This window comes from Ruegeria sp. BC1, assembly GCF_056539305.1.
Genome location: NZ_JBQFUT010000012.1, coordinates 57,672 through 105,165, shown reverse-complemented (window position 1 = coordinate 105,165; position 47,494 = coordinate 57,672). Strand labels below are relative to the sequence as shown.

Below are 47,494 nucleotides of genomic sequence, written 5' to 3'. Positions count from 1 at the left end.
CGAAGGTGGTTGGTGACATGGCCCTGATGATGGTCAGTCAGGGCCTGACACGCGATGACGTGGAAAGCCCGGATACGGACGTGGCCTTCCCCGACTCGGTGATCGACATGATGCGCGGCAATCTGGGCCAGCCTCCGGGCGGGTTCCCGGATGCGATCATCGGCAAGGCGCTGAAAGGCGAGATCCCCAACACCGACCGCCCTGGCAAAGATGTACCGCCGGTCGATCTGGAGGCCACCCGCGCCGAGCTGTCCAATCAGCTTGAGGGGATGGAGGTCGATGACGAGGATCTGAACGGATACCTGATGTATCCCAAGGTGTTCCTGGATTACATGGGCCGCCACCGGGTCTACGGTCCGGTTCGTACCCTGCCCACGCGCACCTTCTTCTATGGCATGGAGCCGGGTGAAGAGATCACGGCTGAAATCGATCCGGGCAAGACGCTGGAAATCCGCTGTCAGGCCATCGGTGACACCGACGAAAAGGGCGAGGTCAAAGTGTTCTTTGAACTCAACGGCCAGCCCCGCGTGATCCGGGTGCCGAACCGTCTGGTGACATCCACGACACAGGCCCGGCCCAAGGCCGAGGCTGGCAACCCCAACCATGTCGGCGCGCCGATGCCGGGTGTTGTGGCCACCGTCGCTGTCACCGCCGGTCAGGAGGTCAAGGAAGGCGACATGCTGCTGACCATCGAAGCCATGAAGATGGAAACCGGCATCCACGCCGAGCGTGACGCGACGGTCAAAGCCGTTCATGTGCAGCCCGGCGGCCAGATTGACGCTAAGGACCTGCTGGTCGAACTGGAATAAATTCGCGAGTAAAAACTCGAATCTTTACTCCCCAACTCGCGCAGCAGTATTGCTGCGCCATTTTTTTTTAATCTTGCCAGAGCGCAATTTGCTAGTTCTGCCGTCCATCTAAGGGATGTGTCGCAAGCTTTCGGAGCGGCCGGGGTCGGATATGTACTGGACACACTTATCCCGCGATCTCGGCGAATAGCCGAAAACCAGATGCATTTGTGCTGGGGAATTGCCGCTTGCGGATCATGTTGGCGACCTCCATGCCGTCCAGAGTGGCCGAGGCGGATCTGAACGATTTGAACCCGCACATGTGCCGGACGCGACGCTTTATGAACCGATGGTCCTGCTCAATAATGTTATTCAAATACTTGGACCTGACTGTCTGGATCTTGGCTGGGCAGCCAAACCGATTGAGGATTTTGTTTACTTCTCGAATGCCCGCTGCGTTGGCCCCACTTTGTCAATGACGATCTTGTTTGGAATTCCATTGGAAGACAGTGCTTTGGCGAAGAACCTGGATGCTGCTGGTCGGTTCCTCTGCTCAGACAGCATGAAATCAAGAGTGTTCCCAACTTTGTCGACAGCCCGATAGAGGTACATCTACTTGCCGCGCACACGAACATATGTCTCGTCCATGCGCCAGGAGCTCAGCGTTGGGCGTTTCTTCGATTGTGCTCGCGCTGCGATCATCGGTGAGTATTTCACAACCCACCTGTTGAGAGTGGCGTGGTCCACATCCACGCCGCGTTCGGCCATGATCTCTTCCAAGTCACGATAGGAAACTGTTTACCGCAGGTAAAAGCATACAGCGTACAAAACCGCATCCTTGGGGAAATGGCCGCCTTTCAATGACATCATGTTGAAACCTGTTCGAAAACTATTCGATGGGAACAAACGTCAGATCACGCATGTTCGTCAATTGGGCTTCATAGTTTGCGACACATCCCTCGCCCGCAGTGACGCGGTGATCGGGCCGACAATCTCAACGATCTACTGTTTTGGTGGTCAGCGGTTTTCCCTTTTTGGAACCATTGCCCAATTCAGCACAGTCACGGACGTCACGCTAGACGACATGAAGATTGAGCTGTTTTTTCCGGCCGACGACCAAAATGCCAAATTTCCGCGTGACCTTGCCCAGGTGGCTACCAATTAGATGATGGTTTGATCAGAGCACCACCACGTTCCGGTTAAACCCGCTTAATCCTGCCCTTCGCAGCGTTCGGCAAACAGCACCGCAAAAGTGATCTGGACGCCGAAGAGTTATTCCCCTAGAACTCTATCTGTTAACTTGTCCCTAAAAGGACCAATTTCATGGTGTTCCCGTCGCAGGGCTGAGCAGCCCCTCTTCATTCCGAGCATAAGGCTCGTTACCGCGACTTTTTCGCCGGACATTGTCCGGCAGGTGCCCCATGACAGACCAAATCCTGATTTCGCAGGCGCCCACCCGCGCCGAATTCACGCCGTTAATCCGGCTTGCCGTACCGCTAATGGTCGGGCTTGCCGCCGCACTTTTGATCGGTGTCGTAGATACGGCCATGATTTCTCCGCTTGGAACGGTCCCGCTGGCGGCGGCTGGTGTGACCACAGCCGTTCTGATCATCCTTATCTCTGCTCTTTGGGGTGTAGTCACCGCAATTTCCGTACAGATCAGCCAAGCCGAGGGCGCAAGCGATGCCGCGCGAGTTGCGCTGGCTTTACGCGGCGGGCTGTTGCTGTGCTTTCTGGGCGGCGGCGGCGCGGCATTGGGGATGATGGCGATCTATCCGTTGCTGGTGCCTTTGGGGCAACCGAAGGAGGTTCTGGCGATCCTGCTGCCGTACTGGATGTCGATGGCGATCTGGATCCTGCCTTTCACTCTGTTCTTTGGTCTGAAGGCTCTGTTCGACGCCGTTGGACGGCCCTGGACGGCCGTGGCGCTGTCTTATCTGGGCGTCCTGTTCAACGTACCCGCAAACTATGCCTTTATTCACATTCTTGATCTTGGAATTCTGGGCGCTGGTCTGGCCAGTATACTCTCGCAATGTACGTCGCTGGTTGCCGGGATCTATGTATTGATACGCGCACCGGGGCTGGCCGCCTTTCGCCAGCGGGTGACTGTTGCATGGACGGATGTCTGGTCACAGGCCAAAGACGCCCTGCCGCTCTGTCTTGGATATGCGGGTGAGGGCGGAGCCTACGCCGTGGTGGGCCTGATGATGGGCTGGTTGGGGGCCGAGGCGCTGGCCGCCCATCAAATCGTCAACGCGCTTGCGGGGCTGGCCTATATGATCCCGCTTGGCATGGCGGGTGCCGCCTCGATCCGTGTGGGTCTTGCAGTCGGTGCAGGTAGTCAGGAAAGGCTAAGACCAATCCTAAAGGCATCCTTTGTGATGGTCACGCTCTGGCAGGTGATTGCCGCAATCGTCTTCATTACTGCTGGCCGTATGCTGGCGGAAACCATGTCGGATGACCAGGCCGTTATTGACCTCGCCGTCACGTTGTTTTTCATCGTGGCATTGCTGCAGATTGCCGATGGCGTTCAAGGCACTGCGCTGGGTGCGCTAAGGGGAATGTCGGACATGAACCTGCCGACGATAATTACCCTGACGGCCTATTGGCCACTTGCTTTGCCGGCCAGTTACGCGCTGGGGTTCCTCTTCGATCTCGGAGCAGTCGGCGTCTGGATCGGCTATACACTGGGTCTGCTGGCAGCGGCGACCGCCCTGCCCCTGCGGTTCTTGGCGCTAACTCGAGCTTGAGTTTGGGGTAGATCGATTGGAGAAACCTAATCGCGAGCGACTTCGCAGTGGAGTGATATGACTTACCAGATCATAGGGCTGCGACATCTTGGGCCTTAGTCGTGAAAGGAGAGATCGGGTTCGAAGCCCACCATTGCGTCCATTGCTGCCGTTGGACCCTGGTCACCGTCGCTGCGGTGCGGTTCAGCGTCGCGTGTTCCAGTTCAACGCTACTTTCCGCCATAAATTCCTCCAGATCCCAATACGATAAGCCGTATCGAGGTAGAAGAAAACAGCGTGCAAGATCACGTCTTTCGGAAAGTGTGCACTCTTGAATGAGATGGTTGCAGTCTGCTCCTGGCTTATCTGAGCACGCGCTACCAAAACGACTCTCAGCCTGACAGGAGGAACAAAGTCTGCGACAGAACCGGAAATACTCGCTGCATTGGCGAGGAATTCAAGATTCTACCGACTCCTCGGAAAGCTGTGGTCGGCTAGAAAGCAGAATCACAAGTAAGATGGAACAGTTCAATGCAACATTGACCGGCGCGCCCGCAAGAATTGATCCCATGCTGTCGGTGCAAAACCATATCCAAGCGGCTGTCTTCGCGACCTTTTCAGCCACGGTGGGTGATATGGGTGCAACGTAAGTTCCAAGCGCCCATTGCATTTGTCACTGTGCCCTTAATTTCTGGACGCAGATGCATCTTGGTGCATTTACCCAGGTTTTGTGCCCTTAATTCTCGGATATCCACAGGCCACCAACCAGGGACCTCACATACATTCGGTGAAGGACCGAAGGGTCCCTGTACCGGATCACGTCTGCCTAACACACGACTTATCCCCAGAATGCACGGTCTTGGAATTTAAGGCACAGTCCGGCAATTAAGGACACAGTCCAGAAATTAAAGGCACAAATTGGAACTGATTTTACTCAATTTTTTGAAGCAAGCGTCCAGAAATTAAGGGCACCGTGACACACGATCAAACCGCCGCTCTGTTTCGCCCCAAACGTCACCGCCTTTCAGCCCATTCCTTTCGCCATGCCCGCGCCGCTGCTTTCGAAATTTGGACCGAATATGGACGCGAGCTCAACGCTTGAAATCAACGTACAGTTCCTGTCTCGCGGGCCGTCGAAAATAACCTGACAAAGCCGCTCTACAATAGGCAGATGGCTCTGTTGCAACAGAACCCACCTCGCCTTCTTGAATTCTGTTACAGAGCATGACCTACGCCTGTATTACGCTCATTATAAGGACTTTTTGATCGTTACATCCAAGGTATCTTCAAAATACTATTACACCCGATAAGTATCCCTTATCATGTTATTTGAAATCTGACCCAAATTGACGCAGAATGTGCCCCATGAAGCCGCCAGCCCCATATCTCCCCGCCGCCGCTCCTGCCCTCTCGGACACGGATCAGGAGGCGCTAACTGATCTTTATGTGCGCGGCACACCGGAAAACACGTTGCGGGCCTATGAGCGGGATCTGCTTTATGTCACCGCTTGGAAGTCCGCGCGGTTCGCAGCGACGCTGGACTGGCCGGAATCAGAGGCCACCGCCCTCGCCTTCATTCTCGATCACGCCCGCGATCTAAATGACGCACCAGAAACGGACGTGGCGCGCGAAACCGCAGAAGCGCTGATTGCTCAGGGGCTGCGCAAGTCCCTCGCCTGCCCTGCCCCTTCGACGCTGGACCGGCGCATCGCCTCCTGGCTTGCCTTCCATCGAATGAAGAACCTGACCAGCCCTTTCGGTGCGCCGCAGGTGAAGCAGGCCCGTGCCAAGGCGCGCCGGGCTGCCGCCCGGCCCCCTGCCCCGAAATCGCAACATCCGATCACCCGCGATATTCTCGAGCAGTTGCTGGCCACCTGTCGGGGGTCCCGGCGGGATTGCCGTGATCGCGCCATCCTGATGCTGGGTTGGGCCTCAGGCGGACGGCGCCGGTCCGAGATCACCGGGTTGATGTTTGAAGACGTCTCGCTGAAGGAGTTCGACGAGAAAAGCCTGGTTTGGATTTCATTGCTTGAGACCAAGACGACAACAAAAGGTGATACGCCGCGGCTGGTGCTGAAGGGCCGCGCAGCCCAGGCGCTGGTCCATTGGATTGAGGTTGGACAGATTAAAAATGGGCCACTGTTCAGACCAATCTCAAAAGCGGATCGTGTGCTGAAACGTCGGCTTTCGCCGGACGCTATCTATCAGATCGTCAAACATCGCCTCCAGTTGGCAGGGTTGCCGGAGGACTTCGCCTCGCCGCACGGTTTGCGTTCTGGGTTCCTAACCCAAGCCGCACTGGATGGCACCCCGATCCAAGCTGCCATGCGCCTCTCGCTGCACCGCTCCATGGCCCAGGCGCAGAAATATTATGACGACGTCGATATCGCGGAAAACCCGGCAACGGACTTGTTGGGGTGAACTGGCGCTAAACGAAGAAGGCGGTAACCCATGGGTTACCGCCTTTGAAATCAAGAAATCTGAGCATGGGTAACCCGCGGGTTACTACTCGTTCAAAACAGCTTCGAAAGCTTCAACCGCTCTCTGGAGCTTCGACCGGTCAATCGAACTAAAGTCCTGACCAGACAATATCCTGCACTCTCCTTTTCGCGCAGTGACTTTTGAGCCTCCCACGTGGAACTCATACTTCACGCTCTCGGCTTTCTCACGTCGCTTGCCACTACCCGGTTCAGCATCAGTATCTGCCAAGAAGGCATCCAGCGCCTCATTTTGCTCACCGGCTGTGGATGCGCGCACCAACACATCTCTTAACCCAGCAGCTGAACCCGATGACGCTCGAAGTTTACGCGCAACCTCAACGCCAAGGTTTCTGGAGACACTCTTTGGAAACAGCAACGCACCCTCAAGTTCATTGAGCAGATAAACAAAGCTGCGAATGTAAGAGCGTTTCATCTTGTGCAAAGATGAGTACAGCCTTCCGACCAAAGCTTCTGCATCCCCTGCCCCCAACTCAGAATCTTTGGCAGCAAGAATTGCGACTTGCGCCATCTCAGCGAAAGTCAGGTCCTCCCGAACAACGTTCTCCTCAACCATGTCAATGTAGAGGTCGATGCGATCGCTCTGGGATTCGGCAACTCGCGCTGTAACACTGGCAAACCGTTCATCACCGGTCTCTTCATAAAGCTGCTTAAGAGCAGTTACTCGTCTCCAACCTTTTTTGAGCTGGAAGCGACCATCTGAATCTTTGTAAAGTTCTATGGGCTCCTTCTGGCCACGTTCCTGAATTGAAGCCTTGAGTTCATCCATCTCATCGGAACTTGCGACGGCCGAGAGATCCAAGCGATCTCTTGGCAGATCTGTCGTATGGATTTCATTGATGCCTACCGCAACCAAGACTCGCCCTTCGTCACGAGCTCTACGATACTCCTTGGCATCGGAGGCATTTTGCCGTCGCTGTTCGACACGGTTCTCAGTGCTTTCATTTAAGCTGTTTGCTGTCTCGCGAACCGCAGCCCCCATCGGACCCACTTCGCGGCGGCGTGTTTTCTTGAGGTCATCTTCATCAATCGGAGTGAAGCCAAACTTATTACCGCTCATTCTACCCGCTCCTCAACTTTAGTACGTGCCTCCCAGGCCCGTAGGACAACATCCTTAAATTCGCTGTATGCACTATCAAAGGACTGACGCGCCCGTTTCCATGTGTCTCGAGTCATCTGTCTGTAGTCTTGCTCGTAAACAGACATCTGGAATCTGCCTGACTGCTCGACGGCACGCGTCATTTCGATAGGATTTTGACAGACGTCGGCTCCGAAGACATTTTTAAAAGCGTCCATCATCGCGACATGCAAAGAGTTGCTAGCCTCGAAGCGAGTCATGAGAACGCGTATATCATCGAACCGTTTAGGAAGAGTAATACCGGCATCCTTTGCAATACGTTCGAACCCGCTGGTTATGTCTTCCAAGGCATCGCCAAGCTGACCAAGATAACTCGTTGTACTGTCATACTCCCAATAGCCAGGACCAGACGGAATATAGAGAATGTCAGCAGCAAAGGCCGCATTCAAAGACTGGTATCCAATTGCCGGCGGGCAATCGAAAACAATCAAATCATATTGGTCGTCAGGCAACTCATCGAGATATCTTGCTACGCATCCAAAAAAACTCCACGCCTTGTGAATGGACCTGTACTGAGCGGACGCAAATTCAACGAAGGCCGCGTTCGCACAGCTCGGGATGATGTCGATCGTCGACCATGAAGTTCTTTGAATGAAGTCTTGTACACGTTGCGCGCCAATCGACTGAACATCTTCAGGCAATTCGTCGGCAGTAGGGTAGGGGCAATCTGCGGGATCATCATATTCGTCCGCGATCCGGTTCGCCTCACGGCAGAGATCGCGGCACATAATGCCCCAGACAGTATTCCACTCTCTAACTTCAGCCAGACCCATTGAATGCGTAAGTGTCGCCTGGGGGTCGAAATCCACCACCAGAACACGGTAACCATCAAGCGCGGCCGCATTCGCCAAGTGCTGGGCAACGACAGTTTTGCCGACACCACCCTTAAAGTTCGAAACCGCTACCCTCATAGCCCGGCCTGCCGGCCTTTGAGGCAGAAGGCTTTTACCTCTAAATCTCAGGCGCCGTCTCAACTCATTTATCTCAGCCAGAGAAAACCATCTTTGCCGCCCATCATCTTCAGTCGCCCCTTGCGGAAGAGACGGGTCTTCTGCCAACTTCTTTCTCAAGGTGTCCGCCGGGACATCAAACATGAACTGGCTAATTTCCCAGATCGAGAATGGTCGAAGCACTTTCTCGTCAGCGGGCGAGAAAGTAGCGCGGCGGACGGCAGCCTGTTGAGCCAGGCTTCGTTCGTTCATAGCTTGAAGGTCGGTGTGGTCACGCATGGTGCTGCTCTTGTTATATCACGAATACCTTTTAATAACGCGATTTTCGAAAACTGCAAAACGTAAAGAATGGAATTTCCGCTTTTTCGCCTCCGACTCTGTAAAAACGGGAGGTATTTCGAAAGCGAAGCTATGTTTTGGTGACAGGCAGCGATCAATTACCAGATATATGGTGACACTCGACCCCCAATAGGGTGACAGTAGAGTGTCACCCATATCCTATTAACCAAATTTTCTTTTGATTTTGAAGAAAGAGGCGGCCATCCTGTTTTTCAAAGCCCGTTGACAAACTACGGGATTTCATCACACTGAACCCAATTGATGGAATCGGTCAGCGAAACCGATCCGCTCGAGGCACAGTGGCAGTATCAAAATGGAAATAAAACGATTTACAGGATATCAGGCCGGTTCTCAGAAGTACGATCTTTTGACTGCAATCTCTGTTGCAGGATTGAATGGCACACCCGGCTTTCAATGTTCGATGATGCGGCTCATTGCGTTGATAACGGCCCGATACAACTGGCGCACTGATGAGCTGACGGTCGGGCAAAAAGAAATGGCCCGCCTCTGGTCCGTGGACGAACGAACCGTCAAGCGAGAGATTAAGCGATTGACGGATTCTAATATTCTTCTCCAGCTTAGGCCTGGGGTTAGAGGCCGCGTTGCAGCGTATCGACTCAACTACGCAGAAATTTATCGCCTGAGCGAACCGGTTTGGCAGAATATTGGTTCTGATTTTGTATCGCGCATGGAGACACAAAGCCCAAAATCAACCGAAAAGGTTGTTCATGTTCAGTTTGGCCAAGAAAGACCAGCAGCTGTTGAACATAAAGGACAAGACCTTCAGGACCCGTGGGGCAGGGCGCTTCGGCGCCTATCAGAATCTGAAGCATTATTGTTTGAAAGCTGGTATCGCGAACTCAAATTTGTTGAAACGCAAGATCAAACGATCACCTTGCGCGCACCCAGCAAGTTCATCGCGCAATATATTCAGTCTCACCATTTGAAACCTTTGCTTGGAGCGATCCAGCTCGAGTTTGGGCGAATTCATAAAGTGTGTCTGCTCGGCTAACAATCCAGTTTTGAAGCTCGCGCGCTGTGCCTTGAGACCACCAAAGTTGCTGATTTCAACCGTTGAGTTCGGCCTCGAACACCCCAATGGTTTTCAGGATGTCATCGAACAAGGGGGTATCCCCGATGATCATTTCTTGCATCCCCACATAGTCCCGGCGCAGCGCTGCTTTCAGCTCAGGGTTTGGTAGCAATCTTAGAGATCCAGGCCTGGCATTCTCGTAGTTAGCCCAAGCTGCTTTGAAGAAGACGGACTTATGGTGTGCAACCTGATCCAGCAAGTCGATCTGTTCGATAGCGCGAGAACGGGACTCGTGCGTGATCAACTGAGCCATGTCGTAATAGTGGCGCGACATACGGTCAGCCAGAGGTTTGGTGATGTCTTGATGATAGAGCATATGCAGGATCGTGGCTTTTTCCCAGAATGTGCGTTCAACACCCAAGACCTTCACATCAACGTCGCCCGCCCCCAACAGGTCTGGAAAGGCCTGATGCACATAAGGCGATATCCTGCGGGACTCGGCTGGTAGGTGAACCCCACGGGCGCCAAATTCGAACCGTACCACCGGTTGGATGTAGCCGCTGGCCGCACTGGTCTCCGATGGATAGGCGAAAAGCAAAGTTTGGGCATCATTTGGATCGACTGACAGGGAAAAATGCTGATCCAGCGCGGCGCCAAACTTGACCTCGGTTTCTTTCAACAGCGGACCTGAGACTACCCTAGTGGCCGTATCCTGAAGTTCCTGCAGCAGTTGCTTTTGTTTTTTGCCGGAAAGGGCAGGGTGCTCGGGGTCACGTTCGCCCTCAAACCCGAGCTGCGCCCGGTCGAGAGACAGATCCACGTCTTCTGAGAACCGATGGATGATGTCATAGGCCTTGGATAGCGATGTCCCGCCCTTGAAGATCATGTGAGCGCCAAAAGAGGGCAGGGCGAATAGATTTTTCAGTGACCAACAGACCCAGAAATCCTTCTCGACGATTGCTTTGGACAAACCAAGCTGTGCGGCCGATTCCTGAAAAGCCTCCTCACGGTTCTTTGGAGTATCGTTGGCAAACTGGTCCACGATCAGTTCCGCGCCACGATTTGCTGCACCACCGGGTGCATCCAGGCCGGTACATATCTACTTTGTTTTGCGAGCAAGGCGCGGTCCTTAATATCCAGATTGCGGGCCAACGTGTCGACAACACGGCTATCCACCCGGTTTTTGCCAACATAGCGTAACGCCTGAAATACGGCGCCGGTTTTCTGGCCTGCACCAACTAGCGTTTTGGATGATGCATTTCGAAACTGGATGACTTGTCGACCAATTGTCTTGGTGCGGGTCGGGCCGTCGGTCATATAAGTCGGCTTGGACGGCACTTGGGTCGACAGCCCCAACTGGTTGGCTGCCATGGCAGGGGAGGGCTGTAGAACCTGGTTGTCTTTGCGTGCGATCGCTTTGGCTATGTCATCGGCTGACGGAGACAACAGCCCTAATCGGGCGCTCTTTCTCGGATAGTCATAAAGCCCACGCGTTAACCGTCGGATCATCCCTTGATCCGCCAAACGCGACAATGCCTGATCCACGCTTGCGCGGGAGCCAATATCCAGAAAGTCGGTTGGCGCAAAGATTGCGCCCCGGCCTTTTCCGATGATGCGTTGTCTAATCGATAAGGTGATCATAGCTTGCTCCTTGTCAGAAAATATAGTACTTTTTTCTGACATTCAAGTTAGGGGAATATCCGGGTGTTTTTGAAAGTACGGGCGGAAAGCAGACCTTCGCTACTCTCGCGAAATAGCCATTCGCATTCTTGGTTAGCGGCCATTCGACAGCGGTTGCATGAATTGGCGTATAGGTCCGCTGGAGCGCGCCAACAGAGGAAACACCAGACGTTGTCGGCCTGGCTACCTAATCAGGATGTTTGATTGCCGATTTCGCGGCTTTGCAACCCGCTTCGCGATTACGGCACAACTCTGTCGCGGCCTATCCAAGAGATTTCAACGATTTCGATAAGTGGGCGGCAACCTATTATGGTTTGTTAAATATGTAAAATCCTTTTGGACGCCGTGTTCTCAGCGGGGTTGTGAATATATATGCTGTCTAAATATACAAATTCTCCCCTTACTTTGCAGCGTTATGTTAGCGTTATCGCTTTGGGATTGACGCTTGTTATCACCGGTTAGCCGGCACCCAGCACAATTTACGAAGCATTTCGCGTTGCCGACCCAATTGCCCGGCAGCCAAGGAACATACACTGGAGGAAATATGTCCCTGTTGCAGACCATTACCCGTAGAGCCGCCTTGCTTTCTGTCGCCGCTGTCGCACTAACTGCCGGGACAGCGTATGCAGGCGATGTCAAAATTGGCTTTCTGCTGAAAACCATGCAGGAAGAGCGCTACAAGCGTGACCGCGCCGCGTTTACTGCGAAAGCCGAGGAACTGGGCGCCGAAGTCATCTTTGATTCAGCGAACAACGACGAGCTGACCCAGCTGGCGAAATTTGAAAATATGCTCGCCAAGGGTGCGAACGTCATCGTTTTGCAGCCTGTGAACACCGGTACCGCCGGTAGCATGGTCAGCATGGCAAACAGCGAAGGTGTGCGCGTTGTCGGGTATGACTCGATGCTCGTGGACGGGCCGCTGGATGCGATGGTGATGCAAGACAGCTGGGCTGTGGGCCGCCTGCAAGGCGAAGCCATGGTCGAATGGCTGCAGGAGAAGAACGGAGAGGTTTCCGGCAAGATCGCCCTGATTCAAGGTCAACCCGGCGACTCCAACGCGATTGCCATGAGCAGCGGTGTGTTGGAGATTGTCGAAGCAAACCCGGGGTTGGAACTGGTAACAAATCAGGCGCATGAAGGTTGGTCATCTGAGAAGGCCATGGCGACTGCGGAAAACACGCTGACCTCTAACAGCAACAGCATCGACGCGTTTATCGCCAACAACAGCGGCATGGCCCGTGGTGTTATCGCGGCATTGGAAGCACAGGGGCTGGCGTCAGCAGACAAAGTGTTTGTAGCCGGATCTGATGCCGACCTGGCCAATATCCAATATGTTGCGCAAGGCAAGCAAGCCGTTGAAATCTGGAAGCAGATTGATCCGTTGGCAGAAACTGCGGCAGAAGTGGCGGTTGCTTTGGCTGCCGATCCCAACACCGCGCCCGCAGATCTGGTCAAAGTGGACAAGGTTATCAACAACGGTTTCGCCGATGTGCCAACAATCGTGACCCCGATCACGCTTGTGACGCAGGACAACATTGATGACACGATCATCGCTGGCGGCTTCTACTCCAAGGAAGAAGTCTACGGGAACTGATCCTCGGGACCTATTCCTGAAGGAGGGCGTTTCGCCATTTGGCTCCCTATGCGTGTACTCCCCGCGCGCGGCTTCATGGTGCCCTCCTTCCTTAAACTCCTTGCGGCAGGACCGTCGGTCATGGTGGGGAGTGTCCGAAACACTTTTCTGAATGTGATGGGAAAAAGCATGTCTGAAGTCGTCCTGAAAATGCAGGGTATCATCAAGGATTTTCCCGGTGTCCGCGCCCTGAACAATGTCAATTTCGAAGCCCGCTCGGGCGAGCTTCTGGCGCTGATGGGAGAAAACGGAGCGGGCAAATCCACGTTGATGAAAGTGCTCAGTGGAGTTTGGCCCTATCCGACCTACGAAGGCGATATCTATTTGCGCGGCGAAAAGGTCCGATTCGCGAATACAAAAGAGGCCGAGGCAGCAGGCATCGGTATCATCTACCAGGAACTCAACCTGATCCCCGGTTTGTCTGTCGCCGAAAACATCTTTCTGGATCGCCAGTTCACCGATGCCAAGGGCAGGATCAACTGGAACCAGACCTTTGCCGAAACCCAGAAGCTGCTGACCGAACTGGGCATCAATGACATTCGCCCGACCGATCTGGTGCAGAACATCACTGTGGGCAAACAACAGATGGTTGAGATTGCCAAAGCTTTGTCGCTCAAGGCAGAGATACTGGTGTTAGACGAACCGACATCGGCGCTGACGGATAAAGAGGTCAAGGATCTCTTCCGTATCATCCGCAAGCTGAAAGCCGACGGCGTCTGTATGTGCTACATTTCGCACAAAATGGAAGAGATTGAGCAGATCGCCGACCGGATTGCGGTTCTGCGCGATGGCCAGACCATCGGTGACGTCACGCCTATCGCGGATATCACGCTTGATCAGATCATCGCCCGAATGGTCGGACGCGACATCAAAGATATGTTCCCCAAGGTCGATTTCACACCGGGTGAGGTGACTTTGGAGGTCAACGATCTGTCCGTCACAAACCCCGACCTGCCTGGCAGCTATCTGGTCAAGAACGCCAGCTTCGTTGCCCGCAAAGGCGAGATATTGGGCATCTCCGGGCTAATGGGCGCTGGCCGGACCGAACTGGTTGGCGGTGTATTCGGTGCTTATCCGGACCAGACCACCGGTGAAGTGAAGCTGAACGGGCAAAAGCTGGACATCAAATCGCCGAAGGACGCCATTGATGCCGGCATCGCGCTGCTGACCGAAGATCGTAAGGCTTTGGGGCTGTTTTTGGACAAATCCATTTCCTTCAACACGACGATTTCCTCGCTTGAGACGATCAGTTCAAAGGTTCTGGGCATTATCAACACCCAGCAGGAGCGCAAAATCGTTAAGGAATATGTCGACCAGTTGGGCGTTAAAACACCGTCGATTGACACCGTTATCGGTACACTCAGCGGCGGCAATCAGCAGAAGGTCATTCTGGGTAAGTGGCTGAATTCACGCCCGGATGTGTTCATTCTGGATGAACCCACACGTGGGATCGATATCGGTGCCAAGGTCGAGATTTACAAGCTGCTGAACGAACTGGTCCTACAAGGTGTCACCGTCATCATGATTTCTTCGGAACTGCCTGAGGTCTTGGGCATGTGTGACCGGATTCTGGTGATGTGCGAAGGCGAGATCGTGTCAAACTTTGAACGGGACGATGCGAAGAAAGAAGCAATCATGGCGTATGCCACCGGCAGCGCATAAGGGAGGAAGCAAATGAGTGCTGACAGCAACGTTGCAGGTGTTGGCGTCAATGGCGCCAAGGAAAACCACCTGATAAACTTTATAAAGGACAACGCGACGCTAATTGCGTTGATCGTGCTTGTCGTCGGGCTCAGCTTTGCCGACGACGCGTTTTTCACCGCAAGGAACCTTAGCAACCTATCCCGTCAGGTTACCATCATCGGGATCATTGCCGTAGGCATGACCATGGTCATTCTGATTGCGGGTATTGACCTATCCGTTGGCTCTGTCGTCGGGTTATCAGCGGTCGTCTGTACGCTCATGATGCAATGGGGCGTGCCGACCATATTGGCGGTACCTGCAACCCTTTTGATCGTGGGTGTTGGAATAGGTCTGTGGAACGGGTTCTGGATAGCCAAGTTCAACATACCCCCATTCATCATAACCCTTGGAATGCTGACTATCGCACGCGGTTTGGCACTGACCCTGACCAATGGCAGTTCTGTACCGGTAACGAGTAATGTGTTTCCATTGATTGGTGGTGCTTATATCCCGCCGATGATGTCCAGTATCGTGCTGATCGTGTGTGCTGCGCTTGCTGTTTATTCGATCTTCCGAGATGTTCAGCAAAGCAAGGCGCATGGCGTCGAAGTGAATATGCAGGAGCTGCTGGTCAATGGGGCGGTGATGATTGGTGGTTTTGCTTTGGCCTTCCACGTGTTCACCAGCTACAAAGGGATCCCCGTTCCTGTTGCGATCTTTGCAGTCATTGCATTTGCCGGGATCTATACGCTGAACAGCACCCGTTTTGGTCGCCGCCTCTATGCGCTTGGCGGAAACGAAGATGCGGCTCGCCTGTCCGGCATCAACGTCGTCCGCACCAAGATGATTGTCTATACGGTCATTTCGGTTCTATCGGCGCTGGCTGGTATCATCCTGGCCTCGCGTCTGAACGGTGCCTCACCCAACCTTGGAACCATGTTTGAGCTTGATGCGATTGCAGCGGTTGTTATCGGCGGTACCAGTCTGGCGGGTGGTTCTGGCAAGGTGAGTGGAACCATCATCGGTGCCCTGCTGATCGGGGTCCTGAACAACGGCATGAGCCTGCTTGGTGTGGTCACGTTCTATCAGTTGATCATCAAGGGCCTGATCATCATCCTCGCCGTCTGGTTCGATGTGATGCAGAAGAAATAATGTTGCTGGCCTGCCCCCGGTCACACGCACCGGGGGCAAAGCCAAAATCCCCGAAAACTTGAATGACAGTTGGGAGGTAAGCGATGGTCCAGTCCATTTTAGCAACCTTACGCACAAACGGCCTCAGAGCTTTGGGTTTGGCCGGCCTTCTATCCGCATCGCTGCCAATGATCGCGGCAGCGCAGGACAACGCTACAATCGGGTTCCTGCTCAAGACCATGCAGGAAGCCAGATACCAGACTGACAAATCCCTATTCATTGCACGCGCGGAATCCCAAGGCGCAGATGTGATCTTTGATAGCAGCGGCAATGATCCATTGCGTCAGTTGCAGCAGGTTGAGGAAATGCTGGAATCGGGGGTGGACGTTCTGGTCCTGCAACCCGTCAACACCGCAACCGCTGGTGCCCTTGTTGATTTGGCCCACGATCAAGGCGTCAAAGTGGTCGGGTACGACTCGATGCTGCAGGACGGGCCGCTTGACGTCATGGTCATGCAAGACAGTTGGGCTGTCGGGCAGCTTCAGGCCGAAGCCATGGTGGACTGGCTGAACGACACCCGCGGTGAGGTCAAAGGCCGGGTCGCCCTGATCCGCGGTCAGCCTGGTGATGCCAATGCCGAAGCGCTCAGCAGCGGTGTGCTGAAAGTGATTGCCGATCATCCTGGGCTCGAGCTTGTTGCGGATCGCAGCCATGTAGACTGGTCTCCCGATATGGCCAGAGACACTGCCGAGAACCTACTGGTCGAATATGACAACGACATCGATGCGTTCATCGCCAACAACAGCGGGCTTGCCTTTGGGGTTCTGGCAGCCTTGTCGGATGAGGATCTGGCATCGGCTGATCAGGTCTTTGTTGCCGGGTCAGATGCTGATCTGAAGAATGTCCAAATGGTCGCCAATGACATACAGGCGCTGGAAATCTGGAAGCAAATCAAGCCCCTGGCTTATGAGGCGGCGGATATTGCCGTGAAAATAGCGCAGTCTCCGGATGCCGAAATCAGCGAATTGATCGGTGAGCATACGCTGATCGACAATGGTTTCGCGGAAATCCCGACGGTTATCACCCCTGTTTTCGCAGTGTCAAAAGATACGATCGACAGCACGGTGATCGACGGTGGGTTCTATACCAGCGAACAGATCTATCAGAACTGAAGCTGCTATAATCACGCATACGCCCGTCGGCAAAACAGCAAATAAAAGCAAGGGACCGAAATGTCTGACAAGATCAACGTCGCAGTCCTTGGCCCGATCCCAAGGGACAATATCACCAGCTATCAGGGTGAAAAATTCAAGAAATTCGGCTGCGCGGTCTATACAGCGGTCTGTATGTCCTCGCTGGCCGGTCCGGGTTCGCGGATCAACGTCGTCAGCCATGTGCGCAGGTCGGACGTCGACAATGTTCGCAACTTGCTGTCTGAGTTTCCGTATCTGGATGTCAGCCATGTTACAGGCGACGCCGATCAGGGTGCCGTGATCGATCTGGTCTACGTCGATCAGAACCATCGCAACGAAAAGCAAACGGGTTTCATGAACCCGATCCTGCCCGACGACATCGAAGACCTGATGGATTGCGAGGCCTTCGTTTTCGTTCCGATCACGGATTTCGAGGTTCCGCTGGAGACAATCCGATACATCAAAGCCAACAGCGATGGTCTGGTTGTGTTTGACGCGCATGGTCCCACAAGTGGGTGTTCAGCACATGGCGAACGGTATCATAAGTTCTGGATCGACCGGGATCGCTGGCTTCCGCATATCGATCTTCTGAAGATGAATTTGGAAGAGGCTCAATGCAGTTGGTTCAAAGGGGAATACGGCTCCGACGAGTTGCAGGACATCAGCGAGCTCACGATGGACCAGTTGCCCAAGTTCGCGCAACACTGCCTCGATCTGGGCGTCAAAGCGCTCTACGTCACGTTGGATCAGCATGGATGCGCCGTCTACCACAAGGACGAGGCCGGCCGGATGCGTGAACATCTGGTCAAGCGGGTGCTTGTCGAGGATGTGGTCGACACCACGGGCTGCGGTGACAGCTTTGCTGGTGGCTTGGCTTTTGGCTACCTCAAGACTGGTGATTTCGTCAAAGCCTGCCAGTTCGGAAACTGTGCAGGAGCGCAGCGCTGCTCGAGCAGCGAGCTGGATGTCTACGGATCACTGGAAGAAACCGAACGTCAGATTGCTGAAACCTACGGCGACTGAATTATCCGAATTATCACCCGAATGGAGCCCTGACATGCAGACAATGCTGAGCAGTAGCGACTGGCTGATCGAAGAAACTCAATTTAATCTGGATGAAGCGAACTTCAAGGAGACCATTTTTACGGTCGGCAACGGCTATCAGGGCACACGTGGGTCGCTGGAAGAGGGCCACAAAGGAGAGCTGTCTGGCACCTATCTGGCCGGTGTTTACGATCACCATGACTCGACGGTGATCGATCAGGTCAATGTGCCTACCTGGCTGCCGCTTCGGGTCCGTGTCGAAGGTGAAATTCTGGATGTCCAAACGTGTAAAGTGGTCGAGCACAAGCGCGTGTTGGATCTGCAGACCGGATTTCTCCACCGAGATACGGTGTTTGAAGATAGCAAAGGCCGTCGCACTCGCATCACCAGCATCCGCTTTGCCAGTTTTTCCGATCAGCATATTTGCGGCATTCGCCTAACCGTCACACCAGAAAACCATTCGTCCGAAATCACTGTCGAAAGCGCCCTGGATGCCCAACGGTACAATCTGGACCGCCTGCCAGCTTATCAGGGAAATCCCGTCTTCCACCCCGAAGTCAAATGGGAGAAGTGGGCCAAAAGCCGGCACATGAAGGTCACTCAGTCACATGCAAGCAGCGATGCGTCCTATATCGAAGCTCTGACACTGGACACTGGCATTTCGATTGGCATGGCGTCTGCCTTGGATTGTCCTGCCTTCAGCGAGTTCAAAGTCGCAAACCGTGGATATGAGCAGGTTTCACAAATCGTTTCTGTCGAGACGCTCAACGGGCAAAGTCTGACTTTCGAAAAGCTGGTGTCGATTTATACATCGCGAGATCTGAACGGCGCGGAATTGGCGGCCAAGTGCGAAGCCTCCCTTGAGACCGCGCATGCCAAGGGGTTTTCCGCCTGTCTGAGCGAAAGCGCCGCAGCCTGGCGCGAAAAATGGGACGCCTGTGATTGTGTGGTGACGGGTGATCTAGAAGCAACGCGCGCAATGCGTTTCAACATCTATCATCTGCTGATTGCCGCAAACGAAAACGACCCGCGCGCGAACATCGGCGCCAAGTCCATGTCAGGCGAGGGGTATAAAGGGCACGTTTTCTGGGATACCGAGATCTTCCTGCTGCCATTCTACATCTTCACGCAGCCGGAGACGGCCAAAGCCCTTCTGAAATACCGCTACAACACGTTGAACGGCGCACTTGAGAACGCCCGAATGAATGGGCTTAAGGGCGCACAGTACGCGTGGGAATCTGCTGATACCGGAGTGGAGACAACGCCAAAATGGACAGCGGACGGTGCGAACCGGATCTGGACTGGGGAAGAGGAGATTCACGTCACTGCTTGCGTGGCATATGGCATCCTCAGTTATGTTGCGGCGACCGGGGATCGCGACTTCCTTCGAGATTTCGGGGCTGAGGTTTTGTATCAGACCTGCCGGTTTTGGATCAGTCGGCTGGAATGGAATGAAGCCAGGGATCGATATGAGCTGACCAGCGTAATCGGACCGGACGAGTTTCACGAACATGTCGACAACAACACATTCACCAATCGGATGGCGAAATGGCACCTTGAACAATCGGCTCGCGTTTTCGCAGAATTCAGCAAAACCACTTCAGCAGTTCATGACGAATTGCTGATACGGTTGGATTTAACCCGAAAAGAAGTGGATCAGTGGCTGGAAACAGCGGAAAAAATCTATGTTCCATTTGATCCCTCCCGCAATCTGATCGAACAGTTTGAAGGGTATTTCCAGCTTCAGGATATTCCCATCACAGAGTGGGACAAAAACCGAATGCCGGTCTACCCCGAAGGGCATAATCACTTCTCACTGAATGGTTCAATGCTGCTCAAGCAACCGGATGTGATCATGTTGAACTACCTCTTGCCCGACGAGTTTTCAGATGAAGTCAAAGCGGCGAACTACGCGTTTTATGAGAAACGTACGATGCACAAATCATCGCTCAGCCCCGCCATTCATTCGATCATGGGGATTGAAGTCGGCGACATTTCCTCGGCCCATCACTATTTCGAACGTTCCGCCTTTGTTGATCTGGTCAACAATCAGGGTAACACGCAGGACGGGATGCATATCGCATCGGCCGGTGGCACCTGGCAGTCGCTTGTGTGCGGGTTTGGCGGCTTCCGGGTCAAGCATGGTAAGATGACCTTCAAACCCTGGCTGCCCGAGGCATGGTCCACCATCCGATTCAATCTGAAGTGGCAGGGGAATGACGTCGTGGTCGCGATTTCCCACGACGAGTGTCGGTTTGAACTCATCGCTCCGTCCGGCACGAAAGAAAATATCGAGGTAATGGGCCATCCTGTTACTTTGACTGCAGGAGAGGAAGTGGTCTTCGCGCCGCAGCCAGCGTGACGATCAGGGCAATTCTCGCAGGTAAGGGGCAAGATTTGCCGAGGTCATGTAGTCAGTCTGCAAGAGCCTCGGCAACGCGCGTGTGCAGTTGTTCCGCCGCCGCGTGATCGATGAGCAATTCGTTAACAAGCCCTCGGGAGATCAGTTCGAATACCGTATCACCTCGTTCCTTCTGAATCGCGACGACCACAACCCCACTTTGGTTGGGATCGTCAAATGCCCGATCTGCGATGGCCTTGACATGCTCTGTTTTGATCCCGGTCCACAGCCCGTTCAGTTCGTCAATCAGGTCCATCTTGGCCTGTGAAATTTCGGTTCTCGGGATCAAAATACCGCCGAGGTCCCCGACAACCAGTTGCCGGAGGTCATCAGCCCTTAACCCGCCTGCCTGAACCAGCTCTTCAAAACTGCCCAGAACTGGAGTGCTTGAAGACCCAACGCTGGAAATCAGCATATCCATTTTGCCAATCAATGCGTCTGGACCCGAAAACACGCGGTGAAATCCTGGAGTGTCAGAGATGTACTGCCAAATGGAACGGCGCATGGTTTCATCATAGTGACGGGGTATGTATGCCGGGAAACCAGTGAGCTGAGGGCTATCCTCCGGCTGATCGTTAAATAGCTCATCAAAAGTTCCGGCAAGCCGGCTGGCCGAGTATCCATGCTGAGCCAGTGACATCAATTCTGCGCAAACCGCTGCAAACTCTGTCTTTTGCGACTTATCAATGGGCTGCCTTGAGGCTGCAATCCCTTCTGCCAGGGACTTGATTGTTCGACCCCACGCAACGCCGATGACGTTCGATTTCTCAATCAGTTCTATCAATCGCCCGGATGCGGTTCGTCCAAATCTGGTACGGCGCTGTGACAGCGCAGCCTCGGTGTTCCCCGGGCCGCTTTCAAACACCCCAAGCCGAGGCGGTCTGAGGTTGTTCCTGTTGCAATATCGTTTCAGATCAGAATTAAGCCCTGAAGGTGCCAGCAATTCGTCCATCTGGGCAATCCACTCGTCTGAGAATTGTTCTTTGACGAAGCGTTGTTCGATGACCAAGTAGTTTTGGCGTTCAGCGTGTTTCAGTAACCGCGATACATGCGGTTGAGACAGGCCACCAAGAATTGCCCCTATCTCTACCTGTGACATGTTGTGAGTTGCGCGCATATAGGCAGCGCACTGGGCGCGTTCTTCAAATGGAAGTTTTTTAACGTCAATCATTTGTTTCAACATTGTCCGGTAACGTAAGCTTGGCAGCGTGAATAATTATGCCAGATAAACATTCACATGCCAGCCGATTGAAGAAAATTCCTTACATGCTACGTGTTTCTTGCACAGGCTCGAACCAGGAGATTCAGCATGCCGATCAAAGGACTGATCTTTGACCTCGATGGTGTTTTGGTCGACACCGTACCGGCGCATTTTGCTGCTTGGAAACGCATGTTCGAAGAATACGGGTATGAGTTTGGAAGGGCGGAATACCGGCGGCTTGTCGATGGGCGCCCTCGTTATGACGGGGCGCGAGCGGTCATGACCCGGCATTCGGAAAATGAAGTCAGAACCGCCGCAGACAAAAAGAATGACTATTATGTTGAAATGATCGAGCGAGGCGAATTTCGTGTCTTCGATGCTGCTGTGCACCTCGTAAGACAATGCCAGTCGGAGGGTTACGGTCTGGCGGCCGCTTCCAGCAGCGCCAATGTCCGAGCCGTTCTTGAAAAAGCTGGTTTGTTGGATGCCTTTCCGGTTGTTATCGGAGGCGACGATGTCGAAAAAGGGAAACCCAACCCTGATATATTCCTCACCGCCGCCAGCGGGCTGGGGCTTAATGTGGATGAATGTATCGTGATCGAGGATTCCTCTTCCGGTGTCGAAGCGGCAAAGAATGGTGGTTTCTATTGCGTAGGTCTTCTTCATGAAGATCACGAGAGTGAACTAACGGCTGCGGATTGCGTTATTTCTTCGCTGGCCGAGGTTGACATTGAGCAGATAGACGAATCCAAGTCGGAATTGCCTGTCTAAATACTTTTTTGCGACACAGAACTGGATTTTTTAGGGACAGATAACAGACTTCACCTAAAATTCAGTATCGTGTGCTCAACCTCTCACAACTCCGTGTGCCCGAGTTTGACTATTGGCCGCTTCGGTCAAGCTCCGATGCGGCGCTTGACTCTGCTGGGAAGGCACGGTTGGGACCGTTTGCGCACGTGTGAGGCGTTGGGCTGAAGGACCAGAAAATCCGCGAACTGTTCGCTCGACTGATACCCTATATTGTACTGGTAGCGAACGGCAGGTTTGACGGGCCGCACCGCAGCATCGAAGGTGTCCGCTGGACGGCAGCACTGGGCCGCCAACGAAAGCGGCCCGTAGTATTCAGATTTCAATGGCCTCTGCTATGGCAAGTGCATCCTCAAGCTCAACACCGAGATACCGAACGGTACTGTCCATCTTTGTATGCCCAAGTAAGAGTTGCACCGCGCGCAGATTGCCCGTCTTTTTGTAAATTTGGGTGACCTTGGTCCGACGCATTGAATGTGTGCCATAAGCGCTTGCTTCCAAACCTATAGACGTTACCCAATCACGTACAATCCGCGCATACTGGCGTGTTGAAATGTGCAAACGCTCATGGAAACGCCCTGGCCAAAGGTATTCGGACCCAACCATGTGCTCGTCTTCCATCCACTTCTCGACAGAGGCCCGAGTTCCTTCAGAAATTTCGAAGCGGACCGGTTTCTGAGTTTTACTTTGCAGGACGGAAGCCCGCTCCTTGATCTGACCAGAGGCCATAATGTCAACGACTTTCATCTTAACCAAATCGCAGCCGCGCAACTTACTGTCGATGGCCATATTGAAGAGAGCGAGGTCGCGATGGTTCTCTGCGAGTTCTAACCTTACTCGAATTGCCCAGACGTGTTTGGGTTTCAACGGCCGTTTCTGACCGACGATGCGTCCCTTGTTCCAAGCTGGGCGAAGTGCGCGAATGGCAGGTAAATTTGGTGTTTCCATAACTGATCCTCCGATCCGCCATGCCCGCCCACAACGACAACCCGACGTTGACGAAAGAGGATATCACAGGATGCCGCGTTGCCGCCGAGGTCGGCTGTGGGCCCTAACTCTCAAATGCCGCAAAGTGAAATTCTTGCAGGTACGCCAAATGCAGACCTTGGTCGCTGTGAGACCTGCTTATCACCGCTGATTTCACAGGGCAAAGTTACTGACATGTTGCAGGCGCCAGCGTCACAGTCGGAGTACATGCACCGAACACTGAGCGTGGCGAACGACAAGAGCGGCGGTCGATCCCAGAAAGAACTCCTTCATCCCAGGTTTATGCGAAGCGAGGACGATACAGTCGATGCCATGTTTGTTTGCGTATTCGGTGATTGCGCGACCTGCGGATTGGCTCTCGAGCAGGATAGACGATACCTCGGTCTCACTTTTTAGGCGCTCGGCCAAGCGCGCCTTTGCTTTTTGGAGAGATTTTTCTGCGATCCCTTCATCCATATAGTACATTATCTGTCTGTTTGGGGGTTCATGGATATGCGCGGCAGTGATTTTTCCACCTTCGGACACAAGAGCATGTGACGCCGCAAGTGCGTGTTCACTGATGCCGTGTTCTAGAGACAGCGCGACTAGGATATTTTTATACACTTCAATCCTCCGTATCTGGGTTTTCAGTTATCTTCTACTAACTGGCCTCTCCCACTTCATCTTCGGGAGGGCGCTCAGGCACCCCAACCGTAAGATTGGGGTGTGTGCTGTTTCGTCCTGGGCTTTTGTGCTTTCCCGTCGCTACCTGCTGAGCAGGAGGTCCGGCAGGAAGAGGGCCAACTCTGGTACGAAAGTTGTCAGCATCAGCGTGGGAAGCCAGGCAAAGACAATGAAGATCAAAGTCGGCCAAAGCATACGAGACACCGGCTCGTCACAGACCTGGGCACCAAGATAGAGCAGTGGTGCAGTTGGTGGCGTGATGTTTGCCATGCCCAGGTTCACGCCAATCACAGCCGCAAAGTGGATAGGATCCATGCCAGTGCTCTGAGCAATGGGCAGCAAGATCGGTGTCGCCAAAAGCAGACCCGAGATGTCATCCATCAGCATCCCGATCAGGATCAACACGATGTTGATCATCAACAGAACCACAATCGGATTTTCAGATACTGAATAGACCATTTGTTTTGCCAGCTGTGGCGCACCTTGCGCAATCAGGTTATCGGATACGATCAGAACCATGAAGATCATGACCATGACTACGCCAATCGTAACGCCCGAGTTTTGGATAGTTTGAGCCAGCGTTTTCCACGTCAGACCACGGTAGAAGTAGATCGCGATCGGGATCGAGTAGACCACGGCGATACCGGCGGCCTCGGTTGGTGTCATGATGCCGCCATAGATTCCACCCAAAATGATAAGAGGCATCATCAGTGCTGGCCCAGCTAGGCGCGCCTGTACACCAAATGTTGGCAGAAACGGCTTGGGACGCTCCGTCAGGTTAATGTCGTCGTATTTCCGCAGCATGAACTGGTTGACCACAATCAGAAGCGTGATCAGGATGAACGCTGGCAGAACCGTAGAAAGAAAGCACTTCAGGACGTGTTGCTGTGCGACCCAGCCATACAGGATCATCGTAGAGCTTGGCGGGATTAAAAGGCCCAGCGGACTTGCAGCCACGATCAGTGCCGCTGATTGCCCGCCTGGATAGTTGGCCTTTTTCAGGTGGGGCATCATGATGCCGCCAATACAGGTCAGCGTGGCATTGGCGCTACCAGAGATGGAGCCAAATACACCGCAGGCCAATACTCCAGCGGCGCTGAGCCCACCTTTGATATGGCCAATGAACATTTCAGCCAACGAGACAAGAGGGGCTGCGATCTTACCCTTTTCCATGATGCCACCAGCGATCATGAAGAGCGGGATCGCCAGAAGCACCAGGGAACGGATGCCCGTAGAGCCGGTCGGCAGATAGCCCGTGATGCCTTGGTCCCCAACAAGGGCGATGAAGATCAGGACCGCTCCGAATGCCACATATACGCTTACACCCAACAGCAGCATAAGGCAGACGATTAGGAGACTTCCTCCGATAATCATTGGGCTTCTCCTTTTTGCATTTCTGATCTCAGGGGCAGACCCAGCCCCTTACGGATATGCACGTACAGATAAGCAGCCGTGAACGTTGCCATGAAGCCAAAGGCTATCATGATAAAAATCCGCCAAGTGACAAACGGAATTCGCAGCACCGGGGTTGCCCGCAACCGTGGGAAAGAGAAGTCATCGAGCAGCGAGACATAACACGCGTACATGAGGAACAGGATCACCAGAACCTCAATCGTCAGGACGACAAAGCCGCGCCACCAGATCAGTCTGGGGTTCTGTATCACGATGCCAAGAATATCTGCGTTGATATGCAGGTTGCGTGCAGAGGCCAAAACAGCGCCTGCAAAAAAGCCGATGATGCTGATGCCCAGAAGCCATTCTTCATAGGCGAAAAGATCGCCCCCAAACCCATACCGGATGACAACAACAGCTCCAAACGTGAATGCCATCAGGAAACCGGAAAACATGACGATCTGTCTCATGACAAACGCGACTGCTTTCAATGGGTACCCGATAACAACTGGCAGCTCGTCGGTGATTTTTTGCGAAGTCTTGTTCTCTGCGCTTTCGACGACCAGTGGACGGTCAGCTTCTGAGCTAGACATCTTTCTCCCTCCCTTTGTTGAGCCAAAGACAAAGAAGGGCCAACTGATGTGCTGGCCCTTCTTTTAGTGTTTATTGTTGTTCTTTGGCTGCCAGCAGCCGGTCGATGATGTCCTGACCGACGTTTTGAGCCATCGAAGGCCAGACCTTCTCCTGGACATGTGCAGCCATTGCAGCCTGCTCTTCGTCGTTCAGGCGCAGGATGGTGTAACCTTTGTCCAGCAGTTTCTGACCGAACACTTCGTCATTCTCGCGGTTGTAAGCAAAGAAGTCTTCTGAGGCTTTGGTCATCGCCGCCTGCAGCACCGCGCGCTGCTCGTCATTCAGCTTGTCGAGCGTCCGTTGCGAGGCGTAAAATGTTGTGAGTTCCGAAATCGAGTTATACTCGACAAAGTGGGTCCCAACATCCGATTTGGCGAAGATGGAATAGGTTGCTGTCTTTGTGCAGCAGATTGCGCCATCGACGATACCGGCCTGAAGTGCCGGGAAGATGTCGCCCCAAGCCATAGTTGTCGCCTGGTAGCCCAGCTCTTCGACCATCGATTTTACAACGCTGGACGACCAAACACGAATGTTCATGCCCTTGTCGTCAAAGTTGCTCCAGTTCTCCGGCTCTTGCGAAGCGACGATACCGATGAACCCTTCAGGGTTCTGCGCCATCACAGTCACACCATATTCGTCGGTGATCTCCTGCAGGATGGTGTTGAACTCGGAATCCATGTTGAGCAGGGTGCTCTGCATGTCATCCCAACCGCCCAACAGGAACGGCATGGACAAAAACTCAAGGCGCGGGTCGGTATCGGCATAGATAAACGCCGAGGCCAGATCGATATTGCCGCGTGCGACATCTTCGAACAGCGCTTCACCAGAACCCAGCTGGTTCGCAGGGAAGACTTCAACCGTAAGGCCAACATCTGCAGCGGCAACATCTGCTGCGACCTGCTCCATCATCTTTGTGCCCTGGTGGTCGATCGGGAACACGCCGGCAAAACGCAGCGTCATGTCTTCCGCAATTGCGACAGTTGACATCAGGGCGCTCAGTGCGCCAGCTGCCATACCTGTGGTAAACTTATTAAAACTCATCGAGTATCTCCTCCTAGTTGACGAGTAACGCCCGCCCGGCAGCATGCCGAAGCGGGCGATAAATTTGCTGGTGTCAGCAAAGTTCCGGGGCGACGAACTTGTATCCGAGATCATCAGCCACAGCCTTGTATGTCACCTTGCCGTGGGCCACGTTCAGGCCGTTCATCAGGTGACGATTATCCGCAAGCGCCTGCTTCCAGCCATTGTTGGCGATCGCCAGAGCGTGCGGCAGCGTGACGTTATTGAGCGCGTAGGTCGAAGTTCGGGCGACTGCGCCCGGCATGTTGGCGACGCAATAATGTACAACATCGTCGACAACATACGTGGGCTCTGCGTGAGTGGTAGCTTTGGACGTTTCAAAGCAGCCGCCCTGATCAATCGCCACGTCCACGACGACCGCACCGGGCTTCATTTTCGAAATCAGGTCGCGCGTGACCAGCTTGGGCGCAGCAGCACCCGGGATCAGAACCGCGCCCACAACCAGATCGGCGTTGGTGACTTCTTCTTCAAGCGCGACCTTGGTCGAATAGACAACCTTGGCCGAAGCTTCGAAATGGTTCTCCAACTTTTCCAGGACCGCCGGATTGCGGTCCAGAATGGTAACATCCGCGTGCAGGCCAACCGCCATTTGAGCTGCGTTGAACCCAACAACACCGCCACCGATTACGACGACCTTGCCGGGCTTCACGCCGGGCACCCCGCCCAGCAACACACCCAGACCGCCCTTGGCCTTCTCCAATGCGCTGGCACCGGCCTGGATCGACATGCGACCGGCAACCTGGCTCATCGGTTTCAGCAAAGGCAGGCCACCATTTTCGTCGGTTACTGTCTCATAGGCGATGCAAACCGCACCCGAGTTCACCAGATCTTTGGTTTGCTCCGGATCGGGTGCCAGATGCAGATAGGTATAGAGGATCTGGCCTTCGCGCAGCATGGCGCGCTCGACAGCCTGCGGTTCCTTCACCTTCACGATCATTTCCGTGTTGGCAAAGATATCGGCCGCGGCTTCGGCAATTTCCGCACCAGCGGCACGATAGGCATCGTCGTCCGCGCCAATGCCAACACCAGCATTGGTCTCCACGATGACGTTGTGACTCTGCGAGACCAGTTCCGCGACGCTTTCCGGGGTCAGACCCACACGGTATTCGTGGTTCTTGATTTCCTTGGGAACACCAATGAACATGTTCTTCACTCCTTGGATCGAATGATCATTTTGCCGTTGGCATGACGAACTCAGCACCTTCCGAGATGCTTTCGGGCCAGCGCTGCATGATGGATTTCTGCTTGGTGTAGAAACGAACACCCTCTTCGCCATAGGCGTGCATGTCGCCGAACAGGCTCTTCTTCCAGCCGCCAAACCCATGCCAGGCCATCGGCACCGGGATCGGCACGTTCACACCGACCATGCCAACCTGAACCTGCTTGCCGAATTCGCGCGCGACGTTGCCGTCACGGGTGAACAGCGACACGCCATTGCCGAATTCGTGGTCGTTGATCAGTTGCAGACCTTCCGCGAAGCTCGAAACGCGTACGCAGGACAGAACCGGGCCAAAGATCTCTTCCTTGTAGATCTTCATGTCCGGGGTGACATTGTCGAATAGGGTGCCACCCAGAAAATAACCTTCCTCGTGCCCTTCGACGCTGTAGTCGCGGCCATCGACCAGCAGGTCAGCACCTTCTTCAACGCCAGAGTCGATGTAACCCTTGATCCGGTCACGCGCAGCGGCGGTGACAATCGGGCCCATCTCTGCGTCCAGCTCAATCCCGTTCTTTACTTTCAGCGTCTCAGCACGCTCCTTCAGAACCGGCATCAGCTTGTCAGCGGCATCGCCAACCAGAAGGGCCACCGAAATCGCCATGCAGCGTTCGCCCGCCGACCCATAGGCCGCTCCGATCAGAGCATCGGCTGCCTTGTTCATGTCGGCGTCCGGCATCACCAGCATGTGGTTTTTTGCGCCACCCAGAGCCTGAACGCGTTTGCCGTGCCGCGCACCAACCTCGTAGATATAGTTGGCAATCGGGGTCGAGCCGACGAAGGAAATGGCCTTAACGTCGTCGTTCTCCAGCAAAGCATCCACGGCGACCTTGTCACCCTGAACGACGTTGAAGACGCCATCGGGGAAACCAGCCTTCTGCATCAGATCCGCATATAGCAGGGATGCGGACGGGTCGGTTGGCGACGGCTTCAGGATAAAGGTATTGCCTGCGGCGACGGCGATCGGGAACATCCACATCGGCACCATGACCGGGAAGTTGAAGGGAGTGATCCCGGCGACAACACCCAACGCCTGACGCGTGGTCCAGTTGTCCATGCCAGTGGAGACTTGCTCCGTGTAGTCGCCCTTGAGGAGTTGCGGAATGCCGCAGGCAAACTCGATGATATCAATACCGCGCTCAACCTCGCCCTGAGCGTCGGTGAAAACCTTGCCGTGCTCAACCGTAATGGCACGAGCGAGCTCGTCCTTGTGTTCACGAACGAGGGCTAGGAAATTGTTCATCAGGCGGGCGCGCCGGATCGGTGGCGTGTTCGACCACTTAGGAAACGCCGCTTTGGCAGCAGCAACCGCGTCGCCAACTGTTTGTACTGTCGCCAGCGACACTTCGCCGGTTTGAGCACCGGTTGCGGGGTTGAAGACCGGTTGAGTGTTTTCGCCGGAACGAACAGTAATTTGGCCATTAATGTAGTGGCCGATCAAAGTGATCGGGGATGCATCTTTCATGATGTCAGTCCTTTTGGGGTTAGCAGTCAGGGGTTATGGCAGGTCAGCCAATACCTCTCCAAGTGTTTGACAGAGTGTCTCTATTTCAGGTTCCGAGATGATAAGCGGCGGCGACAGCGCGATGATGTCGCCGGTGACCCGGATCATGATCCCGGCATCCCAGGCCCGTTTCATCGCATCAAAGCCCCGCGCTCCCGGCGTACCCTCTCGTGGTGCAAGCTCGATTGCGCCCACCAGTCCCAAATTGCGAATGTCGATGACATTTGGCAGGCCTTTGAGGCCGTGAAGCTGATCCTCCCAAGGCCCCGAAAGCAACGCTGCGCGGCGGAACAGATCGTTTTGCTTGTAGCATTCCAACGTAGCCAATGCGGCGGCGCAGGACACAGGATTGGCGGAATAGGTATAGCCATGGAACAACTCAATCGGCGCATCTGCGTTTTCCATCGCCGAGTCATAAATCGCATCGGAAACAACGACAGCCCCCATCGGGATGACACCGTTGGTTAGGCCTTTTGCCGTCGTTATGATGTCCGGCTTAACATCGAAATACTCCGAAGCAGTCGCGGTACCCAAACGACCAAAGGCGGTGATGACCTCGTCGAAAATCAGCAGAATTCCATGGCGGTCACAAATTCCCCGTAACCGCTTCAGGTATCCTTTCGGCGGTAGAAGCACACCGGTGGACCCCGCCATCGGCTCAACGATAACGGCTGCAATGGTCGACGCATCGTGAAGCGCGATCAACCGTTCAAGATCGTCCGCCAGTTCTGCCCCATGTTGCGGGCATCCACGTGAGAATGCGTTTTTCTCCAGATCATGGGTATGGCGCAGGTGATCGACACCGGTGAGAAGCGTGCCAAAATGCATGCGGTTCTTAACAATACCGCCGACCGAGATTCCGCCGAAGCCAGTGCCGTGGTAGCCGCGCTCTCGCCCGATCAAACGGGTGCGGGCCCCGTCACCGCGCATCCGGTGATAATGCAGCGCAATCTTGAGCGCCGTATCAACGGACTCGGAGCCAGAGTTGGTGAAAAAGGTGTGATTCATTCCCTCAGGCATCATCGCGGTCAGCTTTGCCGACAACTCAAACGCCTGAGGGTGGGAGAACTGGAAATTCGGTGCGTAATCCAGCTCGTGCACCTGTTTTTGCACCGCTTCGACGATCAGCGGATCACGATGACCAGCGTTGACGCACCACAGTCCGGCGGTACCATCCATGACCTTTCGACCATCGGAACTGGTGTAATACATCCCGTCGGCCGACTGGATCATTCGGGGCTCGCGAAGGAAATCACGATTGGCTGAAAACGGCATCCAAAACGATGACATTGTGTTGGGTTGATCAAGCACGTTCATTCCTCGTGAGGCAGATTTTCATTTGATGCCAAATCTTTGCAGAGTTCAGACATTCCGCACACCCGGCTTTGTGGGAAAGTGTAAGTTGTTGAAAAACAGACCGTGCTCACATAAAGTGCTTTCGATCAAACGCGAGAAATCATTGAGGTAACGGTTTTGTCATCAGATTTGGAAACGGCTCGTCGCCTAAAACTGATTCGTACCTCAAAGGGTCTCAGCCAGCGTGAGATGGCCAAGCGTGCTGGAGTTGGTAGCGGGACAATTTCTCAAATCGAAAGCGGATCGACCCAACCCTCTGTTGCTTTGCTCAAGAAGATTCTGGCGGGCGTTGATATCAATCTGGGGTTCTTTTTTAGTTTTGAACTCAAAAATGAAGACAGCTTTTACTTTCCCCATGGAACCATGCGCGATCTTGGGTCACCTGGGGTTTCCTATTTGTTGGTTGCAGGTGAGCGCCGAGACAGGAAACTACAGATGCTGATTGAGGAGTACGAAGTAGGTGCTGACTCGGGTCGAGCTGAACTGTCTCACGAAGGTGAGGAATGCGCTGTTGTGATAGAAGGACGGCTGGAAGTCACGGTAGACGGGCAGTCCAGGGTTCTGGGTCCCGGAGACGCTTATTATTTCTCGAGCATACTGCCACACAGGTTTCGGAATGCCGGTGATACGCCCTGCAAAGTCATTAGTGCATGCACTCCTTCGTCGTTCTGACTGAAACACAAGCACTCTTCTGTGAGCGCTTCAATAGTTCGCGGGTTGTTCAAATTCGATAACCAACTCAGAATGTGGAAATGAAATCGACATTCGCGATCAGGAGCCAATTGTCGCCTTTCTCGCGCAATCCCCGACGGCTGGCTTTTTAGATTTTGCGCTTGCAGCGAATGGCCGGAATGCGGGCTGCGGCTGCAGAAATCCAACAGGGTGCTCAAAGTCGGCTATGGGCCGCGAACAACCGGATACTGGCTCCGGCATACGCCAGGCGCTGCGTTGGGTGCGAGCCCAAGCTCAGGGTTTGTGTGTGTTCTATGAAAGGCACCGGTTGACCAATTCTCGAAACTCCGTCGCCGGGAGCTTCGAGAGTTCGTCCTCAAATCAAATGTCGCCTCAGTTCTCAAGAGGCTTGGGATTGATGGGGCGAAAATCACCATCCAGTACGGCTTGGCTGACGCCATAGTTTCGCACGCTGTAATTGAACGGCTCACCACCAGAGGACAAAGAATTGATCGCGTTGTCTCCGCAGTTGAAATGCACGGTGATGGTCCCATCCGCATTTGGTTCCCACATGTTCGAGTTGATATGCGTGTTCCCGGCCATCAAATAACCCGCTTCATCATAGAGCGTGAAGGACGTGAAGAACTTGTTCTTGGGATCGTCAAAAGTGATGCCAAGGCAGTCATCTCCGGGCAATGCGGGCGAGCTGGAATAGGCGTTTGAAACACCCAGCTCTGGCGGATACCCGCCCCAGCCAGCGGCATGTGAAATGTCGAGCAGATGCTGGTCGGCAGCGCCGGGTGCCTTGGCATAGGTGTAGTCAATACCAGCCTTCAAGAACTCGTCTTTATAGGCAATGCGCAGCGCTTCAAGCTGCTTCTGATCATAATCTGCCGAAACATATGGGCTGTTTTCAACATAGTCTGAAACAGTGATTATATCCTGCACGTCGTGAAGATGATCCAACGCGTCGGAGTCGGTGCGGTCCTTAAGCTCGGTCCGAAACATTACAAAGGCGAAGTCAGTCGATACTCTCAGCTTGTGTTCACCTGGCTCAACAATGAAATAGGGCGAAAACCCGTCTTCATCCATGATCTGCACCGAGACATACAGATCGGTGTCTGGAATGTTGACCGTGAATTCATGATCATCCGACACGTCGACAATCTGGATGGAATACAGTGTATCCCAGTTCATGCGCACCGTGGGCGCTTGGGCCCCAACAGGTGACACTTCGCGCAGGTGCAGTATTTCTTTGTCGGCCCCTCTGCGGGCCCAATTGGCAAAGTTCCAGGCGGTTTCGGCTTGGGCAAAATTATCAGCAGTGACGGCGATTGTTTCCGCCTGCGCCAGCGACGCAGACGCCAAAAATGTTGCGGTCAGAAGGAGCGGGGATTTCATTTTCAAAACTCCTGATTTTTTGTTGCTTCGCGAATGATCATTTGACCAGCTCAATCTCACCGGGGCGCCATGTGCCATCAAACCAGGGCTCAAGCGGGCCATAGAGACGCAGGATGGTCGACCAGGACTTGCCCGGCATGGTCTGAATCCAGTTCCCCTCTTTGCCCTCGGGCGCTTGGGGGGCAAACCAAACTGTATAGCTGCCATCGTCATTGGCTTTGAGGGTAGGCAACGTGCTGTCGACGCCTGCCAGTTTCTGATCTGTTTCCAGCAGGGATCGCGTTTGGGTGCTGTAGACCACGAATGACCAATAGTTGTTCACCGGAACGTCCGCTGGAATGGTGATTGAATAGGTCTTGCTGCCGTCAAGATAGCCCCCATCGCTGTCACGGTTGATCATTGCATATTGCGAGCCAACGCCGACATTCTTGGCCACCATCGCGGGGGTGATGCCAGTGGCGTAGTAGTGAAACAGCGTGCGGGCATCGACAAGCTTTACGTCGCCCGCCTGGAATTCGTGATCACCGCCGACAAATGGGGTTTTCCAATAGCCGGTTTCGTACAGGAAGGGGGCTCTGGTACGGGGTGCATAGATCAGTGAACGCGCAGCAGCGGTTCCGATGGCGACTGCTTCGGTAAGTGTTTGGGTCAAACGTTCATCAGGCTCAAACGGCTGCCCCCTGCGAATGCCCAAGGTGAACAGGTCGCCCAATAGCTCTGCAGGCAAAGCGCCTTCGGGTTCGGCATCGACAACGGCTTTCATTTCTTCGAAAAACAAGAAGTCGTTGGCGTGGATGGTATTGACCTGCACATCCGTCATATCGACAAACCCGGTTTCAGGCGGATTGTCCCGTTCGGACCAGGGGTAAATACGCAAGTTCTCTTTGACACGACTGGCTTCGGCTGCTGGCCCATCTGCGCCGGGGAAGGCCCGAAGCGCGAGCCAGTTCATGTAACTTGACGTCTTCAGGATATAGTACCCGTCCTCGGGTAGATCCCCATCATAGTCATTGGGCACGATCAGGTATTTCCCACCTTTGCCCTTGTCCGGCCCCGCGTTCCCGACATCACCGACATAGCGCATATAGACGTCGTCGATCAGCCCCAGAATGCCCGAGGGCAGCTCCAGAACCACTGGGCCATTCGACAGGTCGGTACAGCCCATCACATAAATTGTCGTTGTGTTGGGCGTCAGCAGCAAGGATCGGGCATTGTAGAGATCCTGAAAAATCCCGAAACTTCCCACAACCGCTCCGGTTTCAGCGAGCCCGCGGCACATCGCATAGGTCGATGCGGCTGGCATCCCGTCTGTAAAGGCGGTGATCCCCCGCGCAAGGTTCAGCGCATCATAGGCAACAGCCGCTGTTTCCGGGGTCGGGAGGCCGTCGAAATATTCCAGTGTTCCCAGCCGCGTCTCGAAATTGTCAGGGACTATGATGCTGCCTGGCACATTCGCCGCGTATTCCGGACTGTCTTGCGCCATGGCAAGTGATGCGCCGCAAATCGCGGCAAACGAACCGGTGTACTTTAGGACTTGCTTAATCATGATTTTAGTACTCCCTAACAATAGCATCCGCCGTGCACCCACGGTTCGGATCATCAAATTGGGGGTATGATACCAAGAGCCATCCGCCTAAACTGCACGTCAACGGGCATTTGAGGGCAAATATGGATCGGGACGAAGCGGTTCACTTTTTGCGGCAAAACGGCTGGCTTTCGCGTTTGCCGGATGCTGTACAACAGGATTGGCTAAGCGGCGCGCGGTTTCATCAGATTTCCAAAGGTGAGCGCATCTTTGAAGTCGAGGATGATCCGCGCTTTATGGTTGGCCTCGCGAGCGGCTCAGTGGGCGCATATCTGAGCTACCACCACGATGAAACACGGCTGGTTTTGCTATACGAAAAGGGAAATTGGTTTGGCGATGCCGCTGTTATCACTGGCGAGCGGCATCGGGGTACGGGTGTTGCGCGAACCGATTGCACAATACTCGTGGTGCCCGCTGCCCATGTCGAAAGGGTAAACGAGCGCCACCCGGAGGTTTGGCGTCACATTTCCATGAACGTGCTTTTCCAAATCGACAGTTATCTGACTCTGACCGAAGCGGCACTCAACCGAGACCCTGTGGGCCGCGTGATCACCATGTTGATCAGCCTCAAAAAACTGAACCCAAGGCAGAGCGTTTTCAATCTATCCAATGAAGAAGTCGGGCAAATGACAGGGCTGACACGAAACACAGCAAGCAAATGCCTGCGTACGCTGGAAACCGCTGGAGCGATTGAGCGAAGCTATGCAAGCATTCGCGTCTCCGACTTGCAGTCTTTGGAGCAACATCTTAGGCAGAATAGTACAAAATAGTCGCTAGCTTAGGCAGAGATGGGTTCAACACTGATTTGCGGCGCAGCGATGACCACTATTAAGTCCAGGGCAGTTTTCGGGCCGTTTCAAACCTGTTCAAGCGCGCTGTGTGCAGAGATTTGTTGATTTTGACCGCGTATCAAGAATACGTCCGAGTAACCGTCCGCAACAATGGCTGGAAGTTTGAGGTTGGGGTGTGACTGTGTGATTTGCCGAGACCGACCTGCATTCAGAAACCACCTTACTGTTTAGTGATGCACTGGAATGCGATTGCCAAATCGCATCGACGCGAATGTTTGGGAATGACCGGGGTTCAAGGGCTCGTTCTGTTCGAAAACCCCGGCCAGCAAATGAGTCAGTTGCTCGGTGTCATGTCGACAATTGTGGGTTCGCGATCACCGCTTGTCGGGAAGACCACCATATCATCGCCCATGGCACCAAAATCGATCTTGCTGAGATCGACCTTATGCACGGTCCGGTCGTACATTGTGTGATAGTAGTAAGTGAGGTTCTGGGAGTCGCTGGCGGTGGTGACCTGCGTTGCACTGTAGAGCAGATCTTCCGATTGGACATCGTCCTGTGCACCCTCGGCGGCATCGGCCGGAATGTTGAAATTGTCGAGGATCCGGAAAGCTTCCCGTACAGTATCGTAGCCGCCCTGGGTTTCACGGGCCGTTTGCGAGAACGCCACGGCGCGGACAAAGCGTGACGGGGGTGTGAAATCACCAGGCAGGCCGATCATGCCGCTGCCTGCGCCAAGCGGAGCAAAAGTGACGCCGCTGGCTTCGACCTGCGGAACGCCGATAGCAGTCAGATTGACGTAATTGTTGAGGTTCGTCATATGCCAATCATAGTTTGGCGAATTGGTGATTACGCCAAGCGGGGCATCGAAAACAGTCAACTCGCCATCAATATACTCGATGACGATCCGTCCACCTGATCGGTCTGCCACCAGCATGTGAAACGGAAACGGAAAACCAAGCGTCTCATCCACCACGCCCACGACACGAATATTCTCGAGCCCGGCTGTCGCCTCCTCGACCGTTTCGAAATTCGACAGGACATAGCTTGCCAGCAAATCACCGGGGATGGTGTTGTCGGCAAGTTCAGGATTGTACTCCTGATATTCGGTGAAGCCCGGCAAGTAGAACAGCCCGGCAGTCAGTCCTACCTCATTGATCCCGTCAGCGGGGGCGCCGTGGTCCAGCATGCTGATGCCGACCATGCCGTACTTTCCTGTCCAAGTAGCACCCTGCTTTCCGTCCGGCATCTCGCCGGCACTGTACGAATAACCCCTCGGGATGATGTTGATCTTGGTTTCGAGATCGAAAGGCCCCCATTCGGCGGTCCTCGCGCGAATGATGCTCCCGTCCGAACCGGTTAGCATAATGCCGGTACAGGCCCACGACACTGATGCGGATGCGATCAGCGCAACTACGGTCCGGGCAACGGTTTTTGTCAGCTTCATGATATACATAGATGACCTCCTGATGTGGCGTCTTTCAATATTTTGGAGTTGCTCGATGATAGTCGTGTGTCAATTGCGAAAACCCGTTTCTGACTGGCGGTTTGCATCAAAACTAGGTGGTGTTTCATGTCGATTATATCTGATACTCAGTGCTGATCTGTAGCAATCACAACAAAGTCGGCATGGGCCAAGATAAAAACTTCATTGATCCTGCCAAAGGCAGGCATGGAAACGTTCTCCCGGCGGACAAAAGCCGTGATCAAGAGGAACCCGCCAAGCCGCGATTGGATATCTCCGAGGCGAAGCGCACAGTTCTCAGGTACGGATGGCTTGCCGAACAAGATAAGTCATTTCAGGCCGTCATACTGGAGAAGGCCACGCTTCTGACGTTTGCAGTCGGTCGCCGAGTCTTCGACGTCGGCGACTTCCGCGGCGGCATCTTTGGAGTTGCAGGAGGCGCTTTTGGAATCAAGGTTCCGCGACGCAGTGGGGAAGACAGGCTCGCCCATATATGCCGTAGCGGCGTGTGGTTCGGATATGATGCCTCGCTTAGCCGGCGCCACCGGAACCTGACATTCGTGGCGGTTGAACCCTCAATTGCGTTCCACGTCCCGCTGGGCGCGCTGGACCAGATAGCTGCATCCGACTCGAGTTATCACCGGGCCCTAACCAAGGTCGCGTCCTTCGGCATGGACATTGCCATCGCGACCGTCTCCGATCTATTGATACCCAACGTCCAACAGCGCATTGCCTCGACTCTGCTGCGCATCGCTTCAACACATGAGGCTGGGCAAGAAGGCACCGCTGTCATTTCGGGGTTAACGCAGGAGCAGATCGGTGAGCTGGCAAATGCCGCGCGAGACGTGGTCAATCGAACTCTCAAGCAATTTGCATCAAAAGGGTGGATTGATGTCGCCTACAAGAGGATCAGGTTACTGAAGCCTGCGTCGCTGGAAGCGTATTGCTCATGACCCGATATGCAATGACTTGCATTTCAGGGTGTGGCTTCAAGCTGCTTTTCGTACGGATTTGAGCAGTTCGCAGCCGCTTATTTGCAATGTTACGGTGATGAACTGTACTCTTTAGTTTGGGTTTTTGAGCCCAGAACAAGCCCGCTATGAACTGTCAGCAGCTGAATGCTAGCGCATGGAAATGCTGTTGAACGCCTATAAGGAACACGGTGTGACAATCTGCTGAAGCCGACGATGTTACGTCAGTTGGGTGAATGAGCGTGAGATTCCGGTTACCTCGTTTTGCAAAGTCATTGGACAGACGGGCTTTATTGATCGACAATTGTGTCATGGAGCTGACAGCGACCACACCTGTCCACCTGATCCATTTGGATCCAGACGTCAACATGGCGCGGTTCTATGGAATAGAGTTGCAGCCGACGTTGTTTGGGGAAGTGTCCGTCCTCCGTACCTGGGGACGTATTGGTACAAACGGGCAAGCCATGATGGTGACGTACGAAGATGAAGCCGAGGCTGCCGAGGCGCTCAAAAAACTCGAAAGGCAAAAACGCCGTCGAGGGTATGCTCCGGTCGATGAGTGACTTCGGGCTGCAATTTGTTTCTTTGGCAAATCCCGAGCCTTTTGGCTCGTGAGCGGGCTCTAGGTTTCAGCCGGCATGCCGGCTGAAACCCAGAACACCCCAGCATGATCTCCCTGACGCAGTAGCCCCTGAACCGTCTCTTGCGAGCCGGGGCAGGGGCTTTGGGTCATGGTCGCTCCATGCCGTGGTAATCTGCCCATTCGGGTTTCGATCCCTTTTGCGCTCCCGCAGGATCCAAGATCCATTGGCTTTTTTTGTTGGGTCAGGCGGGAATCGAACAGGCCAAACGCCCCCCGACGTAAGGGGGAAGGCACGGCCTCCCCCCTCGGACAAGACAAATCGATAAGATTGTGACCCCTCGCGTTGCGCTGCGGGCCGCACCATTCTTGTCGAATTGTCCTGTCTCGCCCCTCTCCGTCTAGTCGACACAAATCTTAGAGGTTGTGATATCATGATTTATCATTCTTTTAGGGGCCCACTTGAAACCCGATCTCAGCCAAAACGCTCTGGAAGCGACCGATTTTCTTAAGGCAATGGCGCATGACGGCCGTTTGCAGATCTTGTGCCTGCTTCTTGGCGGTGAGAAATCCGTAAGCGAAATCGAAACCACCTTCTCTATGCGGCAGGCAGCAGCTTCCCAGCAACTGTCACGTCTGCGCTTGTCTGGTTTGGTTGAGTCGAGGCGCGACGGAAAGAGCATCTATTACAGGATTGCGGATGAACGCGTGTTGGCGATTTTGGAGGTTCTGTACGATCTGTTTTGTAACGAAGATGCGGAAAAGTAATCTGCAATCGATGCGGTCATTACAGGGCTGGACAAAATCGGAGTTTGGCATTCCACACTCGTATAGCCAGCCAGCGTATACGGCATACTCAGCGCCTTAATCGTCAACACCAAGGGCTTAAGCGTCGGACCTCACGCGGCCTTTAGCGTATTGTTGGGTCCAATTGGGATAGTTAACACTCTGATGTGCAGCAGAACCAAACGCGGCCAAGTCTAATCTGAATTTGCCCATAAATGCAGGTTACAAGCAAAAGACTCTGACGGTACCCTAAGGTTTCTGGTCTTTTCCCATGAACCCCAGGGCGCCCTCATTGTTCAGGATATCGACAGCGATATCCAATGCGTCTTGGTCGGAACTGAATTTATCGTCCCAAACATAGCTGGCGTCCTCTGCGTCGATCACTTCCAATGTCCAGCGGTCCTGGTTTTCCAAGCGATAGATTTCAATTTCAAAGCGAAATCCATCGACAAGTACGGACTTACACTTGTCCGACATTATCAGGTTTGGTTCATCGATATTCATGACTGCGCTGTTCCAATCTTTTGAACGCAGGCGATGTCATATCAGCAAAACTCGTAGCTTGGCCAGCATCGGATGGGAGGGTGCGCGACGCACCAAACTCGTACCCCCTCAAGTAAATCAATAAACCCCCCAGGTACGCCGCGTTCGTCAGATACCGTACTGGCCGAGCTTTCTCAACGTAACAATTGTTTCTATGCTGTAATGAATCTACCGCTCCCGTGGGTCCGCTCAGGGCTTGTTGCTATCGATCCAGCGGGACATCAGATTGCGATCCCGGAAACACTCGTCCGGAACAGGGCTGCGCTTGATCCGGGCGATGCGCTCCGCAAATGCCACTTGCTTGGAACTCGGCCGGGTATCGCGTACGCGAGGGGCTGACCTCTGCGTGTCGATCCATTGGCTCATCGCGCGCCGATCTTGCTGGATTTCCCATGGCAAAACGACGTTTTGTTGCTCTGCCAACTTGCGTGCATAGGCAAGTTGCTTGGCCGTTGCAGGCAGTGCTGTCTGTGTTTCTGAGCTGGCAGATCCGGACATGTGTTCTTCCCCTTGGCAGCGTCACTAAAGAATAGAACAAAAGGGGTTCAAAATCAAGTATATTGTGATCGCATAACACCAGCATACTATATATGGCGTTAGCGCCAGTGGAGGGTAACACTTGTGCTTTTGTTTTCTGATTAGACCACGCAAACGGCGAGTTGAGACTCGCGCGGGCTCACTCCAATCCTGAAACTACTCTTACCGGTTCTGAGCTCGTTTATGACGTGAAGGCCCTAGTCATCTGACGTTCTGCCTCATTGGCAAATCCCGAGCCAGCCGGCTCGTGACCGGGCTCTAGGTTCCAGCCGACATATCGGCTTCCACCCAGAACACCCCAGCATGATCTCCCTGACGCAGTAGCTCCTGACCCGTCTCATGCGAGCCGGGGCAGGGGCTTTGGGTCATGGTCGCTCCATGCCGTGGTGATCTGCCCATTCGGGTGACGATCCCTTTTGCGCTCCCGCAGGATCGCAGATCCTTTGGCTTCTTTTGTTGGTCAGGCGGGATTTGGACAAGCCAAACGCCACCCGACGTCAGGGGGAAGGCGCGGCCTCCCCCCTCGGACAAGACAAATAGACAAGACCGTGTCCTCGCGCGCTGCGCTGCGGGCCGCACCACTCTTGTCGATTTGTCCTGTCTCGCCCCTCTCCGCGTTCGCCACGAGGCAGGTTTTAGAGACGACGCCCTTTCAGGGCTCGGCTCAAAACCAGCACCAAAGGGGACCAGCCCCGGAGGTCGCACCACAAAAGGAGAGACGGTTTTGAACAGTGAAGCAACAACAGACATCGAGAACGACACGAGCCTTCAGGCTGCAGAGATTGCGGCGCAGAATGACCTGTTTCGGAAAGCCCTGATCGATCCGACTGCAGCAATTGAGATGCACTCCAAGGGCGTTCAGGGGCAGGTGTTTGTCACGCCCGGCGTGTCCGGCGAAGGGATGGAGTTCCAGGCTGCGGCATTGGCGGCATTGGCGTCGGATGACCAGTTTGACGAAGGCAATGACCCTTATGGCGATCACACTTTCGGAACAGTGACGGTCAGCGGCCAGAAACTGTTCTGGAAAATCGACCTCTACGACGCGGACTATAAATACGGCTCCGATCGCCCGTTTGACACGTCAGTGACGCGCCGCGTCCTGACCATCATGTGCCCCAGCGAATACTGAGATCAGCCCTGTTCCAAAGGGGCAGGGACTGCATGCGCAACCAGCGCAAGAAAGGTCCCTCTCGGGACATGCAAGCATGCCCTGCCGGGCAATGGGTGAACCTATGCCCGCAAAAACCTGAAAGGGGGTGATGAAAATAAGTCAGGAAACTTTGCAGCAACGACGGCGCGAAGCCGTTGAGCTGGTCAAGAAGGGAGGTCTCTCCGCCAAGATCGGCCTCGCCTTCTTGAAACAACACGCAGCCGCTTAAGCGGCCCCGCTCTACCCCGGAAGGGGTAGGGCACCCTTAACACGAAGCGAAACACTCAAACAAGGATTTGCCCCATGAGCAAAGTCGAAACATTCACCGCACCAGAAACCATTGAAACAATCGCCCTGTCCGATCTCTACCTGTCTGATCTGAACCCACGACAGGAGGCCGCTGAGGAAGGTATCGCCCTACTGGCCGACAGTCTGGTCATGTGCGGCCTGATCCAGAACCTCAGCGGTCTGCGCGATGCAGATGGCAAAGTCGCTATCGTTGCCGGTGGTCGCCGCCTGCGAGCTCTGAATATCGCCGTGACCGAGCGCGCCGATCTGGCACAGGTTCCCGTGAAGGTCACGAACAACCCCTTTGTGGCCGAGCAATGGGCCAATGCAGAAAACACCGCCCGCGAGGAACTGGACCCGGTGGACGAGGTCCGCGCCTATGGCAAGATGGCCGAGAAATCCCTGTCTATTGCCAAGATCAGCAATGCGTTTGGCGTAACCGAAGCCCATGTGCGCCGTCGGCTTGCGCTGGCCGGTCTGCCCACCGCCGTATTGGATGCGCTCAAATCTGGCGAGATCAGCTTGGGGCTGGCCAAGGCCATGACAGTCAGCACCGAAGAAGAGAAAATTCTGGAGGTGCTGGAACAGGCCAAGGAGTGCCGATGGTTCAGTGAGCATGATGTCAAACAGGCTCTGACGTCAGAGGCTGTCAGCAGCACCAACCGCAAGGCCGTGTTTGTCGGGCAGAAGGCTTATGTTGGGGCGGGCGGCACCGTCACCGCTGATCTCTTTGCCGATGAGACCCTGTTCAATGAAGGCGATCTACTGGATCATCTGTTTGCTGAGAAACTGGCAGCGGAAGCAGTGAAACTACGCGAAACGGATGGCTGGGATTGGGTGGACACCCATGAAGACAGCTACATTCCGTATGGATTTTCGGGAAGCGAAGGCATGCACCGTCTGGAGATGGTGAGTCGAGAGTTCACCGAAAAACAGGCCGAGCGGTATGACGCACTTGCCGAGCTCTATGAGGGTGAAGCTCTGGACGCGGACGGTGAAAAGGAACTAACCGCGCTCGAGGACTATGCCGCGCCGTATTACTCCGACGATCAGCGTAAGCTGTCCGGTGTGTTTGTCTATGTCGGCAACAGTGGCGAAATCAAAACATCATCAGCCTATGTCGCGGCAGAACATGTGCAAGCCGCCATTGAGGCCGGTGTTCTGGCCCCGGTCAAAAAACCAGAGATCAAGGAGGCACCAAAACCAGCCTATTCGCAGAAGTTCATCGACGACATGGTAGCGATCCGGCTGGCGGCGGTTCAAACGGCCCTGCTGGACAAGCCGGATTATGTGCTGAGCCTGTTTGCCTTCTCCGCAACCCCGGCCTCCGGTCTGACCAGCACCCTGTTTGGGTTTGGCTATGGTGGCGCTGAGCGGAACACGCCGGAGATCGACAACCAGTTCCTCCTCGACCCGCGCCTTGGCGGGGAACGGGATGAGGCGGCAGCGGCGGCTTATGACCAGTTCCAAGAGATGGCCGCACAAGGCAGCGTGGAGGCGTTCAAAGCGTTTCGCGATCTGGGCAAGAAGACCCGCAATGGAGAGATCACGGCTTTTCTGGCCCGGCAGTTTCTGACCCAACGCCCGGAGTTCATGGCGGAGATCGAGGCTGAGATTGGTGCCAACATGCGCGCGATCTGGACCCCTTCGACAGAGAATTGTTTCAAGCGACTGAAAGGCTGGCAGCTGGATGATCTCTACAAGGAATTGCTGGACCTGCATGGTGACACCGACATGTTCAAAGCCTTCGCGAAATCCAAGAAAGGTGCGAAGAACGAAGCGATACACAAGCTCTTCAATGACAAAGAGCATCAGGCGGCACTGGGCGTGACCGAGGCACAGAAAGCCCGGATCGATGCATGGGTGCCGGATTGCTTCTGAACCCAACAGGGCAGGGCGCATCGCGCCCTGCCTGACAAGCCCCTGCAGTGTTTAACTCAAAGATGGATATACGATGCGGCATTGCGTGCGCTAACTGCCGAGACTATCCATCAGAGGTCGGTCACCCGGCTCATTTTCTAAAGCTATGACTTGATCAGAACGGATTTGGAAAGACCCATGGACACCTCATCAAACAAGCTCGAAAAAGCCGCCCGCCGCGTTTGGAAATCCGCGCAGATGTTTGTCGGGTTTCATATGGACCAGAAGGGCAAGCCGCGCGAACAGCCGAAGCTCTGGCCGCCAAAGAACGGAAGCGCATCGATCCATAGCGACCCCAGCGAACAAGAGGCGATTGTTGTCGTCAAATCCGCTGATCCTGAGGCCGCCCAAGATGTGCAGATCAAGCTGCACCCAAACCGCATTGTTGTGCGTCGCGATGCAGATATGTGGTGGCAGGGTGTTGCGATGGATGAGCATTCCGTGACGGTCCGAATGGCCGACAACACGATCATTGAAATCCGGCATGACGGCTCGGTGAAGCGCCGCTCGGCGGAGGATGAAACCCATGTTGAGGCCGATGGCAGCATCTTCAAGTTCACCGAATTTGCCGAGGCGCATATGACGGGTGACGGCGTGGAAATGACCCGGCGCACCGAGGATCGCATTGCCACGATCACAGCCGACGGTGTTGTCGATCGCGCGCGCAAACGTTAGCGTGTGTTCAATACCTCCAAGATTTTCCTTCGGTTAAACTTGTGGCCCGCTTCGGTGGGCCGCTTTCTTGGAGCGGTATCGTGCGGCCTCCGCCCATGTGCTGGTCCCGCCGACATCCGCGCGTGAGATAGGTCACGTGGGTTGTCGTGTTATCTCAGCCAAATCCACCCCGCCAAATTAAGTCCGGCTGATCACCTGGTCCGCACATGCGCGGACCAAGGCCGGACAGTCCAGTCTTTGGCCTCCGCCAGTTGGAAAGGGCGACTTGCATCGCCAGCGATCTTTCATTCATTGCCTCGAGGGTCATACCCTTCTGGAAAGGCCGCTTGCACTCGGAACTGAGCATAGCGCCTGTGATTGACCTGGATCGAGGCGGTGTTGCCGCCACATACAGTATCGCTTTATTCAGATGACCCGTGCGCAGCGATCCCAGAAAGTCTTGCCTTTTCACTTGGCCTGACAGTTTCAAACCCATTGCCGGAGATGATCCTCGGCTGCGGTGTTTCTGAAGGGATGAACATAAGCGGGCAGTCGGGGAAGACGCGCGGTGCCCGTGTCGGGCGCCGCGCTTCAACAGGGAATTTCCCCTGCGCCTGCGGCGCATTCCGCGCGGATCAAATTCCCTGCTGACGTCCCCTTGTTGCCCGCTTTTCCCATGTTCATCGAAACACGCCATAGCGAGGATCAAACAATGGCAACTCAAACTCTGAAACTGAACGTCAAGACCGGTGAAAAAGAAGGCAAGACTTTCTGGGATCGCTGCGGGGTTCTCTTTGTCAGTACCGATGAGGCTGGCAACATCACCTCGATCCAGGTCAAGCACAACATGTTCCCCGGCGTCGAGATGGTGGCCTTCCCAAAGCGGAACGATGACGAGCCCGTCACCGAATGACGAAAGGGCAGGGCGGCGCAAGCCGCCCTTTTCTTTGCTCCGGCCGAAGAGCCGGACCACACATGCGCCACACGTGACGCGCGGATCAACGGCCGGGCAGGGGCACCGTCCGGCCGCAACGCGGCAGTTCGCACCTCTGCCACACCCGCCGCGCAAGCGGCGGGAAACAGAGCGCGCTGAGGCGCGCGAAAAATGCCATACTGAACTTGAACGTGCCGGTATGTGACGGGCGCTGTTCAGGCAGCCCACGCTTTGCGTGATTGCCCTGCGCCGGTCCACCGGCACCCACGCCTGCTGGTTGGAAAAGGGGCGGGACCCTTTTCCCGGCGTGGAGATTGCCTCCAAGAGCAAAACTGTTCCGGTGGCAATTTGAGAAAATACGAATTTCTAAAATCACCCCCGGTTTCCTCTTGGAGAGTATGACAGGATCGCCAGAATTCCAGCCTTCAGATGGTCGAAAAAGCTGCCAGTTGGTTCGCTTCGGTACAACGAAATCGCTCCATCTTCGCGAAGGGATTTCCAAGTAACCCGGTCATTCTCGTCTAGCTGGACGAAATAGGTATTCTCCCGCAATGCTTCATCAAGCACGTGAACCGCACGTGCCGTCAATTCCGGAGAGTCTACCAAGACGCCCATTTCCGTGTTGATATTGACGGATCGCGGATCCCAGTTGAACGAGCCAACAAACAGATAACGGTCGTCGATCGTGAAGGCTTTGGTGTGAAGGCCCGCGCGCGACTGACCCCAGTTCACACCCCTCTGATGGACCTGGTCGGAATCGGGGCGCAGTTCAAACAGTTCGATGCCCCCGTCCAACAACGCGCGTCGTTCCTTTGCATAATGGGCATAGACCGGCGCCACATCGTTTGACGCCAGCGAATTGGTGACAACGCGCACTTCGACCCCACGACCCTCAAGCTCGCTCAGCCATTGGACCCCTTTCTTTCGGGGGACGAAATAGGCCGACACGATATTGACCGAACTTTCGGCGTTCCGGAAATAGGGCACCATTTGCGATGCCAGAATGGGCTGATCAGCATCGGCCCCGGCTGCCTTGGATGGCGGGTCGGAATACAGTTTTGCCGGAACCCAATTCAGCCTGAGTGTCCTAAGGGTAAAGTTCTCTTGCGCCGCTTTTTTGACCGCCGCTGCATACGGGGTTTTCAGCGCTTCATCGACACGCGCATTCAGGCGCACGCGGGCATCTGCCAACCCCAGAGTCTCGGGTTCGCCAATCACCGCATGAGCGGGAACGGCAAATTCACTATTCCAGTATTCGTCGAAATTATCGGACACCTCGTTAACCACTGGCCCGGCCACGAGGATATCCAAATCGGCATAGTTCATCTCTTCCTTGGCCAGAAAATACTCATCCCCCACATTGCGGCCTCCCACGATGGAAACGGTGTTGTCTGCCGTTATGGATTTGTTGTGCATGCGCCGGTTAATGCGTTTGAAATCAGTCAGACCTGCAACCAGCAGGCTCTGATCGCGCCAGAATGGGTTGAATAGCCGGATCTCGATGTTTTCATGAGAATCCAGCGCCGCCGTCATCGCGTCATAGCCGGATGTGTCCATGTCATCGAGCAGCAGCCGCACGCGCACACCGCGATCCGCCGCATCTAACAGGCTTTGGGCAAACAATTGCCCGGTCAGGTCGTTGTGCAGCAGGTAGTATTGAGCATCGATCGACACATCCGCTTGCGCCGCCAACACCAGTCGCGCGGCTAAAGCCTCTTCGCCGTTGCTGATCAGCTTGACCCCCGATCGCCCGTCGCGCGGATCTCCCAGTTTGCGCACCGCAGTCGTCAACCTGCTGTTAGACGGGATCTCGACCGCACGCGACGGGGTTTGAACAAATTCACGAGATCCCGTCGAGCAGGCGGCCAGCGCGATCAGTCCCAGCGATACCCATAGTAGTTTTCTCGGCATCATTTTTCTTCCTTTAACCTTATTCACCAGCCCTAATCGGCGAGGTCGGTCGATCTCACTTCCCGATATACCTTCGTACTTCGGTATCCCATGCTGGGCTCTTGCGGACAGACAGCAGGGCGCGGTTGAGAACCTCGACATATTGGCTTTCATCCCGCAGCGCGAAGGCATAGTTCTGTTCTTCGAACTCGTAGGGCAGCACTTCGAGGTTTTCGAAGCGGCCCTGT

At 54.5% G+C, this 47,494-nt stretch carries 42 protein-coding genes and 1 pseudogene (1 of these 43 running past the window's edge); 21 read left to right on the top strand and 22 right to left on the bottom strand.

Going from position 1 to position 47,494, the window contains the following annotated elements; genetic code table 11:
• Window positions 1–809 (top strand): biotin/lipoyl-containing protein (locus tag ACR0IY_RS20515; protein ID WP_480676636.1); only part of this gene is annotated, 809 nt, incomplete at its 5' end.
• Window positions 810–975: 166 nt separating this feature from the next.
• On the opposite strand, the pseudogene ACR0IY_RS20510 reads toward ACR0IY_RS20515, so the two are convergent.
• A pseudogene (locus tag ACR0IY_RS20510) lies at window positions 976–1,658 on the bottom strand (IS6 family transposase).
• Here ACR0IY_RS20510 and ACR0IY_RS20505 point away from each other — a divergent pair.
• Both ACR0IY_RS20505 and ACR0IY_RS20500 read left to right on the top strand, forming a co-directional pair.
• Window positions 1,657–1,953 carry a hypothetical protein gene (locus ACR0IY_RS20505; RefSeq protein ID WP_480676634.1) on the top strand — a complete coding sequence of 99 codons (297 nt, stop codon included), beginning with the start codon at window positions 1,657–1,659 and terminating at the stop codon, window positions 1,951–1,953. The pseudogene ACR0IY_RS20510 and the gene ACR0IY_RS20505 overlap by 2 nt on opposite strands.
• A gap of 256 nt (window positions 1,954–2,209) precedes the next feature.
• On the top strand, window positions 2,210–3,538 hold the full coding sequence (locus ACR0IY_RS20500) for an MATE family efflux transporter (RefSeq protein ID WP_480676632.1): 1,329 nt from the start codon (window positions 2,210–2,212) through the stop codon (window positions 3,536–3,538).
• A 70-nt stretch (window positions 3,539–3,608) separates the two neighbouring features.
• On the opposite strand, the gene ACR0IY_RS20495 is transcribed toward ACR0IY_RS20500, so the two are convergent.
• Window positions 3,609–3,761: a hypothetical protein gene (locus ACR0IY_RS20495; RefSeq protein WP_480676640.1), complete on the bottom strand. Its 153-nt coding sequence runs from the start codon at window positions 3,759–3,761 to the stop codon at window positions 3,609–3,611.
• A gap of 1,121 nt (window positions 3,762–4,882) precedes the next feature.
• Between ACR0IY_RS20495 and ACR0IY_RS20490 the strand changes: the two genes are divergently transcribed.
• Window positions 4,883–5,938, top strand: coding sequence for a tyrosine-type recombinase/integrase (locus ACR0IY_RS20490; RefSeq protein ID WP_480676630.1), 1,056 nt, complete (start codon window positions 4,883–4,885; stop codon window positions 5,936–5,938).
• Window positions 5,939–6,022: 84 nt separating this feature from the next.
• On the opposite strand, the gene ACR0IY_RS20485 is transcribed toward ACR0IY_RS20490, so the two are convergent.
• On the bottom strand, window positions 6,023–7,075 hold the full coding sequence (locus tag ACR0IY_RS20485; RefSeq protein WP_480424902.1) for a ParB N-terminal domain-containing protein: 1,053 nt from the start codon (window positions 7,073–7,075) through the stop codon (window positions 6,023–6,025).
• Complete coding sequence (locus tag ACR0IY_RS20480) at window positions 7,072–8,382, bottom strand: AAA family ATPase (RefSeq protein WP_170474763.1); 1,311 nt, start codon at window positions 8,380–8,382, stop codon at window positions 7,072–7,074. The genes ACR0IY_RS20485 and ACR0IY_RS20480 overlap by 4 nt, the downstream gene beginning before the upstream one ends.
• Window positions 8,383–8,755: 373 nt before the next feature.
• On the opposite strand from ACR0IY_RS20480, the gene ACR0IY_RS20475 reads away from it, so the two are divergent.
• Window positions 8,756–9,454 carry a DnaA N-terminal domain-containing protein gene (locus ACR0IY_RS20475; protein WP_480676628.1) on the top strand — a complete coding sequence of 233 codons (699 nt, stop codon included), beginning with the start codon at window positions 8,756–8,758 and terminating at the stop codon, window positions 9,452–9,454.
• A gap of 55 nt (window positions 9,455–9,509) precedes the next feature.
• Here ACR0IY_RS20475 and ACR0IY_RS20470 read toward each other — a convergent pair whose 3' ends face one another.
• Together ACR0IY_RS20470 and ACR0IY_RS20465 are read right to left on the bottom strand one after the other, a co-directional pair.
• Window positions 9,510–10,517, bottom strand: a complete 1,008-nt coding sequence (locus ACR0IY_RS20470; protein WP_480676626.1) for a nucleotidyl transferase AbiEii/AbiGii toxin family protein — start codon at window positions 10,515–10,517, stop codon at window positions 9,510–9,512.
• A 2-nt stretch (window positions 10,518–10,519) separates the two neighbouring features.
• Window positions 10,520–11,116 (bottom strand): DUF6088 family protein, encoded by a 597-nt coding sequence (locus tag ACR0IY_RS20465; protein WP_480676624.1) that lies wholly within the window; start codon window positions 11,114–11,116, stop codon window positions 10,520–10,522.
• Window positions 11,117–11,699: 583 nt separating this feature from the next.
• On the opposite strand from ACR0IY_RS20465, the gene ACR0IY_RS20460 reads away from it, so the two are divergent.
• From ACR0IY_RS20460 to ACR0IY_RS20435, 6 genes are all read left to right on the top strand, one after another.
• Window positions 11,700–12,749 carry a substrate-binding domain-containing protein gene (locus ACR0IY_RS20460; protein ID WP_480676622.1) on the top strand — a complete coding sequence of 350 codons (1,050 nt, stop codon included), beginning with the start codon at window positions 11,700–11,702 and terminating at the stop codon, window positions 12,747–12,749.
• Between the two features lie 168 nt (window positions 12,750–12,917).
• Window positions 12,918–14,450 (top strand): sugar ABC transporter ATP-binding protein, encoded by a 1,533-nt coding sequence (locus tag ACR0IY_RS20455; protein ID WP_480537557.1) that lies wholly within the window; start codon window positions 12,918–12,920, stop codon window positions 14,448–14,450.
• Between the two features lie 12 nt (window positions 14,451–14,462).
• Entirely contained in the window at window positions 14,463–15,623 is a 1,161-nt protein-coding gene (locus ACR0IY_RS20450; protein ID WP_217354249.1) for a sugar ABC transporter permease, read from the top strand.
• An 83-nt stretch (window positions 15,624–15,706) separates the two neighbouring features.
• Window positions 15,707–16,774 carry a substrate-binding domain-containing protein gene (locus ACR0IY_RS20445; RefSeq protein WP_480676619.1) on the top strand — a complete coding sequence of 356 codons (1,068 nt, stop codon included), beginning with the start codon at window positions 15,707–15,709 and terminating at the stop codon, window positions 16,772–16,774.
• Between the two features lie 60 nt (window positions 16,775–16,834).
• Window positions 16,835–17,818, top strand: coding sequence for a carbohydrate kinase family protein (locus ACR0IY_RS20440; protein WP_480676617.1), 984 nt, complete (start codon window positions 16,835–16,837; stop codon window positions 17,816–17,818).
• A gap of 34 nt (window positions 17,819–17,852) precedes the next feature.
• On the top strand, window positions 17,853–20,201 hold the full coding sequence (locus ACR0IY_RS20435; RefSeq protein ID WP_480676615.1) for a glycoside hydrolase family 65 protein: 2,349 nt from the start codon (window positions 17,853–17,855) through the stop codon (window positions 20,199–20,201).
• Window positions 20,202–20,253: 52 nt separating this feature from the next.
• On the opposite strand, the gene ACR0IY_RS20430 is transcribed toward ACR0IY_RS20435, so the two are convergent.
• Entirely contained in the window at window positions 20,254–21,411 is a 1,158-nt protein-coding gene (locus tag ACR0IY_RS20430) for a sugar-binding transcriptional regulator (protein ID WP_480676613.1), read from the bottom strand.
• A gap of 138 nt (window positions 21,412–21,549) precedes the next feature.
• Here ACR0IY_RS20430 and ACR0IY_RS20425 point away from each other — a divergent pair, with 138 nt between their 5' ends.
• On the top strand, window positions 21,550–22,212 hold the full coding sequence (locus ACR0IY_RS20425; protein WP_170451108.1) for a beta-phosphoglucomutase family hydrolase: 663 nt from the start codon (window positions 21,550–21,552) through the stop codon (window positions 22,210–22,212).
• Window positions 22,213–22,563: 351 nt separating this feature from the next.
• Here ACR0IY_RS20425 and ACR0IY_RS20420 read toward each other — a convergent pair whose 3' ends face one another.
• The 8 genes from ACR0IY_RS20420 to aptA form a co-directional block, all read right to left on the bottom strand.
• Window positions 22,564–23,196 carry a tyrosine-type recombinase/integrase gene (locus ACR0IY_RS20420; RefSeq protein ID WP_170407652.1) on the bottom strand — a complete coding sequence of 211 codons (633 nt, stop codon included), beginning with the start codon at window positions 23,194–23,196 and terminating at the stop codon, window positions 22,564–22,566.
• A 231-nt stretch (window positions 23,197–23,427) separates the two neighbouring features.
• Entirely contained in the window at window positions 23,428–23,838 is a 411-nt protein-coding gene (locus tag ACR0IY_RS20415; RefSeq protein WP_170407649.1) for a universal stress protein, read from the bottom strand.
• A gap of 141 nt (window positions 23,839–23,979) precedes the next feature.
• Window positions 23,980–25,272: a TRAP transporter large permease gene (locus ACR0IY_RS20410; RefSeq protein ID WP_170407646.1), complete on the bottom strand. Its 1,293-nt coding sequence runs from the start codon at window positions 25,270–25,272 to the stop codon at window positions 23,980–23,982.
• Entirely contained in the window at window positions 25,269–25,883 is a 615-nt protein-coding gene (locus ACR0IY_RS20405; protein WP_170407643.1) for a TRAP transporter small permease, read from the bottom strand. The genes ACR0IY_RS20410 and ACR0IY_RS20405 overlap by 4 nt, the downstream gene beginning before the upstream one ends.
• Before the next feature lie 70 nt (window positions 25,884–25,953).
• Window positions 25,954–26,964, bottom strand: coding sequence for a TRAP transporter substrate-binding protein DctP (gene dctP / locus ACR0IY_RS20400; RefSeq protein WP_170407640.1), 1,011 nt, complete (start codon window positions 26,962–26,964; stop codon window positions 25,954–25,956).
• A 73-nt stretch (window positions 26,965–27,037) separates the two neighbouring features.
• A complete protein-coding gene (gene ald, locus ACR0IY_RS20395; protein ID WP_480676610.1) occupies window positions 27,038–28,147 on the bottom strand; it encodes an alanine dehydrogenase in 1,110 nt (369 codons plus the stop codon).
• Window positions 28,148–28,172: 25 nt separating this feature from the next.
• Window positions 28,173–29,684 (bottom strand): CoA-acylating methylmalonate-semialdehyde dehydrogenase, encoded by a 1,512-nt coding sequence (locus tag ACR0IY_RS20390; RefSeq protein ID WP_170407634.1) that lies wholly within the window; start codon window positions 29,682–29,684, stop codon window positions 28,173–28,175.
• Between the two features lie 33 nt (window positions 29,685–29,717).
• Window positions 29,718–31,040: an omega-aminotransferase AptA gene (aptA, locus tag ACR0IY_RS20385; protein WP_170407631.1), complete on the bottom strand. Its 1,323-nt coding sequence runs from the start codon at window positions 31,038–31,040 to the stop codon at window positions 29,718–29,720.
• Window positions 31,041–31,196: 156 nt separating this feature from the next.
• Between aptA and ACR0IY_RS20380 the strand changes: the two genes are divergently transcribed.
• The gene (locus ACR0IY_RS20380; protein ID WP_170407628.1) at window positions 31,197–31,751 is read left to right on the top strand and encodes a cupin domain-containing protein; all 555 of its coding nucleotides are present in this window, start codon (window positions 31,197–31,199) and stop codon (window positions 31,749–31,751) included.
• A gap of 393 nt (window positions 31,752–32,144) precedes the next feature.
• Here ACR0IY_RS20380 and ACR0IY_RS20375 read toward each other — a convergent pair whose 3' ends face one another.
• Both ACR0IY_RS20375 and ACR0IY_RS20370 read right to left on the bottom strand, forming a co-directional pair.
• Window positions 32,145–33,152 (bottom strand): DUF1254 domain-containing protein, encoded by a 1,008-nt coding sequence (locus tag ACR0IY_RS20375; protein ID WP_480676607.1) that lies wholly within the window; start codon window positions 33,150–33,152, stop codon window positions 32,145–32,147.
• A gap of 37 nt (window positions 33,153–33,189) precedes the next feature.
• Entirely contained in the window at window positions 33,190–34,698 is a 1,509-nt protein-coding gene (locus ACR0IY_RS20370; protein WP_480676605.1) for a DUF1254 domain-containing protein, read from the bottom strand.
• Between the two features lie 122 nt (window positions 34,699–34,820).
• Between ACR0IY_RS20370 and ACR0IY_RS20365 the strand changes: the two genes are divergently transcribed.
• Entirely contained in the window at window positions 34,821–35,507 is a 687-nt protein-coding gene (locus ACR0IY_RS20365) for a Crp/Fnr family transcriptional regulator (RefSeq protein WP_480676603.1), read from the top strand.
• 355 nt (window positions 35,508–35,862) lie between these two features.
• On the opposite strand, the gene ACR0IY_RS20360 is transcribed toward ACR0IY_RS20365, so the two are convergent.
• Window positions 35,863–36,984, bottom strand: a complete 1,122-nt coding sequence (locus ACR0IY_RS20360) for a linear amide C-N hydrolase (RefSeq protein WP_480676601.1) — start codon at window positions 36,982–36,984, stop codon at window positions 35,863–35,865.
• 173 nt (window positions 36,985–37,157) lie between these two features.
• Here ACR0IY_RS20360 and ACR0IY_RS20355 point away from each other — a divergent pair, with 173 nt between their 5' ends.
• The 3 genes from ACR0IY_RS20355 (at window position 37,158) to ACR0IY_RS20345 (ending at window position 39,312) form a co-directional block, all read left to right on the top strand.
• On the top strand, window positions 37,158–37,946 hold the full coding sequence (locus ACR0IY_RS20355) for a Crp/Fnr family transcriptional regulator (protein WP_480676599.1): 789 nt from the start codon (window positions 37,158–37,160) through the stop codon (window positions 37,944–37,946).
• Between the two features lie 260 nt (window positions 37,947–38,206).
• Window positions 38,207–38,527, top strand: coding sequence for a WGR domain-containing protein (locus ACR0IY_RS20350; RefSeq protein ID WP_480676597.1), 321 nt, complete (start codon window positions 38,207–38,209; stop codon window positions 38,525–38,527).
• 479 nt (window positions 38,528–39,006) lie between these two features.
• Entirely contained in the window at window positions 39,007–39,312 is a 306-nt protein-coding gene (locus ACR0IY_RS20345; protein ID WP_480676595.1) for an ArsR/SmtB family transcription factor, read from the top strand.
• Between the two features lie 267 nt (window positions 39,313–39,579).
• Here the strand turns inward: ACR0IY_RS20345 and ACR0IY_RS20340 are convergent, their stop codons facing one another.
• Window positions 39,580–39,834 (bottom strand): hypothetical protein, encoded by a 255-nt coding sequence (locus tag ACR0IY_RS20340; protein WP_480676593.1) that lies wholly within the window; start codon window positions 39,832–39,834, stop codon window positions 39,580–39,582.
• Between the two features lie 228 nt (window positions 39,835–40,062).
• Window positions 40,063–40,371, bottom strand: a complete 309-nt coding sequence (locus ACR0IY_RS20335; RefSeq protein ID WP_480676591.1) for a hypothetical protein — start codon at window positions 40,369–40,371, stop codon at window positions 40,063–40,065.
• A 763-nt stretch (window positions 40,372–41,134) separates the two neighbouring features.
• Between ACR0IY_RS20335 and ACR0IY_RS20330 the strand changes: the two genes are divergently transcribed.
• The 4 genes from ACR0IY_RS20330 to ACR0IY_RS20315 all read left to right on the top strand — a co-directional run bounded on the left by ACR0IY_RS20330 (window position 41,135) and on the right by ACR0IY_RS20315 (window position 45,335).
• Window positions 41,135–41,539 (top strand): DUF3768 domain-containing protein, encoded by a 405-nt coding sequence (locus tag ACR0IY_RS20330; protein ID WP_480676589.1) that lies wholly within the window; start codon window positions 41,135–41,137, stop codon window positions 41,537–41,539.
• Window positions 41,540–41,863: 324 nt separating this feature from the next.
• Window positions 41,864–43,729: a ParB/RepB/Spo0J family partition protein gene (locus tag ACR0IY_RS20325; RefSeq protein ID WP_480676587.1), complete on the top strand. Its 1,866-nt coding sequence runs from the start codon at window positions 41,864–41,866 to the stop codon at window positions 43,727–43,729.
• A 177-nt stretch (window positions 43,730–43,906) separates the two neighbouring features.
• Window positions 43,907–44,443, top strand: coding sequence for a hypothetical protein (locus ACR0IY_RS20320; RefSeq protein ID WP_480676585.1), 537 nt, complete (start codon window positions 43,907–43,909; stop codon window positions 44,441–44,443).
• Between the two features lie 691 nt (window positions 44,444–45,134).
• Complete coding sequence (locus tag ACR0IY_RS20315) at window positions 45,135–45,335, top strand: hypothetical protein (protein ID WP_170609281.1); 201 nt, start codon at window positions 45,135–45,137, stop codon at window positions 45,333–45,335.
• A gap of 393 nt (window positions 45,336–45,728) precedes the next feature.
• On the opposite strand, the gene ACR0IY_RS20310 is transcribed toward ACR0IY_RS20315, so the two are convergent.
• Complete coding sequence (locus ACR0IY_RS20310; protein WP_480676582.1) at window positions 45,729–47,267, bottom strand: phospholipase D family protein; 1,539 nt, start codon at window positions 47,265–47,267, stop codon at window positions 45,729–45,731.
• 55 nt (window positions 47,268–47,322) lie between these two features.
• A protein-coding gene (locus ACR0IY_RS20305; protein ID WP_480676580.1) for a transporter substrate-binding domain-containing protein crosses the window boundary here: on the bottom strand, window positions 47,323–47,494 show its end. Its footprint extends 917 nt past the window's final position; only the last 172 of its 1,089 coding nucleotides appear in the window; its start codon lies beyond the right edge, outside the window; its stop codon occupies window positions 47,323–47,325.

What these genes read in the sequence shown, in the direction of transcription:
- ACR0IY_RS20505 (WP_480676634.1), top strand. Translation starts at nt 1,657, where the DNA reads ATGTTGAAACCTGTTCGAAAACTATTCGATGGGAACAAACGTCAGATC.
- ACR0IY_RS20500 (WP_480676632.1), top strand. Translation starts at nt 2,210, where the DNA reads ATGACAGACCAAATCCTGATTTCGCAGGCGCCCACCCGCGCCGAATTC.
- ACR0IY_RS20495 (WP_480676640.1), bottom strand. Translation starts at nt 3,761, where the DNA reads ATGGCGGAAAGTAGCGTTGAACTGGAACACGCGACGCTGAACCGCACC.
- ACR0IY_RS20490 (WP_480676630.1), top strand. Translation starts at nt 4,883, where the DNA reads ATGAAGCCGCCAGCCCCATATCTCCCCGCCGCCGCTCCTGCCCTCTCG.
- ACR0IY_RS20485 (WP_480424902.1), bottom strand. Translation starts at nt 7,075, where the DNA reads ATGAGCGGTAATAAGTTTGGCTTCACTCCGATTGATGAAGATGACCTC.
- ACR0IY_RS20480 (WP_170474763.1), bottom strand. Translation starts at nt 8,382, where the DNA reads ATGCGTGACCACACCGACCTTCAAGCTATGAACGAACGAAGCCTGGCT.
- ACR0IY_RS20475 (WP_480676628.1), top strand. Translation starts at nt 8,756, where the DNA reads ATGGAAATAAAACGATTTACAGGATATCAGGCCGGTTCTCAGAAGTAC.
- ACR0IY_RS20465 (WP_480676624.1), bottom strand. Translation starts at nt 11,116, where the DNA reads ATGATCACCTTATCGATTAGACAACGCATCATCGGAAAAGGCCGGGGC.
- ACR0IY_RS20460 (WP_480676622.1), top strand. Translation starts at nt 11,700, where the DNA reads ATGTCCCTGTTGCAGACCATTACCCGTAGAGCCGCCTTGCTTTCTGTC.
- ACR0IY_RS20455 (WP_480537557.1), top strand. Translation starts at nt 12,918, where the DNA reads ATGTCTGAAGTCGTCCTGAAAATGCAGGGTATCATCAAGGATTTTCCC.
- ACR0IY_RS20450 (WP_217354249.1), top strand. Translation starts at nt 14,463, where the DNA reads ATGAGTGCTGACAGCAACGTTGCAGGTGTTGGCGTCAATGGCGCCAAG.
- ACR0IY_RS20445 (WP_480676619.1), top strand. Translation starts at nt 15,707, where the DNA reads ATGGTCCAGTCCATTTTAGCAACCTTACGCACAAACGGCCTCAGAGCT.
- ACR0IY_RS20440 (WP_480676617.1), top strand. Translation starts at nt 16,835, where the DNA reads ATGTCTGACAAGATCAACGTCGCAGTCCTTGGCCCGATCCCAAGGGAC.
- ACR0IY_RS20435 (WP_480676615.1), top strand. Translation starts at nt 17,853, where the DNA reads ATGCAGACAATGCTGAGCAGTAGCGACTGGCTGATCGAAGAAACTCAA.
- ACR0IY_RS20430 (WP_480676613.1), bottom strand. Translation starts at nt 21,411, where the DNA reads ATGATTGACGTTAAAAAACTTCCATTTGAAGAACGCGCCCAGTGCGCT.
- ACR0IY_RS20425 (WP_170451108.1), top strand. Translation starts at nt 21,550, where the DNA reads ATGCCGATCAAAGGACTGATCTTTGACCTCGATGGTGTTTTGGTCGAC.
- ACR0IY_RS20420 (WP_170407652.1), bottom strand. Translation starts at nt 23,196, where the DNA reads ATGGAAACACCAAATTTACCTGCCATTCGCGCACTTCGCCCAGCTTGG.
- ACR0IY_RS20410 (WP_170407646.1), bottom strand. Translation starts at nt 25,272, where the DNA reads ATGATTATCGGAGGAAGTCTCCTAATCGTCTGCCTTATGCTGCTGTTG.
- ACR0IY_RS20405 (WP_170407643.1), bottom strand. Translation starts at nt 25,883, where the DNA reads ATGTCTAGCTCAGAAGCTGACCGTCCACTGGTCGTCGAAAGCGCAGAG.
- dctP (WP_170407640.1), bottom strand. Translation starts at nt 26,964, where the DNA reads ATGAGTTTTAATAAGTTTACCACAGGTATGGCAGCTGGCGCACTGAGC.
- ald (WP_480676610.1), bottom strand. Translation starts at nt 28,147, where the DNA reads ATGTTCATTGGTGTTCCCAAGGAAATCAAGAACCACGAATACCGTGTG.
- ACR0IY_RS20390 (WP_170407634.1), bottom strand. Translation starts at nt 29,684, where the DNA reads ATGAAAGATGCATCCCCGATCACTTTGATCGGCCACTACATTAATGGC.
- aptA (WP_170407631.1), bottom strand. Translation starts at nt 31,040, where the DNA reads ATGAACGTGCTTGATCAACCCAACACAATGTCATCGTTTTGGATGCCG.
- ACR0IY_RS20375 (WP_480676607.1), bottom strand. Translation starts at nt 33,152, where the DNA reads ATGAAATCCCCGCTCCTTCTGACCGCAACATTTTTGGCGTCTGCGTCG.
- ACR0IY_RS20370 (WP_480676605.1), bottom strand. Translation starts at nt 34,698, where the DNA reads ATGATTAAGCAAGTCCTAAAGTACACCGGTTCGTTTGCCGCGATTTGC.
- ACR0IY_RS20365 (WP_480676603.1), top strand. Translation starts at nt 34,821, where the DNA reads ATGGATCGGGACGAAGCGGTTCACTTTTTGCGGCAAAACGGCTGGCTT.
- ACR0IY_RS20360 (WP_480676601.1), bottom strand. Translation starts at nt 36,984, where the DNA reads ATGTATATCATGAAGCTGACAAAAACCGTTGCCCGGACCGTAGTTGCG.
- ACR0IY_RS20355 (WP_480676599.1), top strand. Translation starts at nt 37,158, where the DNA reads ATGGGCCAAGATAAAAACTTCATTGATCCTGCCAAAGGCAGGCATGGA.
- ACR0IY_RS20340 (WP_480676593.1), bottom strand. Translation starts at nt 39,834, where the DNA reads ATGAATATCGATGAACCAAACCTGATAATGTCGGACAAGTGTAAGTCC.
- ACR0IY_RS20335 (WP_480676591.1), bottom strand. Translation starts at nt 40,371, where the DNA reads ATGTCCGGATCTGCCAGCTCAGAAACACAGACAGCACTGCCTGCAACG.
- ACR0IY_RS20325 (WP_480676587.1), top strand. Translation starts at nt 41,864, where the DNA reads ATGAGCAAAGTCGAAACATTCACCGCACCAGAAACCATTGAAACAATC.
- ACR0IY_RS20320 (WP_480676585.1), top strand. Translation starts at nt 43,907, where the DNA reads ATGGACACCTCATCAAACAAGCTCGAAAAAGCCGCCCGCCGCGTTTGG.
- ACR0IY_RS20315 (WP_170609281.1), top strand. Translation starts at nt 45,135, where the DNA reads ATGGCAACTCAAACTCTGAAACTGAACGTCAAGACCGGTGAAAAAGAA.
- ACR0IY_RS20310 (WP_480676582.1), bottom strand. Translation starts at nt 47,267, where the DNA reads ATGCCGAGAAAACTACTATGGGTATCGCTGGGACTGATCGCGCTGGCC.